This window comes from Xanthomonas hortorum (assembly GCF_040279205.1).
GTDB lineage: Bacteria > Pseudomonadota > Gammaproteobacteria > Xanthomonadales > Xanthomonadaceae > Xanthomonas > Xanthomonas hortorum_F.
In genome coordinates this window covers 1-57,671 of the sequence record NZ_JBEOLS010000026.1, presented here as the reverse complement: position 1 = coordinate 57,671, position 57,671 = coordinate 1, and the positions used below count along the sequence as shown (strand labels likewise).

The following is a 57,671-nucleotide window of genomic DNA, read 5'->3' as shown; positions in this document are numbered from 1 at the left end:
CCGATTGCCAACTGATTGGCTTGACGGGCGTGCTCGGCATTCTGGCGCACGGTGGAGGTCAGTTCTTCCATCGAAGCGGCGGTTTCTTCCAAGTTGGCCGCCTGCTGCTCGGTACGCTGCGACAGATCCTGATTGCCGGCGGCGATTTCGCTGGCGGCCGAGTTGATGGATACGGCCGAGTGCTGAATGCGGCCGACAATCTCTGCAAGTTGTGCAGCAGTGGCATTGGCGTCGTCACGCATCTGCGCGAACACGCCCTTGAACTCGCCACTCATCCGCGCGGTGAGGTCGCCTGCGGCGATGGATTGCAGCAGCGACGACAGCGATTGCAGGTTGCCATCGGCCGTGGCCATGAGCTGGTTGAGGCTATCGACCATCACATGGAAATCGTATTGGAAACGATCGGCATCGCCGCGTGCGGTGAAGTCGCCATTGGCCGCAGATTGCGCCAGCTGTTTGATCTCGTGATTCATTGCAGACAGGTTGGCCTTCACCTCGTCCATGGTCTGCGTCAGCACCGCCTTCTCGCCGGGCAGGCGGTCCATGCTCTCGCTGAGGTCGCCGATGGCGTAACGCCCCATGATGCGCGCCAGATTTGTCTGCACGGCCAGATGCGAGGCCACCAGCGTATTGGTGTCCTTGGCCATGCGGCCGTAGTCGCCGGGAAACGCCGTGGCGTCGATGCGGAAGCTAACCTGGCCATCGTCGTGGCGCTTGGCCATGTCGCTCTGTGCAGTGAGCAAGGATTGCAGCTGCGTCTGCATGCCACGCATGGCACGCAGCAGGCGGCCGGTTTCATCCTTGGCGTCGCTTTCCACGTTGTTGTCCAGCTGCCCGTTGGCAATTGCCTCTGCAGCCTTGGTTGCACGTGCGAGCGGCTGGGTCAGGCTGCGGGTGATGAGCCAGGCAAGCAGGCTGCTGATCACCACCACGGCAATGCCACCGGAGACGATCAGCAGCTTGCCGCGATTCATCGACGCCACTGCATCGGCATAGGCTTGCTGGCTCTGACCTTCCTGACGCGTCACCAGCTCGCGGATTTTGTCCTGCCATGCAATCGTCGCCGGGCGCGCCTTTTCGCTGAGCAGCGCTTGCGCCGGCGTATTGTCGTTTTGAGCAGCGAGCTCCATGACCTGATCGTTGATTTTTCCCGAGATTGCGCGGCGCGCATCCATCTCGGCGCGAATCTTGCGGCCTTCCTCGGAGCTGGGCAACGTGTCCAGCTTGGCACGCAGCTCGCTGTAGCGCTGGCGCTGCGCCTTGATGGTGGAGAGCGCTTCGTTGTTGAGTTCATCGCTGGTGGCCATGGCATAGGTGCCGAGCGCAATCAGGATCGATGAATTAGCATCCAGCATGCCATTGCCGATCTGGATCTTGGCCATACGATCGAGCACGATGAAATCGAACTGTTGTCGTGCGTTGGCCATGGTGATCAAGCCCGTCGCCACCAGCAGGCTCGACAATAGAATCAAGATTCCAAAAGCGACGCCGAGACGGCGACCGACGTTATAGCGTTGCAAGTAGGCAGTCATGCGAATCGTCCTGATGTCCAGTAAGTGGCACCGGCTAGCAGGCCGCGTGATGTTCGCGTGAGTGCCTCGGCAACGTGATAACGACGCGAAAATCGGAAACTTGAACCGCGCGCTCCAGGCTGCATTTAGCTTGCATTTTCGTTCACGTACGTCAGGAAAAAACCGACTGGCAGCGTAATGATTATGTGCGTGAGAATGCTGATACCACTGGTCGGTTCGCCTCCAGCAGAGGCTTGTACGCAACAAGCAGGGTTTTCCACGCTTGTTGCGTCGCATGCGATCAAGCCCGCGCCGTCGCCTCGCGTACGAAGTCTTCATAGGTGCGCAGCGGGCGCCCCAGCATGGCCTGCAGTTTTTCTACCGTGCCGTCGGCTGCCTGCATGCCGAATGTCTGGATACCGGCCATCATCAGGCGCATGTCGTAGGCCAGCCAGGATGGGCCGTAGGCCGCCATCTGCGCTTCGAACGCGGCCACATCGTCGCCCGCGCAGGCGATCTCGCGCCCAAGCGCTGCACTCCAGACCTTCGCAACGGAGCTGCCCGTGACGGCATGCGGGCCAACCAGTTCGAGCGTGACACGTGCGAGCGCGGCAGGTGCACGGTCGCGTCGCAGCAGTTCGACAACCGCGATGTCTGCGATATCGCGCGCATCGATCATGGCCACACCTGCAGAGCCGATCGGCATCGGGTAGACACCGTAATCCTGAATCGTCTGCTGGATCATCGCTTCGTTCTGCATGAAGTACGCAGGACGCAGAATCGTTGCAGGAATATACAGGCTTTCGATCATGCGCTCCACCGTGTGCTTGCCGGTGAAGTGGGGCACGATTGCGGGCGCGGAGCCGGCGCTGTGGGTGTTGCACACCTCCAGACGTCTGGCGGCGCCCAAGGTGCGCGCCTTTGTGGACTTCATGTGCGACAGAGACCCGGATGTGTCGCTGGTGTTGAAGGGGTAGGGCGGCGCTTCACGCTTGTGCGGGCCAGGCTGCGTAGCGGCCAGCTTGCATGCAACATCGCCCGGAAAGATCCGCAACCGAGTTCCAGACTGCGCTGCCAAGGCGCTCGATCAATAAACCTGGTCAACTTACGGATGATAGGCGACGCTGCGCGTCCTAAGACACGCTGGCCTGTGGGACGCACCACGCTGTCATAAGTTCGGTAGAGCCGCCTCGCGCTCTCGAATGTTTATCGGGGTGCGGCAAGTCCTCTACAACGCGCTGGCCTTGATCCGGCTCGGCGTGTCCGGATCACAAGATGTCGGACTCATCTGCACGATGCGTGGACGATGCGCCGGTCATCATGCGCGCCTGGTGGATAGAGGTGTTACATGGCGAAGCCGACGCTGTTCTTCCTGCACGCCCTCGGGTCCAGCAGTAACGAGTGGTCTGGTGTGATCCAGCGATTGGAGGCGCGCTTCGATTGTGTGGCGCTCGATATTCCAGGCTTCGGAGACGCGCCGCCGCTGCAGCATGTCGACACCGCCGCACTGGTTGCCTGGTTTGTCGACGAGGTGATTCGGCGGCAACCGACGTGCTGGTTTGCGATCGGACACAGCATGGGCGGAAAGATCGCCACCCTGGCAGCAGCGCAGACGCGCGATGGCATGGCCGGGCTTGCCGGCCTGGCAGGCATGATCCTGGTCGCGGCGTCGCCGCCGGCGCCAGAGCCGATGGATGAGTCACGCCGACAGACAATGTTGGCTTGGTTCGAAAAGGGCCATCCCACCCGGCAAGAGGCCGAGCAGTTCATCGACGATAACTGTGCGGTGACGTTGCCAGCGCCGGTCAAAAACGCTGCTGTCGATGATGTGCTGCGCACCAGTGCAAAAGCGTGGATCGCCTGGCTCGCGCACGCCAGCCGTGAGGACTGCAGCGCGCAGGCCGGCTGCATGCACGTGCCTGCGTTGATCATCGCCGGCAGAGAAGATGGCGACCTCGGCGAAGCCGCGCAGACAGCGCTGAACGCGCCGCATTATCACGATGCGCGTATCGCCGTCGTGGCCGATGCCGCGCACTTGATTCCGTATGAGCAGCCGGAACACCTCGCGCAGCTGATCGCAGCGCATGTGGATCGCAGCGTGAACAAGTGCCTGCCCGATGACTTCATCAGGTTGCTCAATGCAGACAGGGTCGCCCCGCGCATGCGCAAGCTGCTGCTCAGCCGGCATGCGGGCCCGCCCGCGACTGCGCAAGGCGTGCTGAGCCAACATCAACTGGAACTACTCACCGCAGTCGTTGCGCGTGTATTGGATGGGGCCAGCGATGCGCGCGAGATTGCCCGACGGATGGATATCCAGCTTGCCGAAGGCGCGGGCGATGGTTGGCGCCATGCCGCATTGCCACCCGATCGGCTTGCAGTGCCGCTGGGGCTCGACACGCTCGACGCGCTGAGCAATGGCTTCGCTGGATTACCCGCAGAGACTCAGGATCGTTGGCTGCGCGAGGTGTCTCAATCGACAGCCGGTGATCCCTCGGCGCACGGGCTGGATGCAGCGCAGCTGGCGCACTGGTTCGAAGACGTCCGCGCGGAAGCCGCGCGGATCTGGATCGAGGGTCGGCAGGGAATCTTTACGGCCGGGGCCAAAAACGGCCTAAGCGTCTGAAGTACAAGGCGGATTGCTTCAACCAGGTCGCGAATCCCCCCATTTATGGGGCATGCTCAAGAACCTTGGCGGTATAGCTCAGCGGCGCCACTTCCCTTTCAAGGTCCAGGTGGTAGTCGCCGAAGCGGTTGATGTGACTGGTCCGATATGGCGACAAACCAGCCAAGATATCCGGCGTCAGCTCAATCCCTTCCTTCCGCATCTCAGCCAAAGTCCGGCTCATGCCTTCCACGTTGTGGAGGATGATCATATTGGCCACCAGCTGGCTGTACTTGACGATCTTGCGCTGCTCGTGTTGGACGTTCTCGGCGATGATCCCCTGGCTGCCAAAGAAGACCCATTTCACGAAGCCGTTGTACTCCTCGCTCTTGTTGGTCGCGGCGTGGATCGTTTTGCGAATCTCGTTGTCATCAATGTAGCGCAGCAAGAACAGCGTCCTGACGGCCTTGCCTAGCTCCCGGAAGGCGAAGTACAGCTTGTTCTTCCGGCTGTAGGTACCCAGTCGACGCAAGATCGAGGACGCGGTGATCTTGCCCAGTCGGATCGAGATCACTACCCGCAGCATGTCGTGGAGATGAGTGGCGATCAGTTGCCAGTCGATGCTGTCCCCGAACAATGCCTGGATGTTCTTATAGGCCCTGCCCGGTTCGGGCCGGAAAAATGTCAGCTCCTTGATGTTCCGGATGCGCGGCATCAACTGGATGCCAAGCATGTGGGCCAAGCCGAAGACCGGGTAGCTTTGGGCTTGGGTATCGCCATGGACGATCTCTGGCTGGATATCGGAGGTGTTGGCCAACAGGCCATCGAGGATATAGATTCCCTCGTGCACGCCACAAGGGATGAAGTGGCTGAACAGCGCTACGTATTTATCGGACACGTGGTAGTAGCCGATCCCTCCGTATCCGCCGTAGCGGATGTGATACTCGGACAGCAGGTTGTCCTCGTAGACACTCCACTTGGTGCCATCTGCTGATGCGCTCTTACCGCTGCCCCAATAGCCCGGCAGGTCGAACTTGTTGTAGGTATTGATGACCTCTACGATGGCCTTCTCAAGCACATCCTCGGTCACGTATTTGAGGTTGAGCCAAGCGACCTGGCGCCGACTGAAGCCCTTGATCGACCGCGCCGTCTGGGTCGGACCTAGGTTGCAGCCATAGCAAAATAGCGTGGTGATCACGCGCCGGGGCAGATCTTCGACTTGGCTCTCGGTGCCGGCGATCGGATGGAAGAAGCGGTGCAGATCCAGCCATTGGCTGGCATCGATCAGTACATCTACGATGCTGGACTCGGGGAGCCGTTCGGTGATGAGGCGGTCCACGGTGGCAATCGCGCTGGAGACTTCGGCCCGTTGCCCCTTGCGTAGCACCAAGCGTCCATCCAGGATGTCCGCATGCACATTCTCGGGGAAACGCTTGTCGACCTCATCGGCCAAAGCGGTCAGTTCTGCGCGCAACCCAGCCACGAAAGACTCGGCGTCGGTGGGCAGACCTGACACCTGACCATAGGCTTCCAGTTCCTGGGCCAAGGTGGCTTCATCAACCAGCTGCTCGCGGTAGTCGTCAAAGCGCTCGCTGCTGGGAATAAAGAGATCTCCGGACTTCAGTTCGTCCTTGACCTGCACCAGCACGGCCAGCTCAAAGTACTTGCGGTGCATCCAACCGGCGCCTGCTGCGCTGGCCCGCTTGCCGAACACGTGCTGACGCCAGAGCTTGGACATCCAATCGAAATCCTTTTCCGGGTCCAGGCCCAGGGAAGCGACTTCGATCAACTCACGACGTTGGTTGCGCAGTGACAGCACTGCAGCGATCAACGGCTCCATGCCCGCATCGTGGCTGGTCGCCCGCAAGTTCATCAGCTCCAGCCCATTGAACAGCAGCGGCCTGACCGCGCCGTAGGGCTGCAGCATGAAAGGTAGGTAGTTTTTTCCTGCGTAGGCCATATGCTCTTCGCATTCGGCTAGCAAGGTAGACACTTCGGCTTCTAGGCTGTTGTCGATCGCGTCCACGCGCTGGCTATCGCTGCCATCGAGCTGATAGGCCTGCAGGATCTCCTTGAGCTGACCGATGAGGAAGTCGGCCCGCTTGGCATGTTCGAGCTGATAGGCCAGCAGTTTCTGTTGCGCGGTGTTCTCCAATCCACGCACCTGCTTAATGAATAACTCGGCTGCATCGTCCAGTGTCTTGGCATGCTGCGCACGAATGAAGATGGTGGCCAGCGCATAGCGCTTGTCCGCAGCCAATTCGGCCAGCTCGCTGGCGTCATACGCCCGAGCCATTGCACGAAATTGCTTGAGCTTCGGGACCGGCACATCGATTGAAGGTAGTTGCTCAGCCAACTGCTGCAGCATGCGGATGTGCTGCAGATAGAACCGAACCTCCTTGTTGGTCGGCCGGCCAGGCTCGCGCTTGAGCGAATGCCAGCCAGTGAACCTGGACCCTTCCGGTGCGCGCAGCAGTTCGTCAATGAGCGTGCGCGTGGCAGGCGTCAGGGCGCGGCTGATGCTGCGGTAGTAGCCCAGATTGACTCGCTCGCGCGCCCCGATGGCGGCCAGCTCAAGGGTGCGGAAGCCCGGCAGTTCGTAGCGATGGTGCACCAGCTCTTCCAGCAGAACGTTCACGATGTCCGGGATGGTGTGCTTGGTCTGGGCCGCGGCGGTGGCCACCGTGTCCAGCCAAGACAACCCGGATTTGTCCAGGGGACGAACCCCAATGAACTGCCGAAGTTGCGGCATGTGCCGGCGCTTGCTGCCGGAGGCGTCATAGCGTTCGAGCTGGTCGGCGGTCAGCACACGCCCAAGACGGGCGGCCTTGGCAATGTGTTGCGGGATCCGCTCGGGCACCTCGGTCAACAGGGTGAAGTAGCCCAAACGCTGGAAGAGCTTGAGATGGATCAGTACCGCCAGTTGCGGAGCCGGCTGGGTGGTCAGCTGCTTGGCGAATGCAATTTCAGCGGCAGTGGGGGTATAGATCTCCTCCAGTTCTTTGGCGGTGGGATCAGGCTTCAGTCGCGGGTAAGCGGTCTCGTGAAGGGTCGCCATTGGATCCGGAGGTTATGAGGGGATCAATCCCAGTGGCGCCCGTCGTCTGTACTGAGAGACGCTTCCAGGAAACACTGGTGCGTATCGGCCATGCGGTGCATGTCATCCAGCAACGTGGCCAGGATTTCGTCCAGATCCCGGTCGGGATCGGTGGGGGCAGTCAACCGGTACTCGCTGCTGGCCGTGTTCAGGCGCACGGCCTTGAACGGGGCCAAGCAAATCTCTTCGATCCTCGCCCGAGCCTTGGCCGCGCCGCGGCCCGAACGGGCAAACGGCGTTAGCACCATGCGTAGGAGCAGCTGCAGCGCAGGCATGCCCTCGGGTGCCGTGAGCGCCATCGCGGGCATGGCTGCGGTTGCACTGGGCAGGCTCGCTTCAATGCGGTCACGGGCAAACGGGTCACGCCCGTCCAGGTAACGCATGGCCGACTGCACATCGCGCCAGCCGACGTACTCCATCAACGCCTTCATGTCCCAGCCTTGGTCGTTGGCCCAGCTGGCAAAGCCGCGGCGCAACGAATGGCTGCTGTGGAGCCCAGCATCGGCAAAGCCGGCACTGGCCAACAACTCGCGCAGCAGGCGCACCAAACTGTTGGGATGGAGTCCGTCGGCACTCACCTGGCCCCACTGGTTGACTGCCCGAAACACCGCCCCTTCTTGCAGGTCGGCCGCATGCAGCCACGCCTGGGTCGCCTCCACCGGACACAACCGCGACAACGCCGGCACCTTGTAGGTGACGCCGGCCGCTTGGCGATCGCCCTTGCTGCGCGGCAGGAAGCAGGTCATCCCCTGTCCCGGTACCAGCGTCAGATGGGCCACTTCCAGGCGCAGCAGTTCATCGCCACGGAAGCCCCGCCAGAACCCCAGCAGCACCAGGGCTCGGTCACGATGATGGCGTAGCGCCGCTGCCCCATCGCCCCGGGCATGTGCCGCAGCGATTGCCGCGGCCAGCCAGTCATCGAGCTCGACCAGCCGCCGAATCTGGAGCGGCACGGCTTGCTTGACCTGGCCCGGGTGCAAGGTCTGGATGCCCTTGAGCACCTTGCGCACCAGCGGCGCTCGGGTGGGATCGACAAACCCATGGTCGCGGTGCCAAGAGGCAATGGCCGCCAGTCGATGACGTAGGGTGCTGGCCGCCAAGGTCTGCGCATACGCTGCCAGGTACCGCGCTACGCTGTCAGGTGTCGCTGGGAGGTGGCCTTGCCATTCGACTTCAAAGTGCCGCAGCGCCGACGCGTAGCTGCGCACCGTGTTCTGGCGCGTGGCCGCGTCGAGGTAGCGGTCCAGTTCGGTCACTGACGTGCGGCCTCGACAGAGGCCGGCTGGCGCAAGGTCGAAAGGATGGTGCATTCAGCCTGCTGCCCGCCGTGGCAACGGGCAATCACCCGTTCCAGTTCGCTGGCCATGCGCTGCAGGTCGGCCATCCGGGCACGCACGTCGGCCAAATGGCTGCGGGCCAGCCGATCCACATCCCCGCGCGAAAGGTCCCCATCGCCGGCCAGCTGCAGCAAGCTGCGGACCTCTTCCAAGCTGAAACCCAGGTCCCGGCCGCGAGCGATGAAGCGCAGGCGCTCGATGTCGACCGGGCCATAGACCCGGTAGCCGTTGCCCGAGCGCCCCGGGCGCGGCAGCAGCCCGATCCGCTCGTAGTAGCGAATCGTCTCCAAGTGGCACCCGCTGGCGTCGGCTGCCTCACTGATTTTCATTCGTCGTACGCTTACTCCGTAGTAGCTACGGACTTTACCCTCACGGGCCCTGCCGCGCCAGCGGCCCGCCCGGGCTCGGCTTCCCTGGGACGCTTTGCTTCAACGACTCCGGCCCGCTGCCGTCGTCGCCCACCGCGGCACACGTAAGAAAGACGTGATCGCTGCTAGCCGCTACGCGCCAGCGCGATCATCGCGCGAGCGGCAGCCAGATCCAGAGCGCGATGAGCGTGGCCAACAGGACGGGGGGCGTGAGGATGAGCCCCACCTTCATGTACTGGCCCCACGTGATCCGCTGACCCTTGCCGGCAAGGACGTGCAACCACAGAAGGGTCGCGAGCGAGCCGATCGGGGTTAGCTTGGGGCCAAGATCGTTGCCCACGACGTTGGCATAGATCATCAGTTCGCGGGTGGCGGTAGGAACGTTCGCCCCGTCGATGGCAAGCGCGCCGACCAGCGTTGCCGGCATGTTGTTCATGACCGAGGCAAGCGCGGCCACCGCGAAGCCAGTGCCCACCGTGGCCACGAAGGTTCCCTGCGCCGCCAGCCACTCCAGGACAGCGCTTGCCGCGCCGGTCAGCCAGGCATTGCCCAGGCCGTAGACCACCAGATACATGCCGACCGAAAACAGCACGATCTGCCAGGGCGCGTCGCGCAAGATCTTGGTCAAGGCCATGGTGGCGCCACGGCCGCCTGTCGCCCAGCGGCCCGCAATCGCCATCAACACCAGCGCGGCCGCACCCGTCACCAAGGCGATGGGCACGCCGAGTGGTCCGGTCACGAAGTACGCAACGAGCAGCAATGCGAGAAGTGGCAAGGCGGCACGGAAGACCGCCGTGTCGCGGATCGCCTGGCGCGGCGCTTCGAGATCGTGGACCGGATAGGTGCGGGGAATATCGCGCCGGAACCAGAGCCACAGGACGAGCAATGTCGCCGCGACGGATACCAGATTCACCGGCACCATGACCGCTGCGTAGCGCCCGAACGATACGTCAAAGAAGTTCGCCGTGACGATGTTGACCAGGTTCGAGACAACGAGCGGCAGGCTTGCCGTGTCAGCGATGAAGCCGCAGGCCACCGTGAACGCCAGCGCCCCGGCGGGCTGGAAATTCAAGCGCAACAGGATGGCCAGGACGATCGGCGTCAGCAGAAGCGCCGCGCCGTCGTTGGCGAACACTGCCGCGATCGCGGCACCGAGCAGGACAATCAGCGGAAAGAGCTTCCGGCCATTACCTCCACCCCAGCGGGCCACATGCAGCGCCGCCCATGCGAAAAAACCGGCCGCGTCCAGGATGAGCGAGATGATGATGAGTGCGACGAAGGTGAATGTCGCATCCCAGACAATCCCCCACACCGTGCCGACGTCGTTCCACCCGACGACGCCGGTGGCCAGAGCCACCGCGGCGCCTGCCATGGCCGACCAGCCTATGCCAAGCCCGCGCGGCTGCCAGATGACGAACACAAGGGTGACGATGAAGATCGCGAGGGCAAGCATGCAGCGCTCCGCAGGGTTTAGATGGAGCGCTGATTCACGCGCTTGGACAGTTCTTCGGCGTTCTCGACGCGCTCGGAATAGCGATCCGTCAGGTATGCCGAGCGGCCACGCACGAGCCACGTGAATTTCACCAACTCCTCGCAGACGTCAGCGACCCGCTGATAGTAGGCCGACGGCTTCATGCGCCCCGCCTCATCGAATTCCTGGAACGCCTTGGCCACGGACGATTGGTTCGGGATCGTGACCATGCGCATCCACCGGCCGAGCACGCGCAGCTGGTTCACCGCGTTGAAGCTTTGCGAGCCGCCGGAGACCTGCATCACCGCCAGGGTCTTGCCTTGCGTCGGGCGCTTGGCACCGTCGGCCAGAGGTATCCAGTCGATCTGCGCCTTCATGATCCCGGTCATGGCGCCGTGGCGCTCCGGGCTGACCCAGACCATGCCTTCCGACCAATAGGCGAGTTCGCGCAGCTCGCTCACCTTCGGATGATCTGGAGCGGCCCCGTCGGGCAGCGGCAAGTCGTGCGGATCGAAGATCCGCACGTCGCAGCCGTACCAGCGCAGCAGCCGGCCAGCTTCTTCGGCCAGCAACCGCGAATAGGAGCGCTCCCGCAGCGAGCCGTAGAGGATGAGGATGCGGGGCGGGTGTCTTGGATCGCCGGGCGCCGCCAGTGCGTCGACGTCGATCGGCGTGAGTTGCGTCAGGTCGATGCTCGGTAGATCCATGGCAATGCGATCGATCACGTTGATGCTCCGCCTGTCGTCACGGTCTCGCCGTCTTCCTTGGTGAAGGAGGCGACTGGGCTGTCCAGCAGCGCAAGCACCTTCTCGGATGGCCGGCACAGCGCCACGCCCCGGTCGGAAACGACGATGGGACGGTTGATGAGCATGGGGTGCGCCATCATCGCGTCCACCAGCTGCTCGTCCGTGAGCGCGGGATTATCCAAGCCCAGCTCCGCGTAGGGCGTTCCCTTCTGGCGCAAGAGATCGCGAGGCGCGATGCCCATCGCGGCGATCAGCTCGACCAGCTTCTCGCGCGTCGGCGGAGTCTGCAGGTACTCGATGACCTCAGGGTCTTCGCCGGACTGGCGCATCATTTCCAGGGTATTTCGGGACGTGCCGCAGGCAGGGTTATGGTAGATCGTCAGCGTCATGATGATCCCCTCAAGCCACGTCGGGTCGGGGCGACGTGGCGCCCTCGAACTGCCCGATGTCGCCTACCTGCGCCGTCAAGGTCGCCCGCGACAGCGTGTGGATCGGTAGCGCGACGAACGCCTTGATGCGGTTCTCCATGTACACCAGCGCCTGCCGGAAGGCAGCGCGCTGCCACATGTCCCCGCGCGTTTCGTGGCTAGGGTCCTCGATGCCCCAGTGCCCGGTAACCGGCTGTCCTGGCCAGAACGGGCAGGCCTCGCCGGCGGCTTGGTCGCAGACGGTGAACACGAAATCCATGCGCGGGGCATCCGGCACGGCGAACTCGTCCCACGCCTTGGAGCGCAGGCCCTCGACTGGGTAGTCGGCCTGACGCAGCGTCTCGATCGCCAGCGGGTGGACCTCACCCTTGGGATGGCTGCCGGCCGAGAACGCATTGAAGCGGCCATCGCCAATCTTGCGAAGGACGCTCTCGGCCAGGATCGACCGGGCGGAATTGCCGGTGCACAGGAACAGGACGTTGAAGGGCTGGGGCAGGCTCATGCGCAGGTCTCCGCAGTGCAAGGGGTGATGGAGTTGAAGAGGGCGCCGCAGATCTCCGGATTCCCGGAGCAGCAGTCCTCGGTGAGAAACGCAAGAAGCTGGCGCATGTCCTCGTAGCTCGCGGCGTACAGGACACGCCGCCCGTCGCGCCAGGAGCGCAGCAGGCTTGCGCGCTCTAGGGTCGCAAGGTGGAAGCTCATGCGCGTTGGCGGGATCGAAAGCGCTTCGGCGATTTCGCCCGATGGCATGCCGTTGGGGCCGGCGCGAACGAGCATCCGGAACGCGGCCAGACGGTCGGAGTGTGCGAGGGCAGCGAGCGCTGAGACGGCGGACTCATCTTTCATTCGGCTATTCTACAACTATCCTTGTAGGATGCAATCCTAGAGAGCAATTCGGCGTCGATCAGGTCATGCCTGGCCTCGAAGATCCGGGGCCGGCGCCCCCTTATCGCCGCCCCGTTGAGGAAGATGTGATCGCTGCTTATGCGTTTGCGCTGCTAGGCGCGTAGAGCTGATGACCCGGCAGCGCACACGCGCCGGCATACACAAACGCCACGCTTTGCCGCGCCCGGGTGAAAGCCACGTAGTATTTTGGTGGTGCGGTGATGCGTGACGCATCTGCCGTGCGCAGGTACTGCGTCAACGGCCCGTTGGGGAAGATCAGGACCCGGCTATACGTGCGGCCCTTGGACTGGCCGAAGTTCATTGCAAGCAGTCCGTCACACGCCTGCCGCCGGTCATACCGAAGCACGGTTGGAGCAAATTCCTGCATGTACGCAGCGACATGCCCGGGAGCGACGAGATAGATGCCATCGTGCCCCGTGACCTCGCCATTGCCTGACTCGGTCCGTGGCATCTGCGGATAGAGCGCATCGGCCAAATCGCAGAGGGCCTGAACGCAGCGCAGGCTGATGAGGCGGTGATCGAGCTGGCATAAGCCGTCCGACTCCCAAACCTGGAACAAGGCTGCCAGATTCGGCCCGCGATACTGGCTGTGCCTTGGTGCGTAGTTGGTCGCGTAGGTCGCCTGGCGTGTGTCGCCTACCAACGTGATGGCGATATCGCTCTTCAACAGCCGCTCGACCAAGTCCAGATCGTAGCCGGCCAGGTCCTGGACTTCGTCGATGTACAGCTCGTCGTACATGTCCGCCAAGCGCGCCATAACCTGGCCCTGGGTCAGCTCATCGCAGCGCACAGCAAAGTCGGCCGCCCGATCGGAGTACATCCGGTTGCCGGCCAGATAGTGTCGCGCGACTTGTGAGCGTGGGGCGCGGTTGTCGGTGCGCCCGTCGACGAACAGGATCGTCTCGATCCGAGGCTGAGGGCAAAGCGCAGCCTGGTACGGGCGGATGCACTCGCGCAGCAGAAATCCATACCAGCTGTGCAACGTGACATTCGGGGGAACCGCACCGGCGTGCATCTCGAACGAACGCCGGATCTCTTCAAGGTTCTCCAGCGTGTAGGTGACGATGGCGATGCGGCGCAGCGGTCGCTCCAAGGCCTGCCGGACCAGCAAGGTGGTCTTGCCAGAGCCGGCCGCGGAGAGGAGCACCCGGTTAGGTGATGGCACGCTGGACATAGTCCGGGAACCTGATCGAATGCGGGCTGTTGAAGATCGCCAGGGCCGTGTCGGTTTTATGGCCTTTCATGTACTTGAGCAACGCCACCTCATCGGCGAATGACTTACCCAGCACGGTGTTGAGCACGGCCAGAGAATTGGCGTTGATCAGCTGCTCTTCCAGCGATGGGGCGCTCTCGTCGGAATCGTAGTAGATGGCGTTGGGATAGTCGGCGTAGCGTTCTTGTACAACCGCGATATCGCCATCGTTGTCGGTAATCACTTTGGCTTGAATGTGCAGACGCTCTGCAATCTGCAAGAAGCGTTTAAACGCCAACGACTTGACCGAGATGATGTCCACGCCGCGGGCCAGTGGCGCCACGCCGTGGTGATCGCAGTAGGCACGCTGCACGATCAGCTCATCGGACGGGCCTTCCACCAGAATCGCCTGTTTGGCCAGGATCAGCCGCAGCGTGTCGTGACCGGGCAGCTTCATGAAATAGTCGTGCGTATCGGATGGCAGCTGGTCCAGCTTCATCTGGCCCTGCGCACTGAACAGGATCACGTTGTCCACGCCCAACTTGTTCAGCACGAAGCTGCTGTGGGTGGCGATGACGACCTGCTGCGTTGCGGAGAGGGCCGCGATCTTATCGATCAGCTGGGTCATGCTGGAGAAGGACAGATGGTTCTCCGGCTCCTCGATCAGCAGAACGTGCGCCGCGCCCGCAGCGTGCATCGCCAGCTTCATCTTCACCGCGCTTTGTTCGCCCTTGCCGGCCTGGGTAAAGGGGAGCTCATCCAGATACGGTGACAGGCTGGTTTCCCACGTTGAGCGCGGCGATGTGTCCACGCCTACCGTCAGTGCCCGGTGACTGATGTCCCCGGTGTGCTCGGTCAGGTAGGCATTGATGGCGGCCACATCCGCTTCTTCGGAGAAGCTCTGTCGCATGCGGCGAAAGCTCAGCGACAGCGAGACGCGTTGCGCAGGCGTCAGTGCCTGCTCGATGATGCCGGCGATATAGCGATCGGCACCGGACAAGGTCTTGATACCGTGCGTGTCGATGATGGTCGAATCGAACGGAATACTGCGTGCGGTGACGCCATTGTGGGCGAAGGAGTACCAGCGCACCGTGTAATACTCCACCGGCAAGCTGACCACGCCCTGGTGTTGCTGCAGGTAGGCGTTGAACTCCTCGCGATAGTCGTCGTTGAGCTCGACCAACAGGCGGATGCCAGCGGTATCCAAGCCCAGCGAGTTGTTGGTGCCACGCAGCGACGCCAGCGCCGCGTCGCGGCCCAGGTAGGCTTCGATGGAGATCCGTGGCGGCGATGCCGGCGTGCCTGCCTGAAGCGCCGCCAAGTACTCATGCACCGTGGATTGGTGGAACAGGTAGGGCGTGAGCTCGTAGGCGAGGTTGCGCCCATGCAACTGTCCGGTGACCACCGCGTGGATGGCCTCCAGCAGGGTGGACTTACCGACCTCGTTGTCGCCCACCACTAGGTTCATGTGGGGATTGAGCGGCAAGTCCAGATGGCGGAACGACTTGAAGTTGTCGATGACGACACGTTCGATCGGCATGCACAGTCCCTTGATGGCCAATGAGCTCAGTGGCGGAGCGTGCCTGTGCCCTCGGCCGGCCTCCTTTCCGCTCTGAGCCATACTACCCAGCGCTCGCCCACCCAGGGTGGTTTCGTACTGTTTTTGGAACCGGGAAGGGTCAGAAGGCCTCTTACGCGGGATAATTCTAGATTATCCCGCGTGAGATCACGGCCCTCACATGGTCCGTCTAACACGTTGAGTAGTACGTAAATACGTGGTATGTAATGCGTTACGAAATACGCGGAGGGACGTATGGCAAGGTCCGGGTTGTACAAAAGCGATGTGCAGCGTGCCCGCGATAGCCTGCGCGCAACGGGCAAGCATCCGTCTGTCGATGCGGTCCGGGTGGCGCTCGGCAATACCGGTTCCAAGACCACCATTCACCGTTATCTGAGGGAGTTGGAAGAGGAGGAAGGGCAAGGCGTTGGCGCGAAGATGGCCGTGAGCGACGCACTCCAAGACCTCGTCGCCCGCCTCGCCGAGCGGTTGCACGCCGAGGCCGATACGGTCGTGGCGCAGGCCCAGGCGCGCTTCCAGGCGCAGCTCCAGGAGCGCACCCAAACGCTGGAGCAGGCCCGGCAAGAGGCTGACTCACTCACGACGCAGCTGCAGCGCTGCGAGACCGTACTGCAGGCAGAACGCGAGGCGAGCGCCACCGCCAGAAGCGAGGTGGCCAGCCGCACTACCGAACTGGCTCAACTGCAGGAGCGGATCGCGGGCCTTACGGCGCGACTGGCGGAGCACGAACGTCATGCCCAGTCGCTGGAGCAGAAGCACGACCACGCCAGGGAAGCCCTGGAGCACTACCGCACCTCGGTCAAGGACCAGCGTGAGCAGGAACAACGCCGGCACGAGCACCAGGTACAGGAACTGCAGGTTGCCCTGCGGCAGGCCAACGAGGCGCTGACCGCCAAGAACCACGACCTGATGCAGCTCAACCGGGAAAACGGCCAGTGGCTGGAACGCCATGCCCGGCTGGAGCGGGAACTGACGCAGACACGCCAGCGGGCCGACGCCCAGCAGCGCGAGCGCGACGCGCTGCGCCTGGCGGCCGCCGAGCACCAAGGCCTGCAGGCGCGCTGGACCAAAGATGTCCAAGCGCTGGAAGGCGTGCGCGCCGAATTGGCTGCGGCGCGGACCGATCTGATCGAAGAGCGCCAGCGCCGGGAACATGCCGAGGCGGACACCTTGCGGGCCACGGTACGTCTGAGCACCCTGGAACAGCTCCTGGCGCAGCTGCGGCCACCGCGCCCCGTTGGCGAACAAGTAACGTCTGGGAAGGACGAAACCTCCCCAGACGCAAATAGTCAGTTGCTTTGAGGAAAGCTAATGCCGGGCGAAGCGCCACCAAAGACGGAGCAAATACCGCGCGTCAGGTTGTTCTGCTCGAACGTCTTGCCGGCATTGCCCAGGCAAGTCGGGGCATTTGTCGTACCATCGTTTACGGCTACGTTTACCGTGACGTGCGAGCCGCGATTGAACGACACCGTCTGAGTTCTGGCGCCGTTGCCGAAGATGTTGAATTCGGTCAGGCGCCAGATCTTATTGATATCCACCGTAGAGGCGCGCTGACTCACGCTGTAGGCCCTTCCGTTCACCGAAAACGACACGGTATCCACGCCCCCCGAGGTCGCAGAACCGGTCAGCTTGACACCAGCGATGCCCGAAACTGGCACCAGAGGCACTCGCACCGATTCGCTGTTGATAACGCAATTGTTGTCTTCGTAGGCACCCCAGCCGGATGGGCAACCCGCCGCATCGTATTCCGAGGTACTGTCCGCCTGTACCCAGCTTTCAATGAAGATGACCGGGTCAAAGCCATTACTTGAGTCTTCGTCGGCGTCGCTGGAGTAGACGTACTGTTGCCAAGTCTTGCACGAAGAAAAACCGAACTGAGCGCAAGCGGCGGGGTTGCTGTCGTTGTCGGTATTGATTTGCAGCGAGTATTGGACTACCCCAGTGGTCACGCCGCTTACGCTCGGGAACGAACCGACGGCTGAGTGGGTGAGCCTGCCCGTGCGTGCAGCGTAGTCATCGCCATTGCCGGTGATGAGCACACGGTTGTCGGTGGTGGTACGAACGTTGCCGCTGGCAACGTGTCGTGGCTTCATGACCAACTTCGGCGGTGCGCCACAGCGTACCGCCTGCCACCCCATGTCCGGAAATGTCGAGCTAAAGCAGCCCTCCATAGCCGGTGCCTCGTGCTTGAGCGTAGTTTCCCATGCAGACATAGCCTCGGCACGGCCAGTATTGTTTATTGCAGCGACCTGCGCCGCTGCACCCGCGCTAACGATGCTTCCAACGATGCAGGCGCCAAGCATGTACTTCGATGTAAATTTTCTCATGGTCTTTCTTCTGGTTTGATAGTTAAATTACAGTAAAATTTTAGTAAATTTGCGGCGCACCAAATCGGAAGTAATCGCCGCGTTAGAGAAGTGCTACTTCTGCGGCAACGCGTTACTTCGTCCTCGATCACAATTCATAAAATGGCGCGAGACCAGCGCTAAACCGCCAGACGTGGAGGTCGCGGTCCAGCATGCGCGCGGGCCAACTCGGTCAGGCGTCGCGCGGCGCTGGCGATGGGCGCATCGAACCAGACGGCATGCGCAGTGCCGGAAGCCGGAGTGATAATTCCTCAATTATCAGGCGGTTGGGCAAGATTTGGCTGTTTTTTGCATCAATCCCTGCCGCGCCCTCGGAACTGGCCGAAGCCCGCCGAGGCATCGAGGCCCAGGAGAAAGGACTGGAAAGCCTTGTGGCTGACCGCCGCCGAACATCAGGCATTGCAGGGGTGCTGGGCCGAAGACGCACAGGCCCTGGAGAATGTGCGGGCCGAATTGACCAGCACCCGAACGGAAGCGATCAAAGACAAGGAACGTTGCCTAATCAGAGGGTCGGCAGGGGTTCGTGTAAAAGACCTTTACTGACAGCGAGTTAGCTTACTTTTGGCTGTTTTTTACACGAATCCCTGCCGACCCTCGGGTAGGCAAGATTTGATCCAAAGCCAGATCCAGCGGAGCCGCGCTCGTGCCGCCCGCACAGCTGATTTCGCATAATGTATATTATGTAAAATTCAGATCGCTACGTAAGAAATTCCCGCCCAGAACGCCAGATGGGTCACATAGTAGAAATAGAACATCCTGTGCGTGCGCGGAACAGGTAACGGCATTCGCCCTACTGCGATTAGTGGTAGAGCAAGCAGCGCCCAGAAGTTGTGGTTGACGACGTACAAGGACAGTGCTGGCAGCACAAGCAACAACATCGCGGCGACACCTGGTTCTAGCCCCCATTGACGTGGGTTCCGCCAGAAGATCCACGCGCCTAAAACCACTGCCAGGCCGCTCCATTGATAGTCCACAAAAAAAGGGGCCGGCACGCTGCAAATTGCCAGGAACACCCACTGACGACGCTCGATTGCCAAAATGCAGGTTGCAGCCAGCGAAAAAGACAAGAGAACGTTGAGCGGCAGCACGTCCTGGAACGCTATGGCCGCGATGGGTGCGGCGACAATACCCCAAAAAAACAGGCGTTTTACTGACTTCTCGATGTCGGCTCTGGGTTGCGCAAGGTTGTACGCCAGGATGAGCGCGAAGAGTGGAAAGGCGATCCTGCCCAGTTCTGTGACGACTGGGACGTAGCCAACGTGCAAGATTTTCGATGCGTGGTCACCTGTCATGAAGAGGACAGCAAGCCACTTCAAAAACTCCCGGCCACCACTAGTCACGAGTGTGCATCGCTGAGTTCCCTCGCAACTTTGTCAGACAACGCAGCGATTGGTAACAAAATTCAGTTCCCGCCACGGCCCACTGCTCCCCTATCCTCCTGCAGCTCCCGCTTGAACGGCACATCCGGCGGCGGTCTTGCGGTCGCTGGTTGGTCGTTGAGATTCGGGTCGCTCAGGCCGCAGCCGCCGCCGAACTGCAGCAGCGACACCACGCAGCTGATCTTGGTGGTCGTTCCCGGGATCGGGATTTCGATCTTCTTCAGGCCGCGGCGCACCCATTCCTGCAGCAGCGACTGGTTCGGCATCCAGTACTTGTCCAGCGAAGTCGGCGTGTAGCCGTACGGCGGACGTTTGAGCCAGGTGCCGCCCTGGGCGATCTGGTCGCGGGTCCAGGTATCGGTGTCGCTGCCTGGCGGCCCGCGTTCGCCCGCGCCGTTGCCTGTATCACCGGTTCCGGCGGCAACGCGGACGCTGCCATCGGCGTTGAACATGCCGTCGCGTTGGCCATTGGCGCCGGTCGTTTTCCCCTCACGGTTGCGGTCGAATTTGTTCCAGTCGTCGGCTTTGGTTGCCACATCCCAGCCACCGCTGCGGTCTGCCGGTTGCGGGCCGGCGTTGCTATTGGTTGCAGGTTTGCTGGATGAAGATGCCGCTGCCGCACTGGTGGATTGTTCGGATCGCGATTGGGTCGCTTGCAATGGTGTGGACGGCGCAGTGGAAGGCGTCGGCTGCGCCGCGGCGCTAGCGGCTGATGCTGTCGGCGACGGAACGGTCGGGGTCGATTGGGCAGGCACCGCAGGTGCCGGCTGAAGCTGCGACGCCGGATCCGGCACGCTCGGCAACTCCGCCGTTCGAACCGCTATTTCCGGCATGCGAACCGTCGGCGTGAGCTCGCGATTGCGCACGACTGGCGCAACGACCTGAGGTCGATCCGGCACGACGATTTCGCGCTCTCGAACCGCTGGCGCATCGGCAGATCGCACCGCAACGTTGGTGGCAGGACGCTGCAATTCGCGCACTTGCGGCCGTTCGGTCACCGTCTGAATCTCACGCTGACGCACCTGTATCTGAGGCGCTGCAGCCTCGATTGGGCGCGCAGCCACCGTGATCGTGGGCGGTGGCGGCACCACAAAGTCGTTGGTGGCTACTGGCGTTTCGGTCACTTGCAGCGGCGATTCGATCGTCACCGGCGACACCTGCACCCTCACCTGCGGCACATCCGGCGTCGTTGGCTCGCTGACGGCAGCAACGGGTTCGGGCGCGACTTGCTGCGCCTCGGCAACGCTTGAACTGTCAACGGAATCGGCGGTGGCCTGCGTTGGCTGAGGCGGCGGCGTTGCCGAAGCAGTCGGATTACCACTCGCCGCATTCGCTTGCGACGCTGCAGACGCTTCACCCGCGGCCACCTGCGCAGCAGCAGGTTCCCCTTCACCACCGCCCTGCTCCGCCGCGCCTTCGCCGATGAAGCTCATGCGCACGCGCGATTCGTCGCCTTGTTTGGTTTCATCCGGCGCCCAGCGCACGCTGACCACCCAGATCAGCAAGGCGATGAAACCGAGGTGGATCAGAAAACTGCCGAGCAGCGCCAGCCAATGCAGCGGGCGTTCGTCTTTCCGGCGCGGTTCCCAGTGTTGCCACCACAGGCTACGAAAGGCCTGAAATGGAGACAGCAGCGCCGCGGTCCGCATGCTGTGCGGTAACGCTGGCCGCGCCAGCAGTACATCGGCCACCTGGCCGCGGTCGAACGGCGCAACCACGCTGTCTCGGTTGCGCATCCAGGTTGCCCAGCCATAAGGCAGGCCAGTGCGCCGATCCAGAATGAGCTTGCTCGGCATGCGCGCGCGCAGTGCCTGCAGCAGATCGGCGGCCGTTGTCACCGGTGGTGCGGAATCAGGCCGCGCTGTCGCGCGGAATGTACGGGGCGTCGCCGGTAGCGTGGTCGGTCGCGTCGCGCACCGCAATCACGCCGGGCACGCGTCCCATCAAGGTCTTCTCGATGCCCTGCTTCAAGGTCACATCGGCCATGCCGCAACCGTGGCAACCGCCGCCGAAGCGCAGCAGCACCACACCATCGGCCGAGACCTCCTGCACTGCCACGCGGCCGCCGTGCGAGGCCAGCTGCGGGTTGATCTCGTTCTCCACCACCCAGCGCACACGCTCCACCATCGATGCCGAATCAGCCGGCGCTTCGCCCTTGATCTTGGGCGCCTTGATGGTGAGCTGCTGGTTGCCGGTGGACTGGGTGACGTAGTCGATCTCGGCGCCATCCACCCATGGCACGCTGGCGGCGACGATATATAAGGTGAAGCCGTCGCAGTCGATCGCCCATTCGTCGCCGCTGAGATCGGCCGGTTCGGCGAACTCGAGGCGGGCGTCGGCGCGCGGGGTACCCGCATCCACCGCGCTCAGGCGCACGCCCATGCCGGGCACGCCCTCACGTTCGATGAGCTTGCGGAAATAGGTCTGGGCTTTGTCGGATATCTGGATCATGCGGGTTATTCTACCGCTCAATGCGCCCGCGCTCATGGAACACCGTGATCCCGCTGGGCGCGCTGTCCGCCACCCCTGCGAGACCGTCATGACCGATCTGATTCCCCTGGAGCAGGCCCATTGCCTCCCGCGCAAAGGGAGCGACCACAAGCTTGGCGAAGCCCGCCTGGCCGAGCTGTTCCCGCAAGTGCCGGGCTGGGAGCTGGCCGAAGCGGGCACGGCGATCACCCGCACGTTCCGTTTTGCCGACTATTACCGCACCCTCGCCTTCGTGAACGCGCTGGCCTGGATCGCCCATCGTGAGGACCATCACCCCGATCTGGGCGTGCATTACGACCGCGTGGTGGTGCGCTATTCCACCCACGACGTCGGCGGGCTGAGCGAGAACGACTTCATCTGCGCGGCCAAGACCGCGCAACTCTACGATCAGGGAGCCACTGCATGACCCGTTACCGCACCGCCCTCGCCTGCCTACTCGTTGCCGTCGGCATCAGCGGGTGTGGCAAGTCGTCCCAGCAGGCGTCCGCGCCAGTGGTTGCACCGACCGAGCTGGCCGCCTTGAAGACGCCGCCGCCGGAATACTCCCCGCAACTCGCCTGCGCCGGTGTCGGCGGAACCTCCGTGCTCAGAGTCGTGATCGGTACCGAAGGCACCCCCACCGACGTGTCGCTGGCGCAAAGCAGCGGTCAACCGGTGCTGGACGAGGCCGCGCAAACGCGCGTGCGCGAATGGAAGTTCAAGCCTGCCACCCGCAACGGGCAGCCGGTGCCGCAGACGATCCAGGTGCCGGTCGCGTTCAAGCCGCCGGTGCCGCGCCCGGACGAATGCTTCGCCATCGAAGAGCGTGCACGTCGCGGCGGCTGAGCGTTGATGGAATCTCGCAGGTAGCGCGTCGCCAGACGGCGACGCTGGGGAAACGGTCAGGCGAATGGCGCATGTCCGTTTCCAGCAGCAAACGCATTCGTTTGTTTGCCGCGTAATCGTTCTGCCCATCGCACCAGGCACCACACGTTCGTCATCCACGCATGACCATCCTGCAATCGAGGGTGGTCGTGCGCCTATCGCGCAGCAATCGCCACGCTCCCCGCAGAAGTGCGTTCCATTCCACGAGGTCGTCGCGTCACATGCTCGAAGTGTCATCACAGAACGTCTGGACCGCGTTTGCGGTCACCCTGGCCGCCGGACTCGCTACCGGGCTCGGCAGCCTCATGGTGGTGTTCTCCAAGAAGCCCAATCCGCGCCTGCTGGCATTCGGGCTGGCATTCGCTGGCGGCGCGATGGTGTACGTGTCGCTATCGGAGATCCTCAACAAGTCGATCGCCTCGTTCTCCAACGCCTATAACGACAAGCTCGGCTTTACCTTCGGCACCTTGGCGTTTTTGGCTGGCATGCTGCTGATCATGGCGATCGACCGCCTGGTGCCCAACCCGCACCAGAGCCTGTCCAGCGATGACCCGCTGTTTCGCGACGACAACCGCGCCTACATCCGTCGGGTCGGCTTGATGACGGCGATTGCGATCACCGCGCACAATTTCCCCGAAGGCCTGGCTACGTTTTTTGCGACGCTGGAAAGCCCCGCAGTCGGCATGCCGCTGGCGTTCGCCATCGCCATCCACAACATTCCCGAAGGCATTGCGATTGCAGTGCCGGTGTACTTCGCAACGCGTAACAAGTTCTATGCCTTCGGCGCCAGTCTGCTGAGCGGATTGGCCGAGCCGATCGGTGCCGGCATCGGCTATCTGGCCTTGTCCAATGTGCTGTCCGAAGCGGTGTTCGGCACCGTCTTCGGCTTGATTTCCGGGGTCATGGTGTTTCTGGCGCTGGATGAATTGTTGCCCGCCGCCAAGCGCTATGCGAAAGGCCATGAGACCGTCTACGGCCTGGTGGCCGGCATGGGCACCTTGGCGATCAGCCTGGTGTTGTTTCGCTTTGCGACACCTTGAGGCTGACGAGGGCCTGCGGTGGCTTCGTTTAGCGACCCAGCCGGTCCAGCGCCTCAGCCAGCTCCGGCGCCAGCGGCGCGTTCAACATATACGGTACCTTGCCGGCATCCAGCGTGAACTCCAGCGACGCCGCGTGCAGAAACAACCGCTTCAGGCCGAGCTGGTCGCGCAGGCGCTTGTTGACCTCCGCCTCGCCGTACTTGTCGTCGCCCGCCACCGGGTGCCCCAGATGCTGGGCATGCACGCGGATCTGATGGGTGCGGCCGGTCTCGATGCGGACTTCGCAGTACGAGTGCCCGCCGCGTCGCTCCAGCAACTTGAAGTGGCTCAGCGATGGCTTGCCGATCGCGTTCACCTGCACATGCCGCTCGCCGCCCTGGCGCAGGCCGATATGCAACGGCGCATCCACCGTCATCACCCCGTCCGGCATCCGCCCGACCAACAAGGTCAGGTAGCGCTTGGTGATACCGCGGCCCTGGACGCGGTCGTCCTCGCGCATCAGTGCCTGCATCTCGGTCAGCGCGGAGCGCTTCTTGGCCACGATCAGCAAGCCGGAGGTGTCGCGATCGAGCCGATGCACCAGCTCCAGGGTCTGGTTTGGGCGTAACGCGCGCAAGGTTTCGATGGCGCCGAAGCTGATCCCGCTGCCGCCATGGCTGGCGACGCCCGACGGCTTGTTGAGCGCCAGCAGGCGCGCGTCTTCGAACACGATCGCCGCCTCCAGCCGGGCCATGAACGCGGACGGCGGCGCTGCCTTGTCGCCCTCCTCATTCACGCGCACCGGCGGGATGCGGACTTCTTCCCCACCCTCGAGCTTGCGCTCGGCCTTGGCGCGGCCGCCATTCACCCGCACCTGACCGCTGCGCACCAGCTTGTAGATCAGGCTGCGCGGCGCACCCTTGAGCTGGCCAAGCAGGAAATTGTCCAGCCGCTGCCCGGCACGGTCTTCCGGAACTTTGAGAATGCGCACGCCTACACGGTCGGCAGGCGGCTGGGGGAACTGGGGGTCGGTCATCTGGCTCTTTATTCTGTTACACTCGGCGAGCGAGATAAGGGTTTGATTTCGTTGGAAGTTGATTGGCCAGAAGCCTGACTTCCGATGATTCCGGCACAGTGCGCGACCACCGCCCCCGGGGCGGCCATGTTAGCGGCTCACCGGCCTGCCCGGCCATCGCCGTCGGTTTTTGGACCGTCGCGCTGAACATGTCCCGTGCGCTGCCCCGGTTCGTCCGGACGCGGCTGCCGGCCCTGAAACACCTATAAAACTTAAAGACAAGCGCTCCCGCGGCCTGCCGTGGTGTTGCAGCGCTGGAAACCCTGGTCAGGCCTGTCCGCGCGTTGCGCGAAGGGCCGACAAGCTGTTCCAGAGGCGAAACGTCACGGCGTTCCGCGCGGTAGAGCGCGAGAGGAACGCAACAATGAAGCGAATGCTGATCAACGCAACGCAGGCCGAAGAGCTGCGCGTGGCGATTGTGGACGGTCAGACCCTGTACGACATCGACATCGAACAGCCGTCCAAGGAACAAAAGAAGTCCAATATCTATAAGGGCCGTATCACCCGGCTCGAGCCCTCGCTGGAAGCGGCGTTCGTGGACTATGGCGCCGAGCGCCATGGCTTCCTGCCGCTGAAGGAAATCTCCCGCGATTACTTCCAGGCTGGCGTCGACCACAACAAGTCGACCATTCGCGAGCTGTTGCGCGAAGGCCAGGAAATCGTGGTGCAGGTCGACAAGGAAGAGCGTGGCAACAAGGGTGCTGCCCTGACCACGTTCATCTCGCTGGCAGGCCGCTATATGGTGCTGATGCCCAATTCACCGAGCGCCGGTGGCGTCTCGCGCCGGATCGAAGGCGAAGACCGTGCCGCGCTGAAGGAAGCGCTGGACAAGCTCGATATCCCCGACGACATGGGCGTGATCATCCGCACCGCCGGTGTCGGCCGTGACGCCGAAGAGCTGCAGTGGGATCTGGATTACCTGCTGCAGACCTGGAAGGCGATTGCCGAGGCGGCGCTGAGCAAGCCGGCGGCGTTCCTGATCTACCAGGAATCGCGCCTGATCATCCGCGCCCTGCGCGACTACCTGCGCGCCGACATCGGCGAAATCCTGGTCGATACCCCGGAGCTGTACGCCGACGCCCAGGAATTCATGCAGCAGGTGATGCCGCAGAGCCTGCGCAAGCTCAAGCACTACACCGACGACATTCCGCTGTTCAACCGCTTCCAGATCGAATCGCAGATCGAAGGCGCCTACGAGCGCAATGTGCGCCTGCCCTCGGGCGGCTCGATCGTGGTCGACCAGACCGAAGCGCTGACTGCCGTCGACGTGAACTCCTCGCGCGCCACCAAGGGCAGCGACATCGAAGAGACCGCGTTCCAGACGAATCTGGAAGCGGCCGAAGAAGTGGCCCGCCAGTTGCGCCTGCGCGACCTGGGCGGCCTGGTGGTGATCGACTTCATCGACATGGCCTCGACCAAGCATCAGCGCGAAGTCGAAAACAAGCTGCAGAACGCGCTCAAGTACGACCGTGCACGTGTGCAGCTGGGCCGTATCTCGCGCTTCGGCCTGATGGAAATGAGCCGCCAGCGCCTGCGTCCGAGCCTGGGCGAATCCAGCCAGATCGTGTGCCCGCGTTGCGACGGCCATGGCCGCATGCGCAGCGTCGAGTCGTTGTCGCTGTCGATCATCCGCGTGGCCGAAGAGCACGCGATGAAGGAGAACACCGGACAGGTGCTGGTGCAGGCCCCGGTGGAGATCGCCAACTACCTGCTCAATGAAAAGCGCAGCGCGCTGCGCGAGATCGAAAATCGCCACGCCTCGCCGATCATCATCGTCGCCGACGAGCAGCTGCACACCCCGCATTACGAAGTCACCCGTCTGCGTGAGAACGAGCTGGGCGAAGACAGCGGCAAGCCGAGTTATCAGCGTGGTACGCCGCGCAAGTTGCCTGTGCATGCGCTGACCAAGGCGCAGTTGAACATTCCGGCAGCGCCTGCAGTGACCTCGATCAAGCCGAGCCAGCCGGCTCCTTTGCGTGAGGAAGCCCCTGCCCCGGTCGCTGCAGCACCTGCGCCGGCTCCGGTCGTCGCACTGCCACTTCCTGCGCCGGTCACCGGCGTGGTCGGTTGGCTGAAGCGGATCTTCGGTGGCGTCGAGCCAGTGGCTCCGGTCCCCGAGTCGACCCAGCGTCCGCGCCAGAACGATCCAGCCCGTGGCAACCGCAATGAGCGTGGCGATCGTGGTGGTCAGCGCCGCGATGGGCGTGGTGAAGCGCGTAACGGCGGCAATCAGCAGCGTGGCAATGGTGGTAACGGCGGCAATGGCAATGGCGCCAACAAGGAGCGTCGCGATGAGCGTCGCCAGCCTGCCAATGGCCAGAGCGCGCAGAACCCGCAGAATGGCGGTCAGGCGCAGCAGCAGGTGCAGGTCGCCAAGCCGCCGCGCAACGAACCGCAGGCACCCAAGCAACCGCAGCAGGGCCAGCAGCAAAAGCAGAAGCCGCAGAATCAGGCTCCGCGTCCCCCGCGTGCATCTGCACAGCAGGACGGCGCGCCGTCCGAGAGGCAGCCGCGCACCGCCCGTCAGGACGAAGGCACGGCTTCGGCACAGACGCTGACCGCAACTGCCGCAACCGCGACGACTGCCGGTGTGGTTTCGGCAATCGCCGAAACCGCCGCGCCGGTGACGACGCACGTTCCCGCCAATGAAGCCAACCCGGCACACCCGGTCGACGTCATCGTGACCGAAGCGCATGCCGACCGTGGCACTGACGCCAGTGCAGACGGGCAGGCACCGGATGCAGCAGGCGATGATTCAGCCAATGGCGAAGGCGGCAGCCGTCGTCGTCGTGGCCGTCGTGGCGGCCGTCGTCGTCGTCGTGGCGCTGGCGCAAATGGTGAAGGTGGTATCGGCGCCGATGGTCTGGAAACGGACGATCTGGATGGCGATGCCGAAGGCGATCTCGATGGCGACAACGAGAACGAAGGCGACGAAGCCGGCACGCAGACGCATGCCTCCGCTGCACCGCGCGCCGGCCAGCCGGAGTTCGACTTCGACGATGAAGCCGCGCCTGCAGCAGCTGTGCGCGCCAGGCCGGAGTCCAGCACTCCAGCAGCAGTGAAGCCACGTCCGGTGCCGAAGGAGCGTTCGGAAAGCCAGGTAGCGGCCGACACCACGTCGACTACTGCACCGGTCTCCAATGCCACGCCGTCCTTCGAACGGCAGGCGGCGGCGGCTCCGGTTGCAGCTGCAGCTGAGCAGGCGCGTGGCGATGCTTCAGTTGCCTCTGCGGCATCTGTTGCGCAATCGGCACCGGCGGCGACACCTGCTCCGGTTGCAGCTCCGACGCCGACTCAGGCTTCGGTTGCTACTCCGGCTCCAGTTGCAGCTCCGTCTCCCGTCGCTGCTTCGACACCGGCTGCCAACCCGGCTCCCGTTGCAACTCCTGCTGCGGTCGTGTCGTCTGCTCCTGCAGCTGCGCCTGTCGAGCGTGCCGCTACGACGACGTCGGCGACTGCGCCTGAGTCGGTTACGCAACAGGGGCAGGTGTCGTCGGCATCGACTGACGTTGCAGCACCCGCTGCGGTCAGCCCGGAACGCGCTGTACCCGTCGTGGTGCCGGCACCAGTGCAAGCGGAGTCGGTGAAAGCCGAGACAGCTCCGGCTGCTGCTCCAGTGCACACGCAAGCGGCACCTGCGCCTTCGAGCGTCCCGGCTGCCCAGGCAGAAGTGGTCACCGTCAAGCCGTCGCAAGCAGAGCCGTCCAGCGCTGCAAGCCCGGCTGTGGATGTCGCAGTGACCTCCACCACGACGGTGCCGCAGAGCACTCCGGCTGCCGACGCTGCTCCAGTGACTCAGGCACGCAAGCCGTACGCACCGGTGCAGACAACGCTGCTCGACGCATTGGCTCCGGCCGATGCCACAGCACCGGCATCGTCGGCCTCGGCGCCTGCTGAAACGCCGGCACCGTACAAGGCGCCTGAGCAGCCTGCAGCAGTCGCCCCCGTAGCTCCTGCGACCATGCAGAAGCAGGCAGACGATGCGCACAAGCCGACGGTTGTCGTCCCGGAAGCTGTAAAGCCGGTGGCTCCGTCGACTGCGACTGAAGCTCAAGAGCAGGAAGACGACACCAACAAGCCGCGTAGCGATCACTGATTGCTGCATCGCCTGTTTCGACCTTGCCTGACTAATCAGGCAAGGTCGGCGTCAAACAAAGCGGCCTTCGGGCCGCTTTGTTTTTGCGTGCAAGTTGCGAACAAGACAGCTGCGAGGATGCGCACCAGCGCGTTAGCTGCTCAGTGAGTCGCTTCGTTCTGAGGTATCGCTTGTCAGGAGCGAGCCCAATCACCAGCGCATGACCTACATTGTTTGCGCGGGATCGGTCAGACCGTATTGGTTGGCCAGACGCGCCAGCGCGATGCTGTCCTGGATTCCAACCTTTTCGAACAGACGCGCCTTGTGAGTATTGATGGTCTTGGCACTGAGGTTCAGGCGCTTGGCGATGTCTTCCTGGCGCAGCCCCTGCGTCAGCAACAAAGCGACCTCCAGCTCGCGTGGCGACAACGCATCGAACGGCGAGCCACCACCTTCTAGGTTGGAGAGCGCAAGGTTCTGCGCGATGGTGTTGCCGAGATAGCGCCGCCCCAGTGCGACTTCACGCACTGCACGCAGCAGTTCCTGCGCATCGCCGCCCTTGCCGACGTAGCCGGATGCACCGGCTTCGAGCAGACGCTTGGGCAGAGGGCCATCTTCCAGTACCGACACGATGACCACGCGGGTGCCGTAATCGCCCTTGACGATGCGCTCGGTGATTTCCAGACCGCTGACGCCGGGTAGATGCAGATCGCACAACACGATCTCGGGCTTGAGCTGGCGGATTTGCGGCAACGCCGACTCCCCGCTCTCGGCCTCTCCCACCACATCGATGTCCACTTCCTTGGACAGGATCATCTTCATGCCCGTACGCACGAGTGCATGATCGTCAATCAGAAAAACTCTGATGGTCATCCTTGTTGTCCTCGCTATGCGGCTGGCTGGTGCAGCCTATCTCCGTGAATAATTCAGGGCAAGCACGATGCGACGTATTACTTTCAAGTCAGAGACCAAAGCCTCTCGCTGCAGTGAGGCATGACGCGCATGCGGGGTAACGTTGCGTCGTGTTTGCATGATCCGAACACGCGCAGTGCGCGAATATCGGGAAATTCAATCGCGCCCGGTCAGATTTCCCCGGCCTCGGTGCTGCGCTCGGCATCCACCAGTGGGCGCAGTTCGGGATCCAGCGCGACACGCTCGTCGAAGACGAAGCAGCGGCCGTCGTAGCCTTCGCCGCCGACCTCTTCGAAGTAGCCCAGGATCCCGCCTTCGAGCTGCAACACATTGTCCATGCCATCGGCCTGCATCCACAGCGCGGCTTTTTCGCAGCGGATGCCACCGGTGCAGAAGCTCACCACTGTGGCATCCGCAAGCGCAGCGCGATGTGCTTCCAACGCGCCCGGCAACTCGGTGAACTTGTCGATCGGCAACGTCAACGCACCCTGGAACGTGCCATATGCCACTTCCTGCGCATTTCGCGTGTCCAGCAGCACCAGCGGGCGACCGCGATCGTCGTGCCCTTGTCGCATCCATTCGCGCAGCACGCTTGGCGGCACTGCCGGCGCACGTCCCTGCAGCGGCGAGGCATCGTCGCGACGGAAACTGATGATCTCCGGCTTGCGCTTGACCTTGAGCCGCGCGAACGGCTGCTGCGCGCTCAGGCTGTACTTGATGCGCATCTGCGCAAAGCGCGAATCGCTCTGCAACCACGCATAGAACGCGCCGACCTGCTCGGCGTCGCCCGCCAGAAACAGATTGATGCCCTCTTCGGCCACCAGCACCGAGCCCTTCAGCGCCTGTTGTTCGGCGTGGCGAAGCACGCTGTCGGCAAGCTGCTGCGGGTCCTGGATGGCAACGAATTGGTAGGCTGCGGTATTGGTGATCATCGGGTCATTTTAAGCCCGATGGCACCGCAATGGGGTCAGCCGCGCAACAGCAGAAACGGCAGCAGCACCAGCGAGGCGACCACCAGCATGCCGATCAGTGTGGCGATCACGAACAGCGGACGCTTGCGCAGCAGCGCAGCGAAGGTTTCGGCGGTGCCCGATGCCAGTGCCTCCTGACGCTGCGCGCGTGCGACCGCCCCGCGTTGGGCCTGATAGGCATCCATCGCCGCCTTGGCGCGCGGGTAGTCGGCATCGTCGCTGAGCCAGATGCCACCGGCGGAAATGCCCCAATTGCTCGGCCGCGTCTCGTAGATCTGCACCAGGTTCTCGCGCATCAGCGCCCGCACCTCGTCGGCTTCGTCATCGGGAACATTGCGCAGATTGAGCAGTAGCTTGGCCATGGGCGCGATGATAGCCGGAGCCAGATGCGATAATGGCGACCTTCCTTCATGGACCATCCCATGCGCCTTCTATTGACGCTCTGTGTCGCCTTGTTGCTCGCAAGTTGTGCGCCTGCCCTGCCGCCGTCCGGTGGCACGATTGCTACCTTCGAGCGGATCGACCGCACCGTCGGCACCGGCGCAGTGGCAACGCCCGGCGCGATGGTCACCGTGCACTACACCGGCTGGTTGTACGACGAAAAGGCCGCCGACAAGCACGGTAAAAAGTTCGACAGCTCGCTCGATCGCGCCGAGCCATTCCAGTTTGTGTTGGGCGGCCATCAGGTCATCCGCGGCTGGGACGATGGCGTTGACGGCATGCGCGTGGGTGGCAAGCGCACCTTGATGATTCCGCCCGACTACGGCTATGGCGATAACGGTGCAGGTGGGGTGATTCCGCCTGGCGCCTCGCTGGTGTTCGATGTGGAATTGCTTGGCGTGCAGCCGCGCTGAGTGCCTGAGCAATGACGGATGTGAGCAAGCGGCGGCTGGCGGTGATCGGCGGCGGGCCGGCCGGCTTGATGGCCGCACAGGTGGCGTGTGCGGCCGGCCTTGCGGTGGACCTTTACGAGGCCAAGGGCTCGGTCGGGCGCAAGTTTTTGATCGCCGGCAAGGGCGGTTTGAATCTCACCCATTCGGATCCGATGCCGCTGTTTGCGCAGCGTTATCGCGAGCGTGCCGAACCGGTGGCGACCTGGTTGCGGGACTTCGATGCGGACGCGCTGCGCGATTGGGCGCGCGGGTTGGGTGTGGACACCTATGTCGGCAGCTCCGGGCGTGTGTTTCCGATGGATCGCAAGGCGGCGCCGTTGTTGCGTGGCTGGGTGCGTCGACTCAAGGAACAAGGCGTCGCGTTTCATGTGCAGCATCGCTGGCTTGGGTTGAGCGATGACGGTACGTTGCGCTTCGACACACCAACCGGTGACATCGAGCGCGCTGCAGACGCGGTGGTATTGGCGCTCGGTGGCGGCAGTTGGCCGCAGCTTGGCTCGGATGGTCTGTGGCAAGCGCCACTGCAGCAACGCGGCATCGCGGTTGCGCCCCTGGTGCCGGCCAATTGCGGTTTCGACATCGACTGGAGCGCGCATTTTGTGCAGCGGCATGCCGGTGCGCCGCTCAAGCCGGTGGTGGCGCACTGGCATGATCGCCATGGTGTGCAACACGAACTGCAGGGCGAGTGCGTTGCCACTGCTACCGGCATCGAAGGCAGCCTGATTTATGCGTTGGCTGCAGACTTGCGAGAGCAGATCGATGCGCAAGGCGTGGCCGAACTTGGCCTGGATCTGGTTCCGGGACGTTCCCTTGAGCGCGTGAGCGCCGAACTGGACAAGCCGCGCAAGGGACGGAGTTTTAGCGAGCATTTACGCCGGCAGGTCGGCATCGATGGCGTCAAGGCCGCACTGCTGTACGAACATCTGGGCAAACAGGCCGGCGACGATCCTGTGCAGGTGGCACGCACGCTCAAGCAGTTACCGTTGCGCTTGCTCAGGCCGCGCCCGCTTGCCGAGGCGATCAGCTCGGCCGGCGGCGTGCGGCTGGAAGCGCTGGACGAAGGGCTGATGGCGATCGCACAACCCGGCGTGTTTTGCGCCGGAGAAATGCTCGATTGGGAGGCACCGACCGGCGGCTATCTGCTGACCGCCTGCTTCGCCAGCGGGTTACGTGCCGCACATGGCGCGGTGCACTGGCTGCAGCAGCAAGACGGGTGCGTTACAGACGATCGTTGACCGCTTCGCGCGGCCAGACCGATTTGACGTCGTAAATCACCGCGCCGGGTTTGCCCAACGCGGCGATGCCCTGGGCGTCGTAGTCGCGGTACTGCGCATGCGCCACCGCCAGCACGACCGCGTCGTAGGCACCTTCGTCCACAACCTCGCACAGCTGCACGCCGGCATGCTGCAGGGCTTCTGCCGGGTCGGCCCACGGGTCACAGGTATCGACCTGCACGCCTGCAGCTTGCAGCAACTGCACCAGTTCCAGTGCACGGCTATTGCGTAGATCCGGGCAGTTCTCTTTGAAGGTTGCGCCCAGCACCAGCACCCTCGCCTGCGCGAGCACCACGCCGCGCGTGGCGAGCATGCCGCAGACGCGCTCGGCAACGTGCCGGCCGACACGGTTATTGACCTGCCGCGCGGTGTGGATCAGGTCCGGGTGATAGCCCACGCTCTCGGACTTGTGCATCAGGTAATACGGATCCACGCCGATGCAGTGGCCGCCGACCAGGCCGGGCCGGAACGGCAGGAAATTCCACTTGGTTCCGGCCGCTTCCAGCACATCCAGCGTGTCGATGCCGAGCTTGTCGAAGATCAATGCCAGCTCGTTGACCAGTGCGATGTTGACGTCGCGCTGGATGTTTTCGACCACCTTGGCAGCCTCGGCCACGCGCATCGACGGCGCGCGCCAGGTACCGGCGGTGATGATGCTGGTGTATAGCGCGTCGACCGCATCGGCAGCTTCTGCGGTGGAGCCGGAGGTGATCTTGCGGATATCGCGCAGACGCCGCTGGCGGTCGCCCGGATTGACGCGTTCGGGGCTGTAGCCGCAGAAAAAATCCTCGTTAAAACGTAGCTCCGATGCGGCTTCGAGCAAGGGCACGCAGACTTCTTCGGTGGTGCCCGGATACACGGTGGATTCGTAGATCACCAGGTCGCCGGGCTTGAGCGCGGCGGCGATCAAGGTGGTGGCGCTGCGCAGCGGCTCCAGGTCGGGTTGCTCGAAGCTGTCGATCGGCGTCGGCACCGTGACGATGAAGATGCTGCACGCGGCCAGGTCGGCCGCGTTCGCGGTGTAGCGCAAACGGATAGCGGCAGCCAGTTCGGTGTCGTCCAGTTCCAGCGTGGCGTCGTGGCCATCGCGCAACTGCGCTACCCGCTGCGCATCGATGTCGAAGCCCAGCGTGTCGCGCTGCTCGCCAAAGGCAACCGCCAGCGGCAGGCCGACATAGCCCAGCCCGATGACAGCGATGTGCGCTTGAAGCGGTGCGAGAAGCGTGGTGCGGGACATGCGGTTCCTTCGATCGTGCGCGGGCGGTTTTCCGCGCGGCTATACAGCGGCAGGATAGCGCAAGCCGCACAGGCGCCGGCAGTGCAGCAAGACATACGCACAGAGATTCACAATCGGCGCGCAATCAGGCACGCTATCGCAATGCCCGGGTGGCGAAACTGGTAGACGCAAGGGACTTAAAATCCCTCAGCTGCAAGGCTATGCGGGTTCGATTCCCGCCCCGGGCACACTCTTCATCCATCTCCATCTGCCGCGCGCTCGCAGCCGTGCCTGGCACGAATACGTTGGCAGATGTCGCTCGGACAGGTAGGCCAGACGAAGTTGAAGGCGTCGATGATGTCCAGCACGCGCGGCGACCAGCCCGATGACGGCATGCAGTTCGTGCTGTTGAGCAGAAACACGCCTCCAGCGAGCGATCCAGGCATCGATTCGATCGAGGCATTGCACGCGCGTTGGCAGTACGCCCTGCCCTGCCTAGGCGGTGGCAGTTTGATCGTGCAGATCATGGCATTCGAACTTGCGCAGTTTTCGCTGGAAGCATTTGGTCTCTGCAACATCGCATGCCCTGACACGATTGCGCGTAGCGTCCGCAAACGCCAGGCCGAGTATTTCTTCGGTCGACTGGCTGCGCAACAAGCCTTGCAGCATCAGGTACTGGTCGCCGCCGGTATGTGCCCCGACATCGCCACCGGCAGCTCGCGTGAACCGCTATGGCCGGCACAGGTGATCGGCAGCATCTCGCACACCAATCGCCTGGCCGCGGCGGCGGTTGCACCACTTGGAAGATGGCGCGGTATCGGCATCGATCTGGAGCACGTGGTCGGTGCTGACGCACGCGAGGCGTTGCTGAGCACTGTCGTGGATAGCTCGGAGCTGGCGTTGCTGCAGTCGATCTGCGCGTCCACCAACGTGCCGCTGGAAGTGTTCCTGACCATCGTCTTCTCTGCCAAGGAGAGTCTGTTCAAGGCGAGTTTTTCCGCAGTAGGCCGCTACTTCGATTTTTCCTGTGCGCACCTGGTGGCACTGGATCCCATTGCGGGAGTCGTCCGTTTTCAGCTCAGCGAGCGGCTCTGCCCGGATCTACCAAGCGGGCATCTGTGCGATATCAGTTTCGGTTTTGTCGATTCGCAGACGGTAATCACCTATCGAATCTGGTGAGTCTGGCCGAAGAACGTCGAGCCACGGGCGCGGGAACAGAGTGCCTGCACAAATCCGACGCAACAAAAAAGGGCCGTGAGGCCCTTTTGAGTGATCAACTGAATCGTCAAATTCAGTCGTTCTGATTTGGAGCGGGAAACGAGACTCGAACTCGCGACCTCAACCTTGGCAAGGTTGCGCTCTACCAACTGAGCTATTCCCGCGTGGAGCGAAATTGTACAGCTTGTCACATCATTACGCTAGCCCTTTCACACCACCAGCTCGCTGTTTCTTGCGGAGCCACCCGCTTGCGAACCGGCACTTAGATGCGACTAGAACAGCGTGCGATGTGGAGGCCTGGGCCGGAATTGAACCGGCGTACGCGGATTTGCAGTCCGCTGCATAACCACTCTACCACCAGGCCGAACATCGCATTCCACAACACTTGCTTTGCAACAACAAGGCCCCGCAAACGGGGCCTGTTCGTCTCAAGACAGCAACTGCACGCTAGTTGCATGCGTCCAACCTATTGTGTTGCAACAGGTTTTTCGCCATCCCTACCTTGGAACGGACGCCATTGTAGCCTTGTTTGGCGTAGACGCCAAGAGGAGTGATTGGGCGCGCCACAGTGCGCTGGCGCCTGCAACCGCTGGACGCGATGTCCAGGCGACAGGTCTGACAGCGCCCACCTCTGCGAGATCTAGCCTGCCTACTGGATCAGGCGCGCAGGGCTGATCGATGTCTCACACATCTGCTCCTCGTCCACAGCCTAACAGCCCCACGACGGCGCATCTGCAAGGGATCCAATGTCCGGCCTGTCGTTTGGCCAGTAGAAGCGCGCCGCGTCAACAGCGCCTGCTCTATCCGAGACGGCCTGCAAGTTTATGCGATGCAATTCACACACGTACATCGACCGGATCCACATGGGGTAAGGCGCTTGCCATACAACAAAGCGAATGACGCAACACGGATCACATCGGCTTGAAAAGCATCGGGAGAAGTAATTCGTTAAATTAACTTCATAACCAAAGCAAATGGAACATTGATAATAGTTAGATTATCCAGCTAAACAATAAATCCGCGCGAATGTAATAAATCCTTCTCGAATCGCGCCTATGGTGAGCCGCACACAAGGAGACTCATCCGTCACGCAAGGACGTCCGAACCTCCGCAGTTTTGCGATGGATATCTCGTGTCCAACCTCAGTAGCGCTGTGCTTTGCGGTTTTCAACGTGACTTCTGACTCCGAAGCGGTATTGATCGGCGCCGCCACTGCTTCATCGCGGCCTGCCATCGAGCCAGGCAATTCGATGCTCCCCCACCCTGACAATTCTCAGGCGCAGTACGTGCCTGAGGAGACTGCAAGTGCATTTGTCTGGTCACGCTGGCAGGCCTTGCCAAGATCGGCAGAGGCCGAGCGGCTGGAACGTCTGCTCGCTGCAATGGCGATCTACCTGGCGCGGACCTGTGAGCAAGTGCCCTTGCAGATCAGGCTGCGCTATTCAGACCGCACACGCCAGCTGACATTGCATCCAAGCGTGCACGACACCTGCAGTGCGATCTGCGAACAGGTACACGCCGCATTGGATGAACGTGCACTCCGTACTGCAAGCCAGGAGTATGCGCAATCGAAAAATGCGCAACGTGGTGACGTTGCACATGCATGGCCGACGTTGATCGAGATCGGTGTAACGAACGACAGTGCGGTGATTGTTGGCACAACCGCGACACCGCAGGTGCAATTGCAGATCTGCCAGTTACGCAAACGATTTCGTTGCGGATTGCACAGCTCGCATTCGACACGGCGGCAGGCCTTGCGTGTCGGTGCACGTTTGAGATGCCTGCTGACAACCCTTGAACGTGGCGAGGCACAGCATAGCCCTGTAGCGTTATTACCGCTTCTGCCAGCGAGCGAGCGCCGTCGCTTGCTACAGACATTCAATTGCAGTCACACGCGGTTTCCGCAACGTGGCATGGCAATGCTGTTTGCCGAGCAGGCCGCGCGCGCGCCGCAGGCGACTGCGCTTGTGTGCGGCGAGACACAGTTGAGTTACGGCGAGTTGGATCTGCAGGCCAATCGTCTTGCGCACCATCTGTGTGCGCTTGGCGTTGGCCCGGACTGTCTGGTTGCGATCAGTGCGGCACGCAGCCCTGCGTTGGTGATCGGCTTGCTGGCGATCCTCAAGGCCGGAGGTGCGTATCTGCCGCTGGATGCCGATGCGCCTTCACTGCGTTTGAGTGCGTTGCTGGACGATGCGCGTCCATGTGCTGTGCTCGCCGATGCAGATGCGTTGCGTCGTTTGCCGCTGCCCGATGCGTTGCCGGTGTGTCGGCTGGATCAGGTCAATCCCGCGTGGAGCGATTTCCCTGGCACCGCACCCGATGTGCCAGCGCTGCAGCCGCATCATCTGGCCTACGTGCTCTATACCTCCGGCTCTACCGGCACGCCCAAGGGCGTGATGGTCGAGCAGCGCAATGTGGTGCGACTGGTGTGCGCGCCCGACTATGTTGATTGCGATGCTTCGCAGCGTTTTCTGCTTGCCGCGCCGCTGGCCTTCGATGCGTCCACGTTCGAGCTATGGGGGGCGTTGCTCAATGGCGCACAGTTGGTGCTTGCCCCGCCCGGCGCGCTGGATCTGGATGCGATCTGTGCACAGGTGCAGCAGCATCGGGTGACCACCTTATGGCTGACCGCTGGCCTGTTCGAGCTGCTTGATCCTGCGCAACTGAGCCAGCTGCACAGCCTGCGCCAGCTATTGGCTGGCGGGGATGTGCTGTCGCGTGCCGCTGTCGAACGTGTCAACCAAGCCTTGCCGCACTGCCAGTTGATCAACGCGTACGGGCCGACCGAGGCAACCACCTTCAGTAGCTGTCATCGCTTCGACAAGGCAGCGGTGACTTCGGTACCGATTGGGCGCCCGATCGCCGCTACGCGGATCTATCTATTGGATGACCAGCGCGAGCTTGTGCCGATCGGTGTGCCTGGCGAGATCTACATCGGTGGCCCGGGTGTGGCCCGTGGTTATCTCAATCAGTCGTCATTGACCGCTGAGTGTTTTGGAGAAGATCCGTTTTTGCCAGGTGGCCGGCTGTATCGAAGCGGCGATCTAGCGCGGTGGCGCGAGGATGGCAGCCTGGACTTTCTGGGCCGTGTCGATCAACAGCTGAAGGTGCGTGGTTTCCGCATCGAGCCTGGCGAGATCGAGGCGGCGTTACGCAGGTGCACCGGGGTGGCCGACGCGGTGGTCGTTGCGCGACAGGAAGGTGCCGCGAATAAACAATTGGTGGCATATGTCATCGCTACACCGCAGCCAAGCGACAGCAATGGCAGCGATATCGACGCACTGGCTCCCGCCACCTTGCGCGCGGCGCTGGCCCAAAAACTGCCCGAGCACATGCTGCCGTCGGCATTTGTGCGGTTACAGCGGTTACCGCTGACTGCCAGCGGCAAACTAGATCGACGCGCCTTGCCGGCGCCGGATCGTGCTGCAGTCGCGGCAGCCGGCTATGTGCAGCCGCAAGGCGCAAACGAGTGTCTGCTGGCAACAGTGTGGGCCGAGTTACTTGGGTTGCCGCAGGTTGGCCGGCACGATCATTTTTTTGCACTCGGCGGGCATTCGTTGCTGGCCATGCGCGTCTGTGGCCGGCTGCAGACCGCACTGATGCGGCAGGTGCCGATGGCGCTGCTATTTGCGCATCCGGTGTTATGTGAACTGGCGATCGCGTTACAGGACAGGGCTGGCGATGCGCTAGGCGCAATCCCGCACCTGCCGCGCGACCAGCCGTTGCCGCTGTCTTTCGCGCAGCAGCGGCTGTGGTTCTTGGATCACCTGGAAGGCCCTAGCGCCACTTACATCATGCCGATTGGCCTGCGTCTGCGCGGTGCGCTGGATCGTGGTGCGCTGCGGGCGGCGCTGCATGCGCTTGTTGCGCGGCACGAAGCCTTGCGCAGTTGCTTCAGGCAACGCCGCTTGCCGCAAGAAAACGGCGATATCGCAACCGCTGCGCTATCCGCTTGTCTGCTGCCCACGTCGTGTCTGGACGAGCAGGTCCAAACAGAGAAAGTTCATGGCGAACAAGTGCATGTCGAACTATTGTCGCCCGAACAAGCCTTGGTGCTGCACGAGCAACTGCTTACCGATCACGCACTCAACAATCACTTCGATCCAGACGCCGAACTACGATGCTGGATCGCGTATGAGGCCAGCACGCCGTTCCAGCTCGATCGCGATGCACCGATCCGTTTCCGTCTGCTGCAGCTCTCACTCGATGAACACGCATTGCTGATCACCCAGCATCACAGTGCCTCGGACGGCTGGTCGGTGGGTGTGTTGTTGCATGAGCTGTCTGCGCTGTATGCAAGTTGCCTGCGCGGCCAGCCAGACCCGCTGCCGCCGCTGCCGATCCAGTATCCCGACTACGCCGCCTGGCAGCGTCAGTGGCTGGAAGGGCCGCGCCGGCAGCAGCAACTCGATTATTGGCAACGTCAGCTTGCAGGCGCCCCCAGCTTGCTCGATCTGCCGCTGGATCGCCCACGCCCGCCGCAGCAGGATTTCAGCGGTGCAGAGGTCGCCATCCACTTCGATGCCGATCTCAGCCACGCGCTGGAGACTTTGGCGCGCCGCCATGGCTGCACCGTGTTCATGACCGTGCTGGCGGCGTGGGGCGCGCTGTTGTCGCGTTTATGTCGCCAGGACTGCGTGCTGGTCGGCATCCCGGTTGCCGGGCGCACGCGCGCCGAGCTGGAGCCGCTGATCGGTTTCTTCGTCAACACGCTGGCGATCCGTTTCGATGCCCCCGCAAGCTTGAGTACTGCCGCGCTGTTGGCGCAAGTGCGGCAGCAAGTGCTCGATGCGCAGGCGCATCAGGATGTGCCGTTCGAGCAGGTGGTGCAGGCCGTACAACCCGTACGCAGCAGTGCGCATACACCGTTAGTGCAGACGTTGTTGGCCTGGGAGCAGGACGCAGTGGCTGGCGTGGTTCCACACGTCTCTGGTGCAGATGCTGACCATCCAAAAATCGCGGACGATCCCTGGGACGCACTGGATCCGCAACGGCTGCAGATTCCCGCCAATGCCGCCCGCTTCGATCTCACCTTGCAGTTGCGCAGTGGTGACGAGGCAGTGGGACAGCGACGCAGCGGCAATCTCGCCGAATCCTGTGTGCAAGGCACGCTGAGCTATGCCACTGCCGTGTTCGATGCCGCGACTGCCAATCGCATCGTTGGCTATCTGCAAAGCTTGCTGCGCGCCATGGCTGCCGACAGCACCGTGCCACTGGACACCGTGGCATTACTGGATGCGCACGAACGCCAGCAGTTGTTGGTCGACTTCCAGCCGGCTGCTGTCATTTATCCCTGCACGTTGTTGCATGAGCTGATCGAGCAGCAAGTCCAGCGTACCCCGCACGCCATCGCGGTGGCCCAGAATCAACTGCAGTTGGACTATGCCGCGCTGGATGCGCAGGCCAATCAGCTTGCCCACCATCTGCGCCAACTCGGCGTTGGCCCTGATGTACGCGTGGCGATTTGCGCCCAGCGCAGCCCAATGTTGGTGGTCGGGCTGCTCGCGATTTTGAAAGCCGGCGGCGCCTATGTGCCGCTGGATCCGGAGTACCCGGCCCAGCGTTTGGCCGACATGCTCGCCGACAGCCAACCGCTCGCCCTGCTCGTCGATGCGTATGCGTGCGAACACCTCCCGCTACTGGCTGGCGACGCGCTGCACCGCGTCTCGCTGCTTGATACCGAGGTAGCGGACAGCGTGCTGCTCTGCAAAGGACTGCCGACAACATTGGCGGTTTATCAGCTGGATCAGCCCAGTAGGCCCTGGGACCACCAGCCCACCACCGCCCCGCACGTCCCCGAATTACAACCGCATCACCTGGCCTACGTGATCTACACCTCCGGCTCCACTGGCACGCCCAAGGGCGCGATGAATACCCATCGCGGCGTGGTCAATCGGCTGCTGTGGATGCAGGACACTTATGCGCTTACTCCAGACGATGTGGTACTGCAAAAAACGCCGATCAGCTTCGATGTCTCGGTGTGGGAATTGTTTTGGCCGCTGTTGAGTGGCGCGCGTTTGCAGCTGGCGCGTCCTGGTGGACACAAGGATCCGGCTTACCTCGGCGCAACCATCGCTCAAGCCAACGTAACCACAGTGCACTTCGTGCCCTCGATGTTGGACGCCTTTCTAGCAACCGACGCACCGCAGCAGTGCAGCGGACTCACCCGCGTGATTTGCAGCGGCGAAGCTTTGCCTGGGCAACTGGTGCAACGCTTCCGCAGACACCTACCCGGCGTGCAACTGCACAATCTTTATGGCCCGACCGAAGCCGCCATCGACGTCAGCTTCTGGGATTGCACTGCCAGCGACGATGTCCCCGACAACACACCGATCGGCACCCCAGTGGCCAACACCCAGCTCCATGTGCTCGATACGCATCTACAGCCAGCGCCAATCGGTGTGGCGGGAGAGCTGCATATCGGCGGTGTGCAAGTCGCACGTGGCTATCTCGATCGCCCTGAGCTCACTGCCCAGCGTTTCATTCCCGATCCCTTCCGCTCCGCGCAAAACGCGCAGCTCTACAAGACTGGTGATCTGGCACGTTGGCGCAGCGATGGCGTCCTCGAATACCTTGGCCGCAACGACGATCAGGTCAAGATCCGTGGCTTGCGCATTGAACCTGGTGAGATCGCTGCAAGGCTCGCTACGCACTCCGATGTGCGCGATGCAGTTGTGCTTGCACGCAAAGATCAATCCGGCCAGCTGCGCCTGGTCGCTTACTACCTGGCCGCTAAGCTGCTGCCCATCGAAACGCTGCGCACCCATCTCGCCGCGCAGCTCCCCGACTACATGGTGCCAGCGGCTTACGTGCACCTGGACGCGCTGCCACTGACGCCCAACGGCAAGCTCGATCGTCGCGCCCTGCCCGTGCCAACCGAAGACGCCTTGACGAAGCAAGACTTCGTGCCCCCCAAAGGACCAACCGAATGCGCCATCGCAGCACATTGGTGTGAGCTGCTCGGCGTACATCAGGTCGGTCGCGACGATCAGTTCTTCGCGCTCGGCGGGCACTCGTTGCTGGCGATTCACCTGATCGAACGCTTACGCGCCGATGGGCTACATGCCGAAGTGCGCAACCTCTTCGCCAGCCCCACCCTGTCCGGTTTTGCCGCAAGCCTGCACAACACGACAACTACCAACACCACGCTAGTCATCCCACCCAACCGCATCACCCCCGACCTAGCCCGGCTCACCCCGCAACACCTGCCGCTAGCCGACCTCACCCAGCAAGACATCGACCGCGTGCTGGAACAGGTTCCCGGCGGCCTCGCCAACGTCCAGGACATCTACGCACTCTCGCCGTTGCAGGACGGCTTGCTGTTCCATCACCTGCTTGCCACCGATGACGATCCTTACCTGTTACGCCTTCGGCTACGCTTTAACGATCGCGCCGGGTTGGACGCCTATCTGACCGCACTGCAAACCGTCATCGACCGCCACGACATCCTGCGCAGCGCGGTGCTGTGGGAAGGCCTGAGCGAACCGGTACAAGTGGTCTATCGCCGCGCAACGCTAGCGATCGACGCACTGGATTGCGGTAGCTTCGATCCACAACAACCGTTCGAAGAGCAACTGGCCACGCGCCCACAACTGCGCCAGTTGGATCTGCGTCGCGCACCGCTGCTGCACGCCAGCGTAGTTGCCGATCCTGATGATCAACATTGGCATCTACTGCTGTTGCAACACCATCTGATCGGCGATCACACCACGCTGGAAACCATCCAGTCCGAGATCCAGGCGCTGCAAGCCGGATGCGGCGCTGAACTCCCGCCACCGCAACCGTTCCGCAACCTTGTGGCACAAGCGCGCCTGGGATTGCCGCAAGCCGCGCACGAAGCGTTTTTCCGCGAGCGCCTGGGCGATCTGGATACGCCGTGCGCACCATTCGGCCTGTTGCAGGCGGCCGATACCGCGCCCGGCGAACACACGATGGTGCTGGATGCTGCATTGGTTGCACGACTGCGCCAGGCGGGGCAACGATTGGGCGTCAGTCTTGCAAGCGTGTGCCATCTGGCCTGGGCATTGGTCGTGGCCCGCACCAGCGGCTGCACCGACGCGGTGTTCGGCAGCGTGCTGTTCGGCCGCATGGGGCAGACCGCAGCTGGCGCACTCGGACCGTTTATCAATACCCTGCCGCTACGCATCGCGCTGGCCGAGCCGATCGGCGCCGAAGCGGCCGTGCGCCGCACGCATGCCGATCTGGCCGCGTTACTGCGTCACGAACACGCCTCGCTGGCACTGGCCCAGCGTTGCAGCGCGGTGCCGGCACCGGCGCCGCTGTTCACCGCCTTGTTCAACTACCGGCACAATCGTGACGGCGGCGATGCTGCTCTGCGCGGTGCCGAGGAGCGCACGCACTATCCGATTCACCTGGCCGTGGAAGACGATGGGCATGGCCTGGCGCTGACTGCGCAAGTCTGTGCAGCGCTGAACCCGCAGCGGTTGTGCAGCTATCTGGCCACCGCTCTGAGCGGCCTGGTCGATGCGTTGGAGCATGCGCCGCAGACGCCGGTGCAGCGATTGCCAGTGCTGCCCGAAGAAGAGCAAACGCAGGTACTGGAAAGCTTCAATGCCAGCGTCACCGCGTTTGCCCCCGGCATCTGCCTGCACCAGCTGTTCGAAGCGCAGGTGCGGCGCACGCCCGATGCCACCGCGCTGGAACTGGATGCGCGCTCGTTGAGTTACGCTCAGTTAGAGGCACAGGCCAACCAGTTGGCCCATCACCTGCGCAGTCTCGGCGTGGGTACGGAATGTCGCGTGGCGCTGTGTCTGCAGCGCAGTCCGGAGCTGGTGATCGGCCTGCTCGGCATTCTCAAGGCCGGCGCTGCGTATGTGCCATTGGATCCGGAGTATCCGAGCGAGCGACTGGCCTACATGCTGGCCGACAGCCAACCGCTGGCGGTGCTCTGCGACGGCTATGGCCTGGCAAGAATCCCGCAACTTCCCGAAGTCACTTACTGTCGTCTGGATGCACCAGAGCTGCCGTGGAACGCGCAGCCCGCTAGCGCACCGCAGCTGCCCGACCTGCATCCAGACTGCCTGGCTTACGTGATCTACACCTCCGGCTCCACCGGTCAACCGAAGGGGGTGATGAACGCGCATCGTGGCGTGGTCAACCGGCTGCAGTGGCATCAAACCATGTTCCCGCTGGGGCCGCATGATCGGGCGCTGCAGAAGACGCCGTTCGGTTTCGATATCTCGCTATGGGAGATCTTCTCGCCGCTGCAGGCCGGCGCACGCCTGGTGCTTGCACGCCCGCAGGGGCATCAGGATCCGCAGTATCTGGCCACGTTGATCCAACAACGCGGCATCACCCAGGCGCACTTCGTGCCGTCGATGCTGCAGCTGTTTCTGGATCAGGCCGAACCGCCACGTTGCCCCAGCCTGCGCTGGCTGCTGTGCAGTGGCGAGGCGCTGAGCGATGCCTTGCAGCGGCGCTGTCTGCAGGCGCTGCCGCATGTTGAATTGCACAATCTCTATGGCCCCACCGAGGCGGCGATTGAAGTCAGTCATTGGCAGTGCGATCCACAGCTGCACCCCGGGCTTGTGCCGATCGGCCGGCCGATCGCCAATACCCGCTTGTACGTGCTCGATACCCACGGCCAGCCGGTGCCGGTGGGCGTGCCCGGCGAGCTGCAGATCGGCGGCGTGCAGGTGGCGCGCGGGTATTGGAATCTGCCTGAGCTCAGTGCCGAGCGCTTCGTCGCAGACGACCATTTCGACGTGCACGACGCACGCCGCTACAAGACCGGCGACCTGGCGCGCTGGCTGCCCGATGGCAACCTGCAGTACCTGGGACGCAACGATCATCAGGTCAAGATCCGCGGCTTGCGCGTTGAGCTGAGCGAGATCGAATCGCGTCTGCTCGCGGCCCCCGGGGTGCGTGAAGCGGTGGTGCTGGCACGCGAAGACAGCCCAGGCCTGACGCGGCTGGTGGCCTATCTCACCGCGCTGCCCGATGCCGATGCCGCGGCTTTACGGCCCGCCACGCTGCGTGCCGCACTCGACCGCGCGTTGCCCGAGCACATGCTGCCGTCGGCCTGGGTGGTGCTGCCCAAGCTGCCGCTGACCGCCAACGGCAAGCTCGATCGCAAGGCCTTGCCGGCGCCGGAAGGCCAGGCGTTTGCGCTGCGTCCCTACAGCGCGCCGAGCGGTCCGACCGAATGCCTGGTGGCCGCGCACTGGTGCCGGCTGCTGGGGCTACCGCAGGTCGGCCGCGACGACGACTTCTTCGCGCTGGGCGGGCAATCGCTGCTGGCGGTGCGCTTGCTGGCGCAGTTGAGCGAACAAGCGCAGGTGCGGTTGCCGCTGTCGGCGGTGTTCGAGTTCCCGACCCTGGCCGCCTTCAGCCGCAGGCTCGCGCTGGCACAGCTGCAACGCCTGGCGCCCGACGCGCTGGCGCAACTGAGTGCACTTACGGAGATGGATCATGTCGCACGATAAGTCCACCGCGCTGGATGCTCTGGACACCGACGCACTGGAACGCTTGCTCGCGCTGGCGCAGCAACAGCACCTCGCCCCCGCACCGGTGCTGGACACCTTGGTACCGACCGACCACAGCGGCCTGCTGCCGGCCTCGTTCGCGCAGCAGCGGCTGTGGTTTCTGGAGCAATTGCATGGCTCCGGCACGAGTTACCTGATGTGCGCCGGGCTACGCCTGCAGGGCGCGCTGGACCGCACCGCGCTGATCGAAGCGCTGCAGGCATTGCTGGCACGCCATGGACCGCTGCGCAGCCGCTTTGTGCCCGACGGCGAGCAGGTGCGGATGCAATGGTTGCCGGCCGAGCAGGCACTGCAGCTCAACGAACATGATCTGTCCACGCTTGATGCTGTGCAGGCCGAGGCAACGCTAAAGCACTGGCTGGACCACGAAGCCGGTACGCCGTTCCAACTCGAACAAGGCCCACTGATCCGTTTCCGCCTGCTGAAGCTGGCAGACGATGCGCATGTGCTGCTCAGCACGACACATCACAGCGCTTCGGATGCCTGGTCCGAAGCAGTGCTGCAGCGCGAACTGGCTGCGCTTTACAACGCCTTCCACGCACGCCGGCCGAACCCGCTACCGGCGCTTGCGATCGACTATGCCGACTACGCCGCCTGGCAAGGCCAGTGGCTTGGCGCGGGCGAAGGCAAACGCCAGGTCGACTACTGGCGCGCGCAGCTGGCCGACGCACCGACCCTGCTCGACCTGCCGCTGGATCGCCCGCGCCCGCCACTGGTCACCAGCGACGGCGGCGAACTCAGGTTTGCGTTCGACGCTGAGTTCAGCGATGCGTTGGACGCGCTGTCGCGGCGGCATGGCTGCACGCGTTTCATGACCTTGCTGGCCGGCTGGGGTGCACTGCTGGCGCGGCTGTGCCGGCAATCCAGCGTATTGATCGGCAGTCCGTTCGCCGGCCGTACGCGTGCGGCGCTGGAGCCGCTGGTGGGCTTTTTCGTCAACACCTTGCCGGTGCGCGTGGATGTGGACCTCACCACCGACACCGCCACGCTACTGGCCCAGGTCCGCCGCAATGTGCTGGCGGCGCAGGACCATCAAGAGCTGCCGTTCGAGCAGTTGGTCGAACACCTGCAACCGGTGCGCGATGCCGGCTATACCCCGCTGGTGCAGGTGATGTTTGCCTGGGAGGAATCGCACGCTGCGCCGGAACAAGGCGCATGGGCAGCACTGCAACCGCAGCCACTGGCGCTGGCCGAACGCAGCGCAAAATTCGATCTGACCCTGACCCTGGCGGCGACCCCGCAAGGGCTGTGCGGACGGCTCAGCTATGCCACCGCCTTGTTCGATGCATCGACAATCGCGCGGCTGGTGGGCTATTTCGAAACGCTGCTGCGCGGCATGCTCGATGACGAGCAGCGCGTCCTGGCAACGATCGAACTGCTGTCGCCCGCCGAGCGCCGACAGTTGCTGCACGATCGCAATCAGACCCACATGACGGTACCGGCCGGCAGTGTGGTGCAGTGGTTCGCGGCACAAGCTGCAGCCACACCGGATGCACTTGCGCTGGTGCAAGGCGAACAGCAGCTGAGCTACGCGCAGCTGCAAGCGCAGGCAACACAGCTCGCACGGCATCTGCGCAGGCTCGGCGTGATGCCGGATGCGCGTGTCGCGGTGTGTTTGCGGCGCAGCCCGCAGCAGGTCGTTGGCCTGCTGGCCAGCCTGCTGGCCGGAGCCGCGTATGTGCCGCTGGACCCGGAAGATCCAGGCGAGCGCCTGGCATTCCTGCTCGCCGATTGCCGGCCCAGCGTGTTGCTGGCAGACAGCGACACACTGTCGCATTTGATGCCGCCCATCGATCTGCCGATCTGCCGGATGGATGACGCCGCGCCTGCCTGGGCAGAGGCCTCGATGCTGGACGAAGCGCTCGCGCTTGCGCAGCCGCAGCATCTGGCCTACGTGATCTATACCTCCGGCTCCACTGGCACACCGAAGGGCGTGATGGTGGAACATCGCGCGCTTGCAAATCTGGTGCACTGGCATCAGCAGAGCTTCGGCCTGGCTGCCGGCCAGCACACTGCCGCCACTGCGGCGATCGGCTTCGACGCCAATGCATGGGAACTGTGGCCGGCCTTGTGCAGCGGCGCCACCTTGCACCTGCCGCCAGCGACCACCGCGCGCGATCCGCAGGCCTTGCTCGACTGGTGGCGGCAGCAGCCATTGCACAGCGGCTTTCTGGTCACGCCCATCGCCGAGCTGGCGCTGGAACAGGGCGCGCTGCCGCCGTCATTGCAGCAACTGTTGATCGGTGGCGACCAACTGCGGCGGCTACCGCGGTTGCCGGCCGGCCTGCGCCTGAGCAACAACTACGGGCCCACCGAAACAACGGTCGTGGCCACCTCCGGCCTGCTGGCCGATGGCGACCACCCCGCCGACATCGGCCAGCCGATCGCCAATACCCGCGTGTACCTGCTCGACGCCTTCAAGCAGCTGGTGCCGCACGGCTGCGTCGGCGAGTTGTACATCGGCGGGCATGGTGTTGCGCGCGGTTATCTGCATCAACCGGCGCTGAGCGCAGAACGCTTTGTCGACGATCCGTTCCAGCCGGGCGAACGTTGTTACCGCAGCGGCGATCTGGCGCGCTGGCGGGCCGATGGCCGTCTGGAATTTCGCGGGCGCGCCGACGATCAGGTCAAGATCCGCGGCTTCCGCATCGAGCCCGGCGAGATCGCCGCGCGTCTGGCCGCCTGCCCTGGCGTGGCCGAAGCCGCAGTGATCGCTACCGGCAGCGGCGCGACAGAAAAACGCTTGGTCGCCTACATCACCGCGCAGCCCGATACTGACGCCGACGTGCTCGCACCGGCCGAGCTGCGCGCCGCACTGGCCGCGCAATTGCCCGACTACATGCTGCCGGCCGCGTACGTGCTGCTGGACGCGCTGCCACTGACGGCCAACGGCAAGCTCGATCGCCGCGCCCTGCCCGCCCCCACCGACGACGCCCTGGCCGCGCGTGCGTTCGTCCCGCCACAGGGACCGACCGAATGCGCCATCGCCGCGCACTGGTGCGCATTGCTCGGTGTGCAGCAAGTAGGCCGCGACGATCAGTTCTTTGCGCTCGGCGGACACTCGTTGCTGGCGATCCGCCTGGTCGAACGGCTGCGTGCCGACGGGCTGCATGCGCAGGTGCGCCACCTGTTCACCGCACCCACCCTGGCCGGTTTCGCCGCCAGCCTGCACGGCGACAACAGCACCGCGCTGGTTGTGCCACCCAACCGCATCACTGCCGAGCTGACCCAGCTCACGCCGCAGCAGTTGCCACTTGCCGAGCTCACCCAGCAAGACATCGACCACGTGCTGCAACACGTGCCCGGTGGCCTAGCCAACCTGCAGGATGTGTACGCGCTATCGCCGCTGCAGGACGGCTTGCTGTTCCATCATCTGCTCGCGCCCGATGGCGATCCGTATCTGCTGCGCCTGCGCCTGCGCTTTGCCGATCGCGCCGGACTGGACGCTTACTTGGCCGCACTGCAGCGCGTGATCGATCGCCACGACATCCTGCGCAGCGCAGTGCTGTGGGAAGGCCTGAGCGAACCGGTGCAGGCGGTCTATCGCCATGCATTGTTGCCGGTCGAAGCGTTGGATTGCTCCAGCTTCGATTCACGGCAATCGTTCGAAGAACAGCTCGCCGCGCACCCGCAGCTGCGCCAGCTGGACCTGCGCCGCGCCCCGCTGCTGCATGCCAGCGTGGCTGCCGACCCGGATGGTCAACGCTGGCATTTGCTGTTGTTGCAACACCATCTGATCGGCGACCACACCACGCTGGAAACCATCCAGTCCGAAATCCAGTCGCTGCTGGCTGGGCGCGACGATGAACTCCCGCCACCGCAACCGTTTCGCAATCTGGTCGCACAAGCGCGGTTGGGCTTGCCGCAAGCTGCACACGAAGCCTTTTTCCGCGCGCGTCTAGGCGATCTGGACACGCCATGTGCACCGTTCGGTCTGCTCGATGCCACCGGTGCGGTGAGCAGCTGCGAACACGCGTTGCCGCCACACCTGAGCGCACGCATGCGGCAGCTTGCCAGCCAACACGGTGTCAGTCTGGCCAGCCTGTGCCATCTCGCCTGGGGGTTGGTGGTGGCGCGCAGCAGCGGTTGCGCCGAGCCGGTGTTCGGCACCGTGTTGTTCGGCCGCATGGACCAGGCCGATGCCAGCACCCTGGGCCTGTTCATCAACACCTTGCCGCTACGTCTGCGGTTGCAGCAACACGCCGGCGTGGCGGCCGCGCTGCAGCACACCCATGCCGAACTGAGCGCACTGCTGCGCCACGAACACGCCTCGCTCGCGCTGGCGCAGCGCTGCAGTGCGGTACCGGCTCCGGCGCCGCTGTTCACCGCGTTGCTCAACTATCGTCACAACGCCGGCTCCAACGCGGTGGCCGCGCCTCAGCAAGACGGCGCCTTGCTGAGCGCCGAGGAACGCACGCATTACCCGCTGGCGCTGTCGGTGGGAGACGATGGCCGCACGCTGGAACTGAGCGCGCAAAGCGTCGCGCCGCTGGCGCCGGAGCGGCTGTGCGCCTTCATGGAGTCGGCATTGCAAGCGCTGGCCGCTGCGCTGGAGCGATCGCCGGACACAGCGCTGACCCAGCTCGATGTGCTGCCGCCAGACGAACGCCGGCAGGTGCTGCACAGCTTCAACCAGACCGACGCGCCCTGCCCCGACGACACCGCGCTGGCCGCACTGTTCGAACGTCAGGCACGACGCAACCCGGCCGCCATCGCGGTGGTCGATGGCGCGCGCCAGATCGATTACGCCACGCTGGACGCGCGCGCAACTGCGCTGGCCCGGCAGTTGCGCGCTGTCGGCGTCGGCCCCGGTGAGCTGGTGGCCATGTGGCTACCGCGCGGTGCGGAACTGGTGCTGGCGCAGCTGGCCATCCTGAAAGCCGGTGCCGTCTATGTGCCGCTGGATCCGGACGCGCCGTGGACACGCAGCGCCAGCATTCTCGACGACTGCGCAGCGCGACATCTGCTGCATGCTGCCGGACGCGCGCCGCAAGCACTGGCGGCGACGCTGCAATTGCATGCGGTCGATCTTGATACCGATGCCGCTGCGGTGACCAGCGTCTCGCCACTTCCGGCAAGCGCCGCAGCACTGGCCTATGTGATGTACACCTCCGGCTCCAGCGGCCGGCCCAAAGGTGTGCAGATCACCCAACGTGCGGTGATCAACCTGGCCTGCAATCCGGCCTGCGGCAATTTTACCGAGCAGGACCGCGTTGCCTGGGTCGGCAATCCTGCCTTCGACATCAGCACGCTGGAAGTGTGGGCGCCGCTGCTGCATGGCGCGCGCATAGTGGTGGTCGATCACGCGCAGACCTTGCAGGCCGACGCGCTGGCACAGCTGCTGCGTCGCGAAGCGATCAGCGTGCTGCATCTCACCGCAGGTCTGTTTCAGCAGCATGCACGCGCGTTAGGCAATGTCATCGGGCAGCTACGCCTGTTGCTGGTCGGTGGCGATGCAGTAGATTCGAGCGCCATCGATCACGTGCTGCGCCAGCACCCGCCCGGGCAGTTGCTGCATTGCTACGGCCCCACCGAGACGACGACCTTCGCCACCACCTGCGTGCTGCGCCAGCCGCTGGATGGGCAACGTCCGCCGCTGGGGCGGCCGATCGGCAATGCACGCATCTACCTGCTCGACGGCGAACTGCAACCGGTGCCGATCGGTGTACCGGGCGAGCTGTGCATCGGTGGCATCGGCGTGGCGCACGGTTACCTCAACCGGCCGCAGCTCACTGCTGAGCGCTTCCTCGCCGACCCGTTCCATCCAGGCGGGCGGATCTACCGTAGCGGCGATCTGGGGCGTTGGCTGGCAGACGGTAGCCTGGAGTTTCTCGGCCGTGGCGACCAGCAGGTCAAGATCCGCGGTTTCCGCGTCGAGCCGGGCGAGGTCGAAGCGGCGTTGCGCCAGTGCAGCGGTGTGGCAGAAGCGGCCGTGATCGCACGCGAAGATGGCCCGGCCGGCAACGGCAAGATGCTGGTGGCTTATGTCAGCGCAACGACGAACGCGAAAGACAGCGAGCTTGTTCCTGCAACGCTGCGCGCGGCGTTGGCGATGCGGCTGCCCGACTATCTGGTACCCGCCGCGTTCGTGCGTCTGCACAGCCTGCCGTTGACGCGCAACGGCAAGCTGGATCGCAACGCGTTGCCGGCACCGGACAACAGTGCGTTCGCCACCCACGCCTATCGCGTGCCAGAAGGCGCCACCGAAGTCAGCCTTGCAGGCCTGTGGGCCGAGCTGCTGGGGCTGCCGCGCATTGGCCGCGACGACGATTTCTTCGCACTGGGTGGGCACTCGTTGCTGGCGATGCGCTTGAGTGCGCGGGTGCAGGCGAGCCTGGGTCGCCACATGCCGGTGGCGTTGCTGTTCGCGCATCCGGTGCTGCATGCGCTGGCGCGCGCTCTGGATGCCGGCACCGTGCAGGCGCTGGCACCGATCCAAAGGCATGCACGCAACCAGCAGCTTCCCTTGTCCTTTGCCCAGCAGCGGCTGTGGTTTCTGGATCAGTTGCAGGGGCCTGCTGCAACGTATCTGATGCCGCTGGGTCTTCGCCTGCACGGCGCACTGGATCGCGCCGCGCTGATCGCAGCACTGCAAATGTTGCTGGCCAGACACGAGGCGCTGCGCAGCTGTTTCGTGACCAGTGACGGCGACGCGCGCGTTGCCCTACTGGAGCCGGAACACGCGTTGGTGCTGACGGAGCACGCGCTGCACGACCTCAGCACCGACGCCTCCGAAGCGACCGTGCGGCAGTGGCTGGAACAGGAAGCCCAGACTCCGTTTCAGCTGGATCGGGAAGCGCCGATCCGCTTCCGTCTGCTGCAACTGGGCGCAACCGAGCATGTGTTGCTGATCACCCAGCACCACAGTTGCTCGGACGGCTGGTCGGTGGGCGTCTTGCTGCAGGAACTGTCCACGCTGTATGCCAGCTGCCGCCACGGCCAGCCTGATCCATTGCCGCCGCTGCAGATTCAATATCCGGACTACGCCGCCTGGCAGCGCGAGTGGTTGCAGGGGCCACGCCGCCAGCAGCAACTCGACTATTGGCAAGGCCAGCTCGCCGACGCACCGACGCTGCTCGATCTACCGCTGGATCGTGCGCGCCCGTCGCAGCAGGACGGCATCGGTGCAGAGGTCCGCTTCGAACTGGATGCCGAGCTGACGCGTGATCTTAAAGCGCTGTCACGCCGCAATGGCTGCACCTTGTTCATGACCTTGCTCGCGGCCTGGGGCGCATTGTTGTCGCGGCTGTGTCGCCAGGACTGCGTGCTGGTCGGCATCCCGGTGGCCGGGCGCATGCGGGTGGAGCTGGAACCGCTGATCGGGTTCTTCGTCAACACGCTGGCAATCCGCTTCGACGCACCTGGCAGCCTCGACGCTGCTGCATTGCTGGCTCAGGTACGCCAGACCGTGCTGGACGCGCAGGCGCATCAGGACCTGCCGTTCGAACAGGTGGTCGAGGCGCTGCGGCCGCTACGCAGCACCGCGTATCCACCACTGGTGCAGACGATTTTTTCTTGGGAAGACACGCCGGCAATGACGCAGTGGGATGGACTCACGGTCGAGCCGATGCCGGCGGCCAACACCACCGCCAAGTTCGAGCTTGGCCTGACCGTGGGGCCAGCGGGCGACGGTTTGGTCGGCCAGCTCAACTACGCCACCGCGTTGTTCGATGTGCGGAGTGCGCAACGTTTCGCCGCCCATTTTCAAGACGTACTGCGTGCGATGACCGTGCAGCCGGCTGCCATCGTAGGCCAGGCGCAACTGCTGAAAAGCAATGAGCGCGATCGCTTGCTGCAAGCGTTCAACTGCAGCCACACGCAGTTTCCGCAACGTGGCATGGCGACGTTGTTTGCCGAGCAGGCCGCACGCGCGCCGCAGGCGACTGCGCTGGTGTGCGGCGATACACAGTTGAGTTACGGCGAGCTGGATCTGCAGGCCAATCGTCTGGCGCAGCATCTGCGTGCACTGGGCGTTGGCCCCGATTGTCTGGTTGCGATCAGCGCCGTGCGCAGCCCCGCGTTGGTGATCGGCTTGCTCGCCATTCTCAAAGCAGGCGGAGCCTATTTGCCGTTGGATGCTGAGGCACCGCCGCAGCGACTGCGCGCGTTGCTGGACGATGCTCGCCCGGTGGCTGTGCTTGCAGATGCTCAGTCACTACATCGCTTGCCGCTGCCCGATGCGCTGCCGGTGTGTCAGCTGGATCAGATCGATCCTGCCTGGGCAAGCTTGCCCACCACTGCACCTGCTGTGCCTGAGCTACAGCCGCATCACCTGGCCTACGTGCTCTATACCTCCGGCTCTACCGGCACGCCCAAGGGCGTGATGGTCGAGCAGCGCAATGTGGTGCGACTGGTGTGCGCGCCTGACTACGCCGACTGCGATGCATCGCAATGCTTCCTCCTCGCGGCACCGCTGGCTTTCGATGCTTCAACGTTCGAGCTATGGGGTGCCTTGCTTAATGGTGCGCGATTGGTGCTCGCACCGCCCGGTGCGCTGAACCTGGACGTGATCTGTGCGCAGGTCCAACAGCATCAGGTCAGCACGTTGTGGCTGACCGCTGGGCTGTTCGAACTGCTTGGCCCTGCGCAACTGGCGCAGTTGCGTAGTCTGCGGCAGCTGTTGGCCGGCGGCGATGTGCTGTCGCGAGCGGCTATCGAGCGTGTAAATCAAGCGTTGCCGCACTGCCAGTTGATCAACGCGTACGGGCCGACTGAGGCAACCACCTTCAGCACCTGTCATCGCTTTGCCAAGGCACCGGTAACTGCAGTGCCGATCGGGCGCCCGATCGCCAGCACGCGGATTTATCTATTGGACGATCAACGCCAATTGTTGCCGATCGGTGTGCCTGGCGAGCTCTACATCGGCGGGCCCGGCGTGGCTCGCGGTTATCTCAATCAGCCGGTCCTCACGGAAGAACGCTTTAGCGAAGATCCGTTCGTGCCCGGTGGTCGGTTGTATCGAAGTGGCGATCTGGCGCGTTGGCGCGAAGACGGCAGCCTGGACTTCCTGGGCCGCTGCGATCAGCAGCTGAAAGTACGCGGCTTCCGCATCGAACCCGGCGAGATTGAAATGGCACTGCGCAGTTGCGCTGGAGTGGCCGACGCGGTGGTGATCGCGCGTCAGCAAGGCGCAGCCGACAAGCAGTTGGTGGCGTATGTCGTTGCAGCGACGAAGCCAAACGAGAGCAGTGCCAATGGCATCGGCGACGCGTTGGATGCGGCGACGCTGCGTGAGGCGCTAGCCAAGCACTTGCCCGAGCACATGCTGCCATCGGCGTTCGTGCGCTTGCAGTGCCTGCCACTCACCGCCAGCGGAAAAGTCGACCGTCGCGCGTTGCCTGCGCCCGATCGTGCTGCAGTCGCTGCGGCCGGCTATGCAACGCCGCAAGGCCCAAATGAATGTCTGCTGGCCGCGTTATGGAGTGAGCTACTCGGGCTGCCGCATGTTGGCCGGCATGATCACTTCTTTGAACTCGGCGGCCACTCGTTACTGGCCATGCGCGTGTGCGCCCGCCTGCAGACCGCGCTTGCACGGCACGTACCGGTAGCGCTGTTGTTTTCCCACCCAGTGCTATGCGACCTGGCGCTTGCGCTGCAAGACGCTGAGGAGGATATATCTACACCGATCCCACGCCTGCCGCGCGATCAGCCATTGCCGCTGTCCTTCGCCCAGCAACGGCTGTGGTTTCTGGATCAGTTGGAAGGCCCCAGCGCGACGTATATCATGCCAATGGGTTTGCGTCTGCAAGGCGCGTTGGATCGCGGTGCCCTGCGTGTGGCGTTGCACGCGCTGGTAGCACGGCATGAGGCGTTGCGCAGTTGTTTTCGGCAGAGCCGCGTGCCGCACCAAAGCAGCGATATCGCCGATGCGATGCTACCCAGTAGTCTGGTTCCGACGCCGCGTTCTGCCGAGCAAGCGCATGTCGAAAAGATGCGTGGCGAACAGGTGCATGTCGCGTTACTACCGCCCGAACACGCCTTGGTACTGCACGAGCACCTGCTCACTGATCGCACGCTCACAGATCACTCTGACGCAGACGCCGCGCTGCAGCAGTGGATCGCGCATGAGGCCAACACGCCGTTCCAGCTCGATCGCGATGCCCCGATCCGTTTTCGTTTGCTGCAATTGTCGGCCGATGAACATGCGCTGCTGATCACTCAGCATCACAGCGCCTCGGATGGTTGGTCGGTCGGTGTGCTGCTGCACGAACTGGCAGTCCTGTACGTCAGTTGCCTAGGTGGCCTGCCAAACCCTTTACCACCGCTGCCGATCCAGTATCCCGACTACGCCGCCTGGCAGCGCCAGTGGCTGGAAGGAGCGCGCCGTCAGCAGCAAGTCGAGTACTGGCAACGCCAGCTCGCCGACGTACCCACCCTGCTTGATCTGCCGCTGGATCGTCCGCGTCCGCCCCAGCAGGATTTCAGCGGCGCTGAAGTTCCTGTTGCCTTCGACGCCGACCTTGGCCAGGCACTGGAAATGCTGGCGCGCCGCCATGGCTGCACGGTGTTCATGACCGTGCTGGCCGCATGGGGCGCGCTGTTGTCGCGATTGTGCCGGCAGGATTGTGTGCTGGTCGGCATCCCGGTCGCCGGGCGTACGCGCGCCGAGCTGGAGCCGCTGATCGGTTTCTTCGTCAACACGCTGGCGATCCGTTTCGATACCCCCGCAAGCTTGAGCACTGCTGCGCTGTTGGCGCATGTAAAACAGCACGTACTCGCTGCGCAGGCGCATCAGGATCTGCCATTCGAGCAGGTAGTCCAGGCCGTGCAGCCCGTACGCAGCAGTGCGCATACGCCGCTGGTGCAGACGCTGATGGCATGGGAGCAAGACGCGATTGCTGGCGTGTGGCCCACTGCTGTCGACGAGCATGCCAATCATCCGGGAACCACGGACGAACCTGGTGAGTCGTCAGAGATGACAAACGACCCTTGGTTCGCGCTGAATCCGCAATCGCTGCAGATTCCGGCCAATGCCGCGCGTTTCGATCTCACCTTGCAATTGCACAGTGGCGGCACTTCAGTCGGGCGGCTCGCCGATGGTAGCCAGGGAGTCAGCATCCACGGCACGCTGAGCTATGCCACCGCAGTCTTCGACGCCGCCACTGCCACCCGCATCGTCGGCTATCTGCACGCTCTCCTGCGCGCCATGGTCGCCGACGGTGACGCGCCACTGGACACCGTCGCATTGCTCGATCCACGCGAGCGCCAACAACTGCTGGTCGAGTTCCAGCCCGCGCCGGTGGTCTACCCTGCCATGCTCTTGCACGAGGTGATCGCACAGCAGGTGCAGCGCACTCCACATGCCATTGCCGTCGCGCAAGACGACCAGCAACTTGACTACGCCGCGCTCGAAGCCCAGGCCAATCAGCTGGCTCACCATCTGCGCCAACTCGGCGTTGGCCCTGATATACGCGTGGCGATCTGCGCGCAGCGCAGCCCGATGCTGGTGGTCGGCCTGCTCGCCATCCTGAAGGCCGGTGGTGCTTACGTTCCTCTGGATCCGGACTACCCCGCCCAGCGCCTGGCCGACATGCTCGCCGACAGCCAACCGCTTGCCCTGCTCGTCGATGCCCATGCGCGCGATCACGTGTCGCTGTTTGCTACCGATGCACCCGGCAGCGTGTCGCTGCTAAATACAAATGCAGCAGAGCGCCTGACGCCGCTCGATACCAATGCACTGGAAAGCATGCAACGTCTGGCAGGTCTGCCCATCTGCGTTCTGGACCACGCCAGCCCACCTTGGGCAACGTTGCCCACCACCGCCCCGCACGTCCCCGAATTACAGCCGCATCACCTGGCCTACGTGATCTACACCTCCGGCTCCACCGGCACGCCCAAGGGCGCGATGAACACCCATCGCGGTGTGGTCAACCGGCTGCTGTGGATGCAGGACACTTATGCGCTCACCTCAGACGATGTGGTGCTGCAAAAAACGCCAATCAGCTTCGATGTCTCGGTGTGGGAATTGTTTTGGCCGCTGTTGAGTGGCGCGCGTTTGCAGCTGGCGCATCCTGGTGGACACAAGGATCCGGCTTACCTCGGCGCAACCATCGCTCAAGCCAACGTAACCACAGTGCACTTCGTGCCCTCGATGTTGGACGCCTTTCTAGCAACCGACGCACCGCAGCAGTGCAGCGGACTCACCCGCGTGATTTGCAGCGGCGAAGCTTTGCC

General features: G+C 63.5%; 30 protein-coding genes, 3 tRNA genes and 3 pseudogenes (1 of these 36 running past the window's edge). 13 read left to right on the top strand and 23 right to left on the bottom strand.

From position 1 onward, the window contains the following. On the bottom strand, positions 1-1,532 hold the 5' portion of the coding sequence (locus ABS769_RS12080) for a methyl-accepting chemotaxis protein (protein WP_317061553.1). It extends 730 nt beyond the left edge of the window; 1,532 of the gene's 2,262 nt are visible here — the first part of the coding sequence; it begins with the start codon at positions 1,530-1,532; its stop codon lies off the left edge, out of view. A gap of 280 nt (positions 1,533-1,812) precedes the next feature. Next, positions 1,813-2,358 (bottom strand): annotated as a pseudogene (locus ABS769_RS12075) (NmrA family NAD(P)-binding protein); the annotation flags it as partial. Here ABS769_RS12075 and ABS769_RS12070 point away from each other — a divergent pair. After that, positions 2,345-2,488 (top strand): annotated as a pseudogene (locus ABS769_RS12070) (LysR family transcriptional regulator); the annotation flags it as partial. The pseudogenes ABS769_RS12075 and ABS769_RS12070 sit on opposite strands and share 14 nt — an antisense overlap. A 371-nt stretch (positions 2,489-2,859) precedes the next feature. Further along, positions 2,860-4,077: pseudogene (locus ABS769_RS12065) on the top strand (alpha/beta fold hydrolase); the annotation flags it as partial. A 100-nt stretch (positions 4,078-4,177) separates the two neighbouring features. Here ABS769_RS12065 and ABS769_RS12060 read toward each other — a convergent pair. The 10 genes from ABS769_RS12060 to ABS769_RS12015 form a co-directional block, all read right to left on the bottom strand. After that, positions 4,178-7,171, bottom strand: a complete 2,994-nt coding sequence (locus ABS769_RS12060) for a Tn3 family transposase (protein ID WP_317061554.1) — start codon at positions 7,169-7,171, stop codon at positions 4,178-4,180. Between the two features lie 23 nt (positions 7,172-7,194). Then, the gene (locus ABS769_RS12055; protein ID WP_317061555.1) at positions 7,195-8,466 is read right to left on the bottom strand and encodes a site-specific integrase; all 1,272 of its coding nucleotides are present in this window, start codon (positions 8,464-8,466) and stop codon (positions 7,195-7,197) included. Further along, entirely contained in the window at positions 8,463-8,876 is a 414-nt protein-coding gene (locus tag ABS769_RS12050; protein ID WP_317061556.1) for a MerR family transcriptional regulator, read from the bottom strand. The genes ABS769_RS12055 and ABS769_RS12050 overlap by 4 nt, the downstream gene beginning before the upstream one ends. Positions 8,877-9,063: 187 nt before the next feature. Continuing rightward, a complete protein-coding gene (locus ABS769_RS12045; RefSeq protein WP_317061557.1) occupies positions 9,064-10,368 on the bottom strand; it encodes an arsenic transporter in 1,305 nt (434 codons plus the stop codon). Positions 10,369-10,385: 17 nt separating this feature from the next. Continuing rightward, a complete protein-coding gene (gene arsH / locus ABS769_RS12040; protein WP_102254402.1) occupies positions 10,386-11,111 on the bottom strand; it encodes an arsenical resistance protein ArsH in 726 nt (241 codons plus the stop codon). After that, positions 11,108-11,521 (bottom strand): arsenate reductase (glutaredoxin), encoded by a 414-nt coding sequence (gene arsC, locus ABS769_RS12035; RefSeq protein WP_317061558.1) that lies wholly within the window; start codon positions 11,519-11,521, stop codon positions 11,108-11,110. The genes arsH and arsC overlap by 4 nt, the downstream gene beginning before the upstream one ends. 10 nt (positions 11,522-11,531) lie before the next feature. Continuing rightward, on the bottom strand, positions 11,532-12,062 hold the full coding sequence (locus ABS769_RS12030) for an arsenate reductase ArsC (RefSeq protein ID WP_317061559.1): 531 nt from the start codon (positions 12,060-12,062) through the stop codon (positions 11,532-11,534). Continuing rightward, a complete protein-coding gene (locus ABS769_RS12025; RefSeq protein ID WP_317061560.1) occupies positions 12,059-12,406 on the bottom strand; it encodes an ArsR/SmtB family transcription factor in 348 nt (115 codons plus the stop codon). Before ABS769_RS12025 ends, ABS769_RS12030 begins: the two co-directional genes overlap by 4 nt. Positions 12,407-12,542: 136 nt before the next feature. Further along, a complete protein-coding gene (locus ABS769_RS12020; RefSeq protein ID WP_350498169.1) occupies positions 12,543-13,640 on the bottom strand; it encodes a UvrD-helicase domain-containing protein in 1,098 nt (365 codons plus the stop codon). Further along, positions 13,618-15,198 (bottom strand): ATP-dependent nuclease, encoded by a 1,581-nt coding sequence (locus ABS769_RS12015; RefSeq protein WP_317061562.1) that lies wholly within the window; start codon positions 15,196-15,198, stop codon positions 13,618-13,620. Before ABS769_RS12015 ends, ABS769_RS12020 begins: the two co-directional genes overlap by 23 nt. Before the next feature lie 273 nt (positions 15,199-15,471). Between ABS769_RS12015 and ABS769_RS12010 the strand changes: the two genes are divergently transcribed. Further along, positions 15,472-16,539, top strand: coding sequence for a DNA-binding protein (locus ABS769_RS12010; RefSeq protein WP_317061563.1), 1,068 nt, complete (start codon positions 15,472-15,474; stop codon positions 16,537-16,539). Here ABS769_RS12010 and ABS769_RS12005 read toward each other — a convergent pair. The 4 genes from ABS769_RS12005 to ABS769_RS11990 all read right to left on the bottom strand — a co-directional run bounded on the left by ABS769_RS12005 (position 16,527) and on the right by ABS769_RS11990 (position 21,433). Next, positions 16,527-17,564: a hypothetical protein gene (locus ABS769_RS12005; RefSeq protein ID WP_317061564.1), complete on the bottom strand. Its 1,038-nt coding sequence runs from the start codon at positions 17,562-17,564 to the stop codon at positions 16,527-16,529. The two genes, ABS769_RS12010 and ABS769_RS12005, sit on opposite strands and share 13 nt — an antisense overlap. 728 nt (positions 17,565-18,292) lie before the next feature. Next, positions 18,293-18,943, bottom strand: a complete 651-nt coding sequence (locus ABS769_RS12000; protein WP_317061565.1) for a TraX family protein — start codon at positions 18,941-18,943, stop codon at positions 18,293-18,295. 62 nt (positions 18,944-19,005) lie between these two features. Beyond that, complete coding sequence (locus ABS769_RS11995) at positions 19,006-20,820, bottom strand: transmembrane repetitive protein (protein ID WP_317061566.1); 1,815 nt, start codon at positions 20,818-20,820, stop codon at positions 19,006-19,008. A gap of 13 nt (positions 20,821-20,833) precedes the next feature. Next, a complete protein-coding gene (locus tag ABS769_RS11990) occupies positions 20,834-21,433 on the bottom strand; it encodes an NfuA family Fe-S biogenesis protein (protein WP_006450396.1) in 600 nt (199 codons plus the stop codon). 88 nt (positions 21,434-21,521) lie between these two features. Here ABS769_RS11990 and ABS769_RS11985 point away from each other — a divergent pair, with 88 nt between their 5' ends. The 3 genes from ABS769_RS11985 (at position 21,522) to zupT (ending at position 23,376) form a co-directional block, all read left to right on the top strand. Then, positions 21,522-21,878: a 4a-hydroxytetrahydrobiopterin dehydratase gene (locus ABS769_RS11985; RefSeq protein WP_055826515.1), complete on the top strand. Its 357-nt coding sequence runs from the start codon at positions 21,522-21,524 to the stop codon at positions 21,876-21,878. Further along, complete coding sequence (locus tag ABS769_RS11980) at positions 21,875-22,297, top strand: energy transducer TonB (RefSeq protein ID WP_317061568.1); 423 nt, start codon at positions 21,875-21,877, stop codon at positions 22,295-22,297. The genes ABS769_RS11985 and ABS769_RS11980 overlap by 4 nt, the downstream gene beginning before the upstream one ends. Positions 22,298-22,557: 260 nt before the next feature. Next, positions 22,558-23,376 carry a zinc transporter ZupT gene (gene zupT / locus ABS769_RS11975; protein ID WP_317061569.1) on the top strand — a complete coding sequence of 273 codons (819 nt, stop codon included), beginning with the start codon at positions 22,558-22,560 and terminating at the stop codon, positions 23,374-23,376. Between the two features lie 28 nt (positions 23,377-23,404). Here zupT and ABS769_RS11970 read toward each other — a convergent pair whose 3' ends face one another. Beyond that, positions 23,405-24,391, bottom strand: a complete 987-nt coding sequence (locus ABS769_RS11970; protein ID WP_317061570.1) for an RluA family pseudouridine synthase — start codon at positions 24,389-24,391, stop codon at positions 23,405-23,407. Positions 24,392-24,803: 412 nt separating this feature from the next. Here ABS769_RS11970 and ABS769_RS11965 point away from each other — a divergent pair, with 412 nt between their 5' ends. Further along, on the top strand, positions 24,804-28,526 hold the full coding sequence (locus ABS769_RS11965) for an Rne/Rng family ribonuclease (protein ID WP_350498171.1): 3,723 nt from the start codon (positions 24,804-24,806) through the stop codon (positions 28,524-28,526). A gap of 204 nt (positions 28,527-28,730) precedes the next feature. Here the strand turns inward: ABS769_RS11965 and ABS769_RS11960 are convergent, their stop codons facing one another. From ABS769_RS11960 to ABS769_RS11950, 3 genes are all read right to left on the bottom strand, one after another. Next, a complete protein-coding gene (locus ABS769_RS11960; protein WP_023904062.1) occupies positions 28,731-29,378 on the bottom strand; it encodes a response regulator in 648 nt (215 codons plus the stop codon). Positions 29,379-29,587: 209 nt separating this feature from the next. After that, complete coding sequence (locus tag ABS769_RS11955; protein WP_317061571.1) at positions 29,588-30,349, bottom strand: sulfurtransferase; 762 nt, start codon at positions 30,347-30,349, stop codon at positions 29,588-29,590. Between the two features lie 35 nt (positions 30,350-30,384). After that, a complete protein-coding gene (locus tag ABS769_RS11950) occupies positions 30,385-30,750 on the bottom strand; it encodes a DUF6164 family protein (RefSeq protein WP_104552014.1) in 366 nt (121 codons plus the stop codon). A 60-nt stretch (positions 30,751-30,810) separates the two neighbouring features. Here ABS769_RS11950 and ABS769_RS11945 point away from each other — a divergent pair, with 60 nt between their 5' ends. Both ABS769_RS11945 and ABS769_RS11940 read left to right on the top strand, forming a co-directional pair. Next, a complete protein-coding gene (locus tag ABS769_RS11945) occupies positions 30,811-31,242 on the top strand; it encodes an FKBP-type peptidyl-prolyl cis-trans isomerase (protein ID WP_043909011.1) in 432 nt (143 codons plus the stop codon). Between the two features lie 11 nt (positions 31,243-31,253). Beyond that, positions 31,254-32,516 (top strand): TIGR03862 family flavoprotein, encoded by a 1,263-nt coding sequence (locus ABS769_RS11940; protein WP_317061572.1) that lies wholly within the window; start codon positions 31,254-31,256, stop codon positions 32,514-32,516. On the opposite strand, the gene ABS769_RS11935 is transcribed toward ABS769_RS11940, so the two are convergent. Then, the gene (locus ABS769_RS11935) at positions 32,500-33,792 is read right to left on the bottom strand and encodes a nucleotide sugar dehydrogenase (protein ID WP_317061573.1); all 1,293 of its coding nucleotides are present in this window, start codon (positions 33,790-33,792) and stop codon (positions 32,500-32,502) included. The genes ABS769_RS11940 and ABS769_RS11935 overlap by 17 nt on opposite strands. 143 nt (positions 33,793-33,935) lie before the next feature. On the opposite strand from ABS769_RS11935, the gene ABS769_RS11930 reads away from it, so the two are divergent. Beyond that, positions 33,936-34,019 (top strand) — tRNA-Leu (locus ABS769_RS11930). A 109-nt stretch (positions 34,020-34,128) separates the two neighbouring features. Continuing rightward, on the top strand, positions 34,129-34,950 hold the full coding sequence (locus ABS769_RS11925; protein WP_317061574.1) for a 4'-phosphopantetheinyl transferase family protein: 822 nt from the start codon (positions 34,129-34,131) through the stop codon (positions 34,948-34,950). Between the two features lie 127 nt (positions 34,951-35,077). Here ABS769_RS11925 and ABS769_RS11920 read toward each other — a convergent pair. Further along, positions 35,078-35,153 (bottom strand) — tRNA-Gly (locus tag ABS769_RS11920). Between the two features lie 126 nt (positions 35,154-35,279). Further along, positions 35,280-35,353, bottom strand: a tRNA-Cys gene (locus ABS769_RS11915). Between the two features lie 1,549 nt (positions 35,354-36,902). On the opposite strand from ABS769_RS11915, the gene ABS769_RS11910 reads away from it, so the two are divergent. Together ABS769_RS11910 and ABS769_RS11905 are read left to right on the top strand one after the other, a co-directional pair. Beyond that, a complete protein-coding gene (locus tag ABS769_RS11910; protein ID WP_350498168.1) occupies positions 36,903-45,437 on the top strand; it encodes an amino acid adenylation domain-containing protein in 8,535 nt (2,844 codons plus the stop codon). Continuing rightward, positions 45,424-57,671, top strand: a 12,248-nt coding sequence (locus tag ABS769_RS11905; RefSeq protein ID WP_350498167.1) for an amino acid adenylation domain-containing protein, incomplete at its 3' end; no start/stop codon positions are given. The genes ABS769_RS11910 and ABS769_RS11905, both read left to right, overlap by 14 nt.

Coding starts and splice junctions, on each gene's coding strand:
- ABS769_RS12060 (WP_317061554.1), bottom strand. CDS start 7,171: ATGGCGACCCTTCACGAGACCGCTTACCCGCGACTGAAGCCTGATCCC.
- ABS769_RS12050 (WP_317061556.1), bottom strand. CDS start 8,876: ATGAAAATCAGTGAGGCAGCCGACGCCAGCGGGTGCCACTTGGAGACG.
- ABS769_RS12045 (WP_317061557.1), bottom strand. CDS start 10,368: ATGCTTGCCCTCGCGATCTTCATCGTCACCCTTGTGTTCGTCATCTGG.
- arsC (WP_317061558.1), bottom strand. CDS start 11,521: ATGACGCTGACGATCTACCATAACCCTGCCTGCGGCACGTCCCGAAAT.
- ABS769_RS12030 (WP_317061559.1), bottom strand. CDS start 12,062: ATGAGCCTGCCCCAGCCCTTCAACGTCCTGTTCCTGTGCACCGGCAAT.
- ABS769_RS12025 (WP_317061560.1), bottom strand. CDS start 12,406: ATGAAAGATGAGTCCGCCGTCTCAGCGCTCGCTGCCCTCGCACACTCC.
- ABS769_RS12020 (WP_350498169.1), bottom strand. CDS start 13,640: ATGTCCAGCGTGCCATCACCTAACCGGGTGCTCCTCTCCGCGGCCGGC.
- ABS769_RS12015 (WP_317061562.1), bottom strand. CDS start 15,198: ATGCCGATCGAACGTGTCGTCATCGACAACTTCAAGTCGTTCCGCCAT.
- ABS769_RS12010 (WP_317061563.1), top strand. CDS start 15,472: ATGGCAAGGTCCGGGTTGTACAAAAGCGATGTGCAGCGTGCCCGCGAT.
- ABS769_RS12005 (WP_317061564.1), bottom strand. CDS start 17,564: ATGAGAAAATTTACATCGAAGTACATGCTTGGCGCCTGCATCGTTGGA.
- ABS769_RS11990 (WP_006450396.1), bottom strand. CDS start 21,433: ATGATCCAGATATCCGACAAAGCCCAGACCTATTTCCGCAAGCTCATC.
- ABS769_RS11985 (WP_055826515.1), top strand. CDS start 21,522: ATGACCGATCTGATTCCCCTGGAGCAGGCCCATTGCCTCCCGCGCAAA.
- ABS769_RS11980 (WP_317061568.1), top strand. CDS start 21,875: ATGACCCGTTACCGCACCGCCCTCGCCTGCCTACTCGTTGCCGTCGGC.
- zupT (WP_317061569.1), top strand. CDS start 22,558: ATGCTCGAAGTGTCATCACAGAACGTCTGGACCGCGTTTGCGGTCACC.
- ABS769_RS11970 (WP_317061570.1), bottom strand. CDS start 24,391: ATGACCGACCCCCAGTTCCCCCAGCCGCCTGCCGACCGTGTAGGCGTG.
- ABS769_RS11965 (WP_350498171.1), top strand. CDS start 24,804: ATGCTGATCAACGCAACGCAGGCCGAAGAGCTGCGCGTGGCGATTGTG.
- ABS769_RS11960 (WP_023904062.1), bottom strand. CDS start 29,378: ATGACCATCAGAGTTTTTCTGATTGACGATCATGCACTCGTGCGTACG.
- ABS769_RS11955 (WP_317061571.1), bottom strand. CDS start 30,349: ATGATCACCAATACCGCAGCCTACCAATTCGTTGCCATCCAGGACCCG.
- ABS769_RS11950 (WP_104552014.1), bottom strand. CDS start 30,750: ATGGCCAAGCTACTGCTCAATCTGCGCAATGTTCCCGATGACGAAGCC.
- ABS769_RS11945 (WP_043909011.1), top strand. CDS start 30,811: ATGCGCCTTCTATTGACGCTCTGTGTCGCCTTGTTGCTCGCAAGTTGT.
- ABS769_RS11940 (WP_317061572.1), top strand. CDS start 31,254: ATGACGGATGTGAGCAAGCGGCGGCTGGCGGTGATCGGCGGCGGGCCG.
- ABS769_RS11935 (WP_317061573.1), bottom strand. CDS start 33,792: ATGTCCCGCACCACGCTTCTCGCACCGCTTCAAGCGCACATCGCTGTC.
- ABS769_RS11925 (WP_317061574.1), top strand. CDS start 34,129: ATGTCCAGCACGCGCGGCGACCAGCCCGATGACGGCATGCAGTTCGTG.
- ABS769_RS11910 (WP_350498168.1), top strand. CDS start 36,903: ATGGCAATGCTGTTTGCCGAGCAGGCCGCGCGCGCGCCGCAGGCGACT.